Genomic DNA, 48,482 nt, shown 5'->3' on the forward strand with positions numbered 1-48,482 from the left:
CGGGTAGTTTTTTGTTTCGGAGACTTCGACTCCTCAACTGACTAAAGTCATTAAACAGTTTAGATTTTTCTCCTATTTAGTCAAAGACAAGGGCTATGCCTTTTAAAAAATCCTTGACAAAACAGTTCGAAAAATCTAAAATAACTGTAAAGAATGAAAGTCACTAAAAGTAATAAAATTTACTGATTTTAAAGTTTAAAATACTAAACAAAAATAACTTAATATTTTGTACAACTTTTTGGGTGCAGTACCTAGTTGGTTGCTAAATTTTAAATGTACGGAGAGCTCCTCAATTGGAAACTGCTGAAAAAATAATCTCTACAGTTTAAATAAAATAAAAAAAGAGGTCTCTATCTGAACTGTTCTCTGTCAAATGAGCAATAACTTGCTCGATAACTATTTGAAACAAGATTATCTGATTAAAAATTGAATCTTTAGCGCTCCAACTAGCAATTAGTTTTTTATTTTTACATATTAAAATCAGCTAAAATAATCCACAACAAAGAATATATATTAAAGTTTAAAAATTTTAACAAAATATCAAACAAGTCCAATAGTAATTTTGTTGACAATTCATAAATTAAATAATTATTCATTAAGTTTAAAAAGATGTGAGGAAAAAATAATGAAAGTTCATTTTATACTACATGAGAGTTTTGAAGTACCAGGTGCTTATATGACTTGGGCTCAGTCAAGAGGCCATGATATTGGAATAACAAAAGTTTACAAGGGTGAAAACATACCAAAAACAGTTTCTGGAATTGATTTTCTCATCATCATGGGAGGTCCTCAATCTCCCGATGAAGATAAAAAACATTTCCCTTATTATCATCCAAAAGAAGAAATTCGGTTCATTCAACAGGCAATAAAAGAAGATAAGTATATTGTAGGTGTATGTTTAGGGGCTCAATTACTGTCTGTCGCTTACGGGGGTCAATATGAGCATAGTCCTGAGAAAGAAATTGGTGTGTTTCCTATTAGAATGACTGATCAAGGACTAGCAGATAAACACCTCAAATATTTTGGTTCTGAAATTTTGGCTGGTCACTGGCATAGCGATATGCCAGGTCTTACAGAAGAAGCCGTAATCCTTGCGAAAAGCCAAGGATGTCCACGACAGATTATTCGCTTCAGCCCTAAACACTATGCTTTTCAAGTGCATTTAGAGTTTGATACAGAAGCAATAGATTTATTAATTGCTGCTGATGGTGAAGAAAAATTAAGAGAACAAAATAAAACATTACCTTTTGTTCAATCACCTGAAGAATTGCGTAATAACGATTATTCTGAAATGAATGAACAATTGTATAATTTTTTAGATTCACTTACAGATTAGAATTACAGAAAAACGAGATATTTTAATCTTTGATTTTATGAATTATCAAGATTAAGAAAGGATGAGTTAAATGTATTCATTGAACTGAATACATTAGGAGAACTGTGTAAAAAAGATAAATACTCTTAGCTACAGGACATCTGTGTCAAATTTCCTAATCCGTAATAACTGGCCTTTGTTCCCCTTGGAGTTATACTAAAAAATAAACACAGAAAAGAAGTGTTTGAAATGAAAAAATATCTATGACGAGGATTAAAAAAACAATTATTATTCTATATCAAAATAGTAATACTCAAAGACAACTAAGTAAAGACTATTGTATTTCTTTAAGTACCATTAATAAATGGGTGAAACAGTATTCTGAGATTAAAGCTGAAGATGGCGATGTGTTTACCGCTAAACAAATAAAGGAACTTCAAAACGAAATACTCTATTAGAAGAAAATCAAATTTTTTAGAAAGGTAGTCGCCATCTTCACTCCGCACACAAACAAAGATTAAATGCTGTTTTAACCCTTAGAATTCAACACAATATTAATCTTTTATATAAACAACGTTAATAGAATCATATACTATAAATATATCTCAAATGATGTACCTCCTAAAATCGAAGAAAATCAAATGATTTCTAGAGTTATTTTGAAAATTCATGGAGATTACGATAAGCAACTTAGTGCATATAAGATTACTAACAAGAAAAAATTAGAGTTTTATTGACATTAAAAATTTGTTTTATACTGAACCTCTCTTGATATAATATCCGATAGAAAAATGGCATTATCACATTTTTCTATCGGGATACCACACCCAGCTCACAGTATAAAACAAATTTTACTTGAATTTTTTAATTGATTTTTATATTTTCGTATCTATTTACTTGACTATAATCAAAAATTGCATATTCTTATTTTATCATTTTCATATGAATTACTTATTCTTTCCAAATAATCTTTGGAAAAATCCAATTTTCTCCTCTGTATCTTCAGATTTATCTTCTTCATCAATATTTTCTTGCTTATCATCTGATTTTAATGGAACATTTATCCATTCATGGAAAGAATCTTGGAAAACTTCAACAAATAAATCTGCATTTGTTTTACTTGAACTCAAAATCTTATTCTCTAATGCTTCCGAATAAACTTTTGATGGTTTAGTGTTATTCACTCCATACCTAGAACTTTGGAAATTATGATCAAGTTCGCTCATCTTAATCATATAAATATTTCTCTCCTCTTGCTTCCCTTTAACTTCTTTAAATAATTCTGGAGAATCTATATACAATTTTCACCACATCAACATATTATTTTTGGTAGCATCATCTACACGTGAAAGTGGGAAAAAGTCAGGTAATTCAATTCCTGCGATTTTAAAATATTCTTTAAATATTTCACGAGTATAGTATAAAAAATCTAATTTATTTCCACTATAATGTTTCCAATTTAAATCATCTTGCATAAGTTTTTTAGAAAATCTCTAAACAATCCTGAATTAATCTTTTTATAAACTTCTATATATCTATCTGTCGTTTCTGCTCATCTTTGTGAATCAAATTTACGATCATTTAGTAAATAATATACTCTTCTACTAAGAGCCTCTGATTTAGAGCTTATTGCTTCTGCATTAGTCGTACAAATAAATGCAGGAGTTAGATGTATTTGATTTTCCGCTTAGTTAGAAATATCTTTAATCAAATCTTCACCTTTTCCATTAAAGAAATCACTTGGAAGCTCATCAACAAGTAGAGGCGCAACATTATCCTCATTAAGCATCCAATAACGAATTTGTTGACGTGTTGCAGAATCTTTTCTCGTATCATTATCCACCAACTTATTGTACGTTGGTATTTTATTATCCGTCGTCATTCCTAACATCTCATTTAATATCGTTAATAACGTCATCATTCCTTTACCATATTCCTTTTTTAATATTCTATCACTCTATATTTTCTTTTCTACACAGTCTTCACTTCGGCAACATAATATTTAGACTTATTATGTCCTCCTGTATAATTTTTATTATTCAGTTTTAATGTTATTGTTGAAATTTTAGTTTTCGTCATAACATCTAGTACATCAATTTTTATACTATCCCCTTCTGTTTTCCAGTTCTCTTTTTTATCTAGTTCTTGTGGATAATTGTGTCCTCTTTCTACAGACACGAATACAAGCGTATCATCTTCTTTAAAATAATGAATCTCGCTATCTTTAGGAAATGCGCTAGCTGCTGAAGATTTACCATTTACTTCACTAAAAGCTGGGCTTTGAAGTAAGTCTAGTGCATCTTGTTTAGAATAAGTTTTCTCTGAAAATTCATTAACTACATCAACAAAATCCTGAACCGAAACCTTCACCAACGGTACTCCTTCTGGTGACTTGAATTTTGTAGATTTATCTTGAGTAATCCAAGCTAGTAAATTAGTTTGTTCATTTAATCTTTTTAGATCGTTTCCTGAAATAGCAACTAAATGAGCCAATTTTTCTGCCGCTGCTAAATCATGTTTTATCTCTGCATTTTCTTTTGATTTAGATTCATTATTATCATCTTTTTTTCTATCATTTTGTTCTGATTTATTATTTTTTTCTGAAGATTTTGTACTTTCATTTCCAGCACAACCTGTTAAAACTAACGCTCCCGTTGCAAGTAAAACTAATAACTTCTTATTCATATATCCATCTCCTTTTATTTACTTATCTATATTATACCATATTTTTTTAACAAAAAAAGTAGCCTTTGAAACTTAGATGTTTCAAAGACTACACTATAAATCTTTTATATTATCTTAAACCTTTATCGTATGGAATACCAAGTGCTTCTGGAGTAGCAGTTTTCTTAGAAAATACGATAAGTGCAATAATTGTAGCTACGAATGGGAACATATTCCAGAAAGATACAGGAATTGGTAAATCTGGTGCTAAGATAGAAACTTTCTCAGCGAATACCTTAGTTCCTCCAAAGAATAACGAAGCTAATGTAATTGTAATTGGATTATATTTACCAAAGATTAATGCCGCTAATGCTAAATATCCGAATCCGTAGACTGTAATAGCTGCGTTGAACCCTTGTGAGAATGTAGTAGCAATAATAGCTCCAGCTAGACCTGCTAAACATCCTGAAATAAACACCCCAATATAACGATATTTAAATACGTTTAATCCAAGTGAATCACTCGCCTGAGGATTCTCCCCTACAGAACGTAAACGTAAACCGAATGGACGTTTATAGATTACATAATATGTTACAGCCACTAATACTATAGCAATTAATACTGTTGGGTAAACAGTGAATTTACCAAATATAGTATATCTAGGGAAACCACTTGCTAATAATAGTTCATATGTACCATTGAAGTGGTTAACTAAGAATAATGCGATAGCCGGTGTGATTAAGTTAATCGCTGTACCTGAGATAACCTGATCAGCTTTTAAATTAATACTAATGAATGCATGAATCAACGACATTAAACCACCGCACAATGTAGCAACGATTAAACAAATTATTAATTCAAGCACTGTTGGTGCCCCACCAAATACTGATAAAGCTAATAATGATGCGATAAATGATCCGAAGATTACGAAACCATCAAGGGCAATGTTAACAACCCCACTTTTCTCTGAATAGAAACCACCAATGGCAGCTATAAGAATTGGTGCAGTATATTGTAACATTGAGTCTAATAGTGATAATACTGTATCCATCTATTTATCTCCTTTCTGTTTCTTACTACTGAATAATTTGTCAAGCAGCTTATTATCGAAGATAGCTTTAGCTGCAACGAATAACACGATTAATCCGATTAAAATATTTGCAATATCTTTAGGGATACCGATGAACGATAATTGTGGAGTTAGTACACCTAGGAATCCAAATAGTAAAGCTCCTAATAATGATCCAACAGCGGTATTAGCTCCGATTAATGCAACTGCGATACCCATGTATCCATAACCTTGGAATGTTGAACCTGCTACTACTTGTCCTACAGGCCCCATGTTATAAAGAGCACCGCCTAGACCAGCAAAAGCCCCTGAAATAGCCATAGATAGCACTGTGTTTCTGTTAACTTTCATACCTACGAATTTCGATGCACTAGGATTAAATCCTACAGAACGTAATTCATAACCGAAGACTGTTTTTTCCATGACAATATAGAAAATAATAACACTAAAAATTGCTAAGAATAAATCCGTTCCTAAACGATAGTTATTGAAAATACCTTCAATTAAGCTATTTTGTAAATATCCTGTTCCATCTGCTGAAACAATAGGTTTAGAAATAATATCGTTAGTTCCTTTAATATACTTAGGTACAGCAAACTGTACAAAATATAAGGCTGTGTAGTTTAACATAATTGTTACGACTACTTCACTAATATTAAACCTAGCTTTTAAATATCCTGCAATAGCGGCCCAAAGACCACCTACTACAACCCCTACTAAAATACTAGTAATCAACACTAAATAGAAGTTCATTCCTTCCATTTTAATCGCAACAAGTCCTGCAAAAAGTCCCCCCATAATGAATTGACCTTCTGCCCCAATGTTGAATAAGCCTGTTCTAAATGCAAATGCAACAGACAATCCAGTACAAATAAGCGGAATTGTTGATACAAAAATTTCAGCTATACTGTTTGAATCTGAGAAAATATCCCCAATTACTCCAAACACATCTCCCGGTGCTGCCCCTATTGCTGAAATAAGAATTGCTCCAATAATAAATGAAGCTAATATCGGTAGCACCGCATTAGTTAAAACTTTCTTTAACATACGTTCTCCTCTCTACTTCTTAACCCCTGCCATAAGCAGACCAAGTTGTTCTTTTGTAACATTTTCATCATTATCCACAACATCAATAATATTACCGTTATGAATAACTGCAATTCTATCAGATAATGTTAAAATTTCATCTAAGTCAAATGAAATTAAAAGTACTCCATTCCCCTTATCACGATAATCGATTAACATTTTGTGAATACCATTAATAGCACCAACGTCAAGACCACGAGTAGGTTGAGTTGTTACTAATAATTTCGGATCTAATTCTAAAGCACGTCCGATAATAAGTTTTTGTTGGTTCCCACCACTCATACTACGTGCAGAAATCGTCTCATCTCCAGCTTTACGAACATCATATTTTTCACAAATTTCTTTTGCAAATTTTGAGATAATATTTTTCTTCAAGAATCCATGTTTAGAGAATTTTTCTGTATAGTAATTTTCTAAAACTGAATTTTCTTCAATACTAAAATCTAACACTAGACCATCTTTATGTCTGTCTTCTGCAATAATCTCAAGTCCAAGCTCTTTACGTTTTGCAGTAGATAGTGAATTAATTTCTTTTCCGTCGAAAATAATTTTTCCTTTTGTTTCTTTAAGTAAAGCATTTAGTACTTCTACAAATTGTTGTTGACCATTTCCATCAACACCAGCAATACCTAGTATTTCACGCTCACGTACATTTAAGTTGAAGTCATGTAGAATATCTTTTTTCTCTGCAGTATCAGCATATACTCCTGAAACTTCAAGAATATTTTTCTTACCATCTCTTGAACGCTCATATTTAATTATCTCTAAATCTTTACCAATCATAAGACTAGCTAATTGTTCTTTTGTAGTTTCTGCTATTTCAACAGTTCCAAAGTACTCACCGCGACGAATAATACTACAACGATTTGCAACTGCCATAATCTCGTTAAGTTTGTGAGTAATTAGTAAAATAGTTTTTCCTTCTGCTTGAAGATTTTTAAGAATCGATAAAAACTCTTTAATTTCAGCAGGAGTTAAAACTGCAGTAGGTTCATCAAAAATTAAAATATTAGCATCTCTATATAACATTTTCAAAATTTCAACCCTTTGTTGCATCCCTACACTAATATCACCAACTAATGCTCTTGGGTCTACTTCTAAACCATATTTTTTTGATAAATCACTGATTTTTTCAGCAGCACTATCTAAATCGATTTTCCCACCTTTTACTTCTTCCATTCCAAGAATGATATTTTCAGCAACAGTAAAATTCTTAATAAGTTTAAAGTGCTGATGCACCATACCTATCCCTAACTTATTAGCGTGCTTAGGATCTTTAATATCAACTTCCTTACCATCTAACTTGATAACACCGGCTTCTTGATGGTACATACCAAAAAGAACCGACATCAGCGTAGATTTTCCAGCACCATTTTCACCAAGTAAAGCATGAACTTCATTTTTCTTTACTTGAATAGTGATATCCTTATTTGCGTAGAAGTCGCCAAACTTTTTAGTTATGTTTAGCATTTCTATAGCGTACATATCTTTACCTCTCTTTTATAAATTCTTACATATATATATTATAATATATTTCATCAAAGTAGTATAGCTTTTTCAGGTATTTTTTTATATATATTTAACATTATTTTTTAACACAATAAATTTATTAATATCCGCGGTGTATTCGTTTTATATTTATATAATACCATATTATTTTTTGTTAAAATAACACAGTAATTACTATACAAATTTTTTAATACTAATAACAAAATACAAAAAAATTTATAAAAAATAAAGACCTAGTTTGTACTAGGCCTTTATACATAAACTTATAAAATTAAAGTTCTCCGTCGATATTAGCTTTATCAGCTACACCAGCTGCATCAGCCGCAACTGTTGCTTTTCCAGCTTTTAGATCTTCAACAACTGTTTTAATTTTAGCTTTGATATCATTGCTTAAGTTAGGATTTTCTGCTGGAAGTCCAACACCGTCTTCTTTAATAGTGAAGACTTTAGCTGTTCCACCTTCAAATTTGTTAGCTTTGATAGCATCTAAGATATTAGCAACTGCTACGTCGATACGTTTAACAGCTGAAGTTAAGATAACTGATTTTTCAACATCTTTTCCGTCTTTATCTTTAGCTTTGAATACACCTTCAGAATATTGGTCTTTATCTACACCAACGATCCAGTGTTTAACTTCTCCGCTTTCTTTAAGATCTTTAGCTGCTCTTTCTTGAGCTTCTTTAATAGATCCACTTCCAGTACCACCAGCTGCTACGAAAATAACGTCAGCACCAGCATCGTACATAGTTGCTGCTAAAGTTTTACCTTTGTTAGTGTCGTTGAATGAACCACTGTAGTTATATACAACTTTGATATCTTTTTTAGCTGCTTTTGCACCTTGAACGAATCCAACACCAAATTTAACTACCGCTGGGATTTTAGCTCCACCAATGTATCCAACTTTACCAGTTTTTGATTGTAAAGCTGCTGCATATCCAGCTAGGTATCCAGCTTCGTGTTCTGAGAATGTTACAGAAGCAACGTTTTTGTTTTGTACTACACCATCGATGAAAATGAATTTTTTATCTGCAAATGAATCTGCAACTTTTGGTAATTCTTTTTCAAAGTAGAAACCAGCTAATGAAATAACGTCAGAAGCTTTTGCTGCATTTTGTAAGTTTGCAGCGATATCACTTTGGTTTTTAGTTTCGATTGGGTTTAGTGCTTTTCCACCATTTTTTTCAGCCCAAGCTTTTACTGTTTCAACGTTACTTTGGTTGAAACTTTTATCTTTTGCTCCACCTTCGTCAGTTACAACACCGATTTTTAATCCAGAGTTGTTAGAAGATGAGTTTCCATTAGATGACTTAGAAGAACATCCAACGATAATTAATGCTGCTGATAGAACAACTGCGATTAATGAAAATATCTTTTTCATAAGAATAAAGTCTCCTTTGTTTGTATTTGTATAATGTTTATATCTAAATAATACCACATTTTCTTGAAAACATCAATAATTTATTTATTAAATGTTAAGATTTTTTTATAATGTTCGTTTTTAGATTATAAAAAGTTATTAAATTAATCGTTTCAAAAAGTAATTTTCTTATTCTACCCTCTTTTTTAATAAATGCCCTTAAATAACAAGCTATTTTAAAAACTATTACACCGTTTTCAACATTTTACGTACTTTTATAATTTATTTGTGTTACACATTAATTATCACTCTTTATTATTATTGTTAAATTAACATTTTAGACGCATATTCAATACCCGAACATTTTATTATTATCTACCTAAAAATCAAATTTAAAGCAACAAAATATTCAGCACTATCATCGTAATATTTTTCACAATAAATATTTTTAAATTTTATTACAATCTGGATATTAGTTATAGTATTTAAAAAACTCTAGAAAAAGTGATTTATTAAAACCACTCTTTCTAGAGTCATTCTTCTTTAAGTAATTAAACAATAATTTTATCGTCATATATTGTATTCTAAAAGCTTAACATGACTATTATTGCTCTTTTTAGAAATTATAACCTATAGTTCTCCTTCTATATTAGTAGCTGAACCTTTTGCTTTTAACTCATCTCCAGTGGCTACTACTTCAACTTTTCCTGATTTTAGTTCTTCAATAGCACTAGCGATTTTCTTATTAATTTCATCACTTAAGTTAGGATTTTCTTTTGGAATACCTACTCCATTTTCTTTAATACCAAAGACATGTTCACCTTTTGTAAATTTACCTTCTTTGATTTCATTTAGTATTTTAGTAACTGCTACTTCAATATTTTTAACAGCTGATGTTAAGACTGCAGATTTTTGGTATTCTTTTCCGTCTTTATCTTTCCCTTTAAAAATACCTTCTTCATATTGATCTTTATCTACACCTACAACCCAGTGTTTAATCTCTCCACTTTTAGACATATCGATTACACCGCGTTCTTTAGCTTCTGCGATTACACCATTACCAGTATTACCTGCAGCAACAAAGATTACATCAGCACCTGAGTCATACATAGTAGCTGCTAATGTTTTCCCTTTATTTGTATCAGAGAATGTACCACTATAGTTATACATCACTTTAATATCACTTTTTGCTGCTTTAGCACCTTGTACAAATCCAATACCAAATCTTTCTACTGGTGGAATTTTAGTTCCTCCGATATAGCCAACTTTTCCTGTTTTAGATTGTAAAGCTGCAATATATCCAGCTAAATAACCAGCTTCTTGTTCTTTAAAGATTAATGAAGCAATATTCGGTGCATCAACAAAAGTATCAACATACATGAATTTTTTATCTTTATATTGCTCAGCTACTTTAGGAATTTCTTTTTCAAATTCATAACCAGCTAAAGAAATAATATCAGACACTTTTGCAGCATTTTGTAAATTAGAAGTTAAATCTGATTGAGTTTTAGTTTCTAATACAACTGGATCTTTTGCTCCGTTAGCCTTTGTCCAAGCTTGAATTGCTTCAACGTTTGCTTGGTTAAAACTTTTATCTTTTGCTCCACCTTCACCAGTTACGACACCAATTTTATAACCGCTCTTACCGTCGGATTTAGTGTCATTCTTAGCATTTTTTGAAGAACAACCAACAACAATTAATGATAATGCAACTAAAATTGCAAAAATAGTACGTAATCTCTTCATAATATCCTCCTAAAATTATATGTACTAAGTACATAATAGCACACTTCAAAGCACTTTTCAAAGAAAAATTTATATATTTCTTACAATTTAAAATTAATATTTAATATACTTTAATATAATTTCTTATAAGAAAATATAAATTTATACTAATAAATATTTATAAATTAACTTAATCATTGTTATTTTATATACAGTTTCTTATATTTTTTTCTATAAGCTCATACTATTATTTTATTTAAATATAATTTTCTAATATTTATTATAAACATTCATAATAAATAATTTAAAAACTATATATTTTCTAATTTATTTATGCTATAATGATTTTGATAAAGCATTTTCAGGAGGATTTATATTATGACTTATTACGAAAATATTGTAGAAACTGCAAAATATATAAAGAAATATTTTAACGAACCAATCGACTATGCAGTAGTCTTAGGAAGTGGTATTACTTTAGAACTTGAAGACCAACAAGAACTTGGTTATGAAGCTATTCCACTTTTCCCAGGAAATAAACATGCAAATCGCGTGAAAGGACACGCTAACAAGTTAACATTTGGTAAAATATCTGGAAAGAATGTTCTTGTACTAAATGGACGTCTTCACTTCTACGAAGGATATAGCATGAAAGATGTTGCTTTTATGACATATGTTGTTAAGCACCTAGGAGTAAAAGGATTATTTATCACTAATGCATGTGGAGCTATAAATACTGATTTTTCTGAAGGTGATATCGTATGTCTTGATGATTTCATTTCACTTGTAAGCAAAAACCCTCTAATGGGAGAAAATGATCCCCGCCTTGGTGAAAGATTCGTGGATATGACAACTCCATTCGATCCGTATTTAGTTGAGAACTTACATAATTCAGCTAAAAAATTAGATATTACCTTACACACAGGTGTTTACGGATTCTTCCAAGGTCCATATTTCGAAACACGTGCCGAGATTCGCGCATTCAAAACAATGGGATGTGATCTTGTCGGTATGTCTACAGTGCCAGAAGTAATCGCCGCAAACCACGCTTCACTACCAGTTGCTGTATTAGCATGTGCTACAAACATGGCAACAGGAGTTCAAGAGAAAAAACATGATCATGAACACGTACTTAAAACTGCACAAAAAATAAGTGTAAATCTAAAAAAACTTTTAATTGAAACATTAGAAAACTTAAAATAAAAGAGGAATTTAAATATGGAAAAAACTATTTTTGAAAAAATCATTGACGGAGAAATCCCAAGTTACAAAGTATACGAAGATGAACATGTCTATAGCTTTTTAGATGTGTTTCCTATAACAAAAGGACATACTCTTGTTATTCCAAAAAAACACAGCAGAAACATTTTCGACTGCGATCCTGAAACAGCAGCAAACATTGGTCGTGTTCTACCAAAAATTGCTAACGCAGTAAAAGAAGCCTACGGTTGCGATGGAGTTAATATTTTCCAAAATAACGAAGAATATGCAGGGCAAAGTGTTTTCCACTTACACTTTCACATCGTACCAAGATATAAAAATAAAGACGTAAACTTCGATAACTTAGAAGTTAAATGGCCTCCACAAAAAGTAGAACCTTCTGAATTTGAAGAAATCAGAAAAGCAATCTCTGATAAATTAAAATAAAACAAAAGTAGCTAAGTAATACTTACATTACCTAGCTACTTTTCATTTTTTATTTTGAAGCGAATAAAGATACGATAGAATCTAAAGTTGTTTTTGGTTTCTCTTCTACAACTTCTTCTGTTTCTTCTTTTACTTCTTCTGCTTTTTCAATTATTGGAGCTACTGTTTCGTGAATTTCTTCGAAAGTTGGCTCAACTTTTTCTTCATAGTGAACAGCTGAAACTTCTTGTGCTTTTTCTGTAACTTCATCAACTTTTTCAACAACAGGTTCCACTACTGGAGCAGCAACCTCTTCTGCTGTTTCTTTGGCTTCTTCCACTACTTCTTCAACTGTTTCTTTAACTTCATCAGCTTTTTCAACAACTTCAGCTACAACTTCTTCTTTTACTTCTTCAGCTTTAGCTCCTAATTCAACGAAGTTTTCTTCTACTTCTGTTGCTTCCTCTGCAGCTGTCAATTCTTCTAATTTTTCTTTAGCCACATCTTGTTGTTCTTGTGCTTTAGCTTCTAGTTCTTGAGTTTTCTCATTAACATATGCAGTTAATTTTTCAATTCCTATTTTAGTATTTTCTTTTAATAATTCTTTGTGTTTTTCTAACTCTTTTGGATTTTTATAGTAGTATGCTCCTACCGCACTTACTGCTCCTAAAAAGACTCCTTTAAAAATTTTACCCATGTATGAATTCCTCCTAATTTATTATCAGTATTGATTTTATCAAAAAAATCAAATAATGTAAAGGACTTAAAGGTTATTTATTGTTGTAGTGGTTAACCCAAAAGTCCTAAGTTTTAAAATAGTTTATATAGAAACTCATAGACGCAGCACTTTATTGATATCTAAATTCGCTTTATAAAAGCTTTTTAGATATCTAATAAAACTTTAGGGGTAACTCGACATAGTTGATTTCTCCGAAATCATGATTTTTGTGTCACTCTCATAAATTATAGAAGCGACAACCTAAATTTATTATTGGATATCACTTCTATCTAAAAAATATTATTTTAAATGTTTAACCCTTGCTACGATTTCTTTATGACGTCCTTTAATCATTGGTCTCGCTTGAGGATTACCTAAATACCCACATGTTCTTTTAACAACATCACAACTTTTTGGATCTCTGTTCCCACATTCAGGACACTTAAATCCTTTTTTAGTTGGTTCAAATTCTCCCTCATAGCCACACTTATAACAACGATCAATCGGCGTATTTGTCCCTAAATATCCTACCTTATCATATGCGTAATCCCAAACCGCTTCTAATGCTTTTGGATTTTGTTTCAACACTGGATATTCACAATAATGAATAAATCCTCCGCTAGCATAATAAGGATAATCTTTTTCAAAATCTAATTTTTCAAATGGTGTTGGATTTTTTCTTACATCATAATGATATGAGTTAGTATAGTATTCTTTATCTGTGATATTCTCTACAATACCAAACTTCTCAGTATCCATTCGACAAAATCTATCAGTTAAAGACTCGCTAGGTGTTGAATAAATACTATACCAATAATCCCCTTCTGCTGTCCATTTATCTACGCATTCTTTCATATAACGCATGATATCTAATGTAAATTCTTTTGCCTCAGGATTTTTCTCCCATTCCCCTCCATAAAAGACACTAGCAACTTCATATAACCCTATATATCCAAGCGACAATGTAGAACGTTTGTTATCAAAAAGCTGTTTTACTCTATCTTCAGGTTTAAGACGTTTTCCAAAAGCTCCGTGCATATAAAGAATAGGAGCATTTTGAGGTTTAGCCTCCCCACAACGTTTCGCTCTATAGTCTAATGCATCTTTACAAATTTCTAATCTTTCCTTAAAAATTTCCCAGAACTCTTCTTTATTTCCTTTTGATTCAAGTGCAACTCTAGGCAGATTTAACGTTACTACTCCTAAATTCATACGTCCACTTTCTACAAACTCCCCTTGTTCATTTTTCCATGCAGGTAAGAACGATCTACATCCCATAGGTGTCTTGCAACTACCTGTAATCTTTGTAATAGTATCATACATAAGTACATCCGGATACATTCTTTGAGTTGCACATGATAATGCAAGTTCTTTTACATCGTAGTTCGGATCTGTTGATTTTAGATTTAACCCATCTTTAATAACAAATATCAACTTAGGAAAAATGGCCGTTCTCTTTTCTTTTCCTAATCCTTCAATTCTTACTTTAAGTATAGCTTTTTGAATTTCTTTTTCAAAATATCCTTCTCCTAATCCAAAACCTAATGATGTAAATGGCGTTTGCCCTTGTGATGAATATAAAGTATTAATTTCATATTCTAAAGACTGCATTGCATCAAAGATATCTTTTTTAGTCTTTTCATTCGCAAATTTCTTTTGCTTTTCTTCATCATCAATCCACTCTTGTGCCATTTTTAAGTTTTTCTTATAATTTAACTCTGCAAAAGGAGCTAACACTTCGTCTATTCTATCAGCACTACACCCTCCATATTGACTTGAGGCAACATTAGCAATAATCTGAGCCATTTGAGCCGTAGCTGTTTGAATACTTTTTGGACTATCTACATCAGCATTACCAATTTTGAATCCTTTTGTCAACATTTCTTTGAAATCAATTAAGCAACAATTAGTTAAAGGCTGATAAGGAGAATAATCAAGATCATGATAATGAATCTCTCCTTTTTGATGAGCATTAGCCACATGCTTTGGTAACATTTTAAGCCCAATTGCCTTAGCAACAATTCCACTAGTTAAATCACGATGTGTATTAAAAACTAAACTATCCTTGTTCGCATTTTCATTCACGACATTCTCGTCACGATTAACTAATTTTTCAATTGCCACATTTATGTCTAAACTACGCTCACGTTCAATATCTCGCATACTTCTATATCCAACGTACTCTTCATAAATAGCTTCTTCGCCTAAAGTAAGTAGAGTATGTTCTACAATATTTTGCAACTCATAAATTTTTATATTATCTTTAAATCTATTTGCTATTTCTATAATAACATTGTCTACAATACCATCGATATTAACACTATGCTTTGTTCCAAATACAGAGTGAACCGCTTTTTCTATTGCTTTATATATTTTTTCAGCATCAAATCTAACTACTCGTCCATCCCTCTTTATTACAAGTAAATTATTAGTTAAATTATCCACCTTTGCTTTAGTATATGAAAATAAATTGTTTTTATACATGCTATCCCCCATTTCGTTATTATTTTCCATTTGTAAATACATTACAATACTATATTATCTTAAAATATCTTCACTGTCTATAATTTATATTTCCGGGAAATCCAGGAACCTTATACCCTAGCCTTTTACCTTAATTGTGAATTTTTCTAGCATTGCTGTTTTCTACTTCACTCAACAAAAATACTTGCATATCAACGTTTCCAGAGGTTTACATATGATACTGTATTATTTTTTTATAGGTGAAATTTATAATACAGTTTTATGCACTGCGATATGTAGCTAATTAAAAATGATAATTAAAATGTTCACTCATAATTAAAAAAATTATATTTTTTATTACTTAAACTATGTTTTAATACTGGGATTTATGATAAAATTATATTAAATAAAAAAGAGAGAAATATATATGAAAAAAACGCAAATCGAGAAACTTACTGAACAGTTATTTTCAATAGAAAATGACAATTCACTTTTAATAAACGAATTAGAACCATATGTAGAATTATTTATGCACTATGAATGTGCAATGCTTGAGATTGAAACAAAACTTAATGTTTTTGACAAAGAATTTTCTTTACACGGTGAAAGCAATCCTATAGAATCTGTCACAACAAGATTAAAAACACCAATAAGTTTAATGAATAAACTTAAGCGATTAGACTTACCGTTCGATATAGATACAATTAAAGAAAATATCTATGATGTAGCTGGTGTTCGCGTTATATGCTCATTCAAAAATGATGTATATAAACTTGTAGATGCTTTAAAACAACAGCACGACCTAACAGTTATAGCTGAAAAAGATTATATTAAAAATCACAAAGAAAATGGTTATAGAAGTTATCACCTTATTGTTAAAGTACCTATCTTCTTATCAGATAAGGTAGAACACGTAGCTGTTGAAGTCCAATTTAGAACAATCGCCATGGATTTTTGGGCAAGTCTAGAACATAAACTTAGATATAAAAAGAACCTTAGCGAGGAAAAAGAAAAAGAAATCGAACGTCGCCTACTACTCTGTGCGGAGATAAGTGCTAAACTGGATAATCAAATGCAAAAAGTTAAAGAAATAATAGAAGACGATTCGCAATTCTTATAATTTTTCGCAATAGATTCAATAGAAACTAATTCTAATTTTAAACTAACAAAATAATCCTCTCATATTAGCCTAAAACTAATATAAGAGGATTGTTTTATTACTATTTTTCTATACTATGTTTCATCGAGTAACCGAAATAAATTACTAAACCTACTAGAATCCAACATCCAAAAATTATCCACGTAGATAATTGAATACCATATAGTAACACAAGGAATAATAAAATTGATAATATTGGTAAAAACGGCATTCCCGGCATTGTAAACCCTCGACTTGCGTTAGGATATTCTTTTCTTATCACAATAGTCGAATAACTAACTAATGCGAAAGCAATAATCCATGAAACATTAGCCAAATCAGCTAACTGTCCTAACGGTAAAAATCCTGTCAGTAATGCCATAAGTATACCTACTCCTATTGTTGTTGAACCAGGTACTCCATTTTTATTTAACCTAGTTAAGCTCTTTGGTAGCAGTCCGTCTCTACTCATCGTAAATAAAATCCTTATTGAGGCAAACATAGTTGCTAGTGGCCCAGCTAAAAGTCCTATTACAGCTCCTAGTGACACAATTCCCGCTACCCTATCTTGACCTACAACTTCTAATACATATGCTAATGCATCACCTTTTCCTAGTTGATAATAAGGCACCATACCTGTTAATACTAAGCAAACTGTAATATAAAAAGCTGTACAAATAAATAATGTAATTATTATAGCTCTTGGCAACGATCTTTGAGGATTTATCGTCTCTTCCGCCGAAGTTGAAATTGTATCAAAACCTAAATACGCGAAAAATACAGTTGTAGCGCCTACCATAACTCCTGATAAACCTTGAGGGGCAAAGCTATCTGTCCAATTTGTTGGTTTTACATAAAATATTCCTACTAGAACAAATAAAATAATTACGCAAATCTTAATTATAACCATAAAATTATTAACAAATTTACTACTACTTGTCCCTTTAAATAGCACTATCATTATTAATAATACAACAGTGATAGCTAGTATATTCCCATAACCACCTTCACTTGGTAGCGAAGTAAACTCCTTAGGTGTAGCAACACCAAAACCTTGTAATAAATTTTTAAAATAACTCGACCAACCATTTGCTATGGCTGCTCCTGCAATAATATAACTCCCCCCAAGAAGCCATCCCATCGAGTGAGCAACAATCTCACCTAATGTCATATAACTATACGTATAGACACTTCCACTTGACGGGATTGCCGATGATAATTCAGCATAACATAATGCTGTTAATCCACAAGCCAAACCAGCAATTAAAAATGAAAAAATTACAGATGGACCGGCTTTAGAAGATGCTTCTCCCGTTAGAACAAGAATACCTGAACCTATAACTGAACCTACACCTAAAAGAATTAAGTCTATCGTTCTCATAGTTGGTTTTAATGTTTTTTTACCACTTTCACCAAGTATCCTTTCTAATGATTTTTTTCTAAATATCTGCATCAATAAAAAAATCTCCTTTCATATAAGTTATTCATTCCTTTATAACTTTCAATATTATTTTTAATCCTTTTTTACTATACATTAGATTAACTACCTCGGTATTTTTCTCAAACTTTCATCGTTTATACCGGTATAAAACTTACCAATAACAATTAAATTTAAATCTATAATTATCAAATACACTATTATCTATCTTCTAACTTTTCTTATCAATACAACCTATATTATAACTTCTGTAAGTAAATTATTCAAATTTTTCTATCAATCGATATCAATATAACTATCATCTATTCATAAAAAATAGGAATAACATTCTTTGCATGATTATATAAAAATCATAATTAACTATTATTCGTACCTCAATATATCTATAACTATCTAATCGAAGACACTGTCATCTCAAAAATTTTCCTAGTTCTCAAGTCATTATACAGGACCTTTTCTATCTACGGTATGAAAATTCATGTTAAATTCAAAATAATTACTCCATTTAGCTTTACGAGGCTGACCCAAAAATCCTAAATTTTAAAAGAGTTTAAATGAGAAATTATAATCTCAGATGTTTATTAACATCTAAATTCACTTTATAAAAATTTTTTTAGAGTTATAATAAACTGTGAGGGAGTAATTCGACAAAATCTTATTTCTTAAGAAATTAGGATTTTTGAGTCACTCCCTCTTTTATTTATTATCTTCTCATACAACTACTTAAAGCGACATTTTCTATTATTTTACTAAGAAATATATCCCGCTTCTTTAAGAATTTCTTTTGCTTGAGGTTTCTTAGAAGAATTTACTAGAACTATTGGTCCTGTGCATCCCATTCCACTTTCTGCATAGATACCATGTTTCCATAATACTTTAGTGGCATCTTCAAGATCTAAGATATCTACTCCTGAGATTTGAGAAGTAACTGCTTCTTTATCCGGCACTTTTACTTCTTCAGTATTTGGTCCTTCTTTTTTTACTTTCAATTTAGAAAGTAGTTCTCCCAATTTAGCAGTATTAGCTTTTTCGTACTCTAGTTTAGTTATTTCATTTACTTTTCCTTTTGCTATTTCATACCCATATTTCAGTGCATTCGCCACAACTGGAGCACCTGAAGCTCTTGATAAAATTAATATTCTTCGGTCATAGTCTTCACCAATACCAGGACCATATCCATAACCACTAGCCTCATAATCTCCTCCAGTATTAAATGCTGAAAATACCTTCATAAACAAATTCCCAGTCAATGAATCAACAACCATAACATCTGGTGTAGCCATCAATAAATCATTTCCTCTCATTACTGAACCGCCATCTGCTCTTTGCGATGTTGCAAACTCAAAGTTATAACCATTTCCTTGAAGTTCCAATAATATTTTTTCAACTTGTCTAGCACCTTCTACGTTTGCTATTCCTACTGTAGGATTTTCTATTCCTAGTGATTTTGCCGTTGCAATACCATATAGAGTATTTCTAACCATAGCTTCTACTCTGTTAGTAGCAGATGTGCCTGTCGTTGTCGCAAGAAGCATTTCACGCCCTCTAGCCGGGGTAATAACTCTACCTACTGTAGATACTCCAATCGGAAAGTTGTAATGCATCGTAACGCAAGATGCTATTTCTCCTTTGTCTAATAAGTCCTCCATAATTTTATGAGCTTCTTCTTCATCTTTCGCTTCATATGATTCGAAATCCTTATGACCTGCACCTATTAAAACTATATCGAATATAGGATTTTTCGCTAATAGTGCTCCTTGAATTAAATTCTCAAAGCCATGTTCACTTCCTAAAGTTGTTAAACCAACTTTTAATTTTTTACCAAAGTTGCCTGTTTCTATGGCATTAGCTACTTCTAGCAATACTTCTGATATAATTTTTTTACTCATAGTATCACCCCTATTCTTCTAACATTTCTTGGGAAATTTTTCTCATTGATTCTGCTATAATTTTTCTTATTTCATCTTTAGAAATTCCTGACACTTCTCCTTCTACAGTACCATTATTTCTCTCAATTACTATAGATACTCCATCAAATAGATTAGTCATTCTTCCTAAGAATAAACTTCCTTTACCTACTATCATAGCACGGTTTTTATCACCTTTTGTAAGATCATCAATTAAAAATCCTACATATGGTACACCTGAAGGAATATGTCCTTGTGTTGGAGCCCATCCAGGTAATCCTTTTGCTTCAATAAATGATTTTAATTCTTTTTTCTCAATATCTCCACGCATTGCTGCTAAAGCTGCTATCATTTTATAGTTAGCTTCAGGAACATTTCCTGCCCCCGCAGATTTTGTAATATCAGGGTTTTGCATTTCCACTGAAAATACATCAACATCTGTAATTCTTAAGTTAGCTTTCTCTAATGGATTTGCTACTAAAGCACCCATTACTGCTTGTGGTGAAGATCCTGTTCCTACATTATGTTTACCTACCATATCAGTTCTAATAATAGGATTTACTCCATCATTTTCACTAATTAATACCGCAAATCCACCTATAACATCTTCTAATACAGGTAAACCTTTTTTAACGTGATCTTTACCATTCATTCCTAGTTTAGCACTAGCACCTCCAGCTACTACTAAAACATTTTTATAGACGCCAGATTTTACTAAAGCTGAAGCATTTATTAACGCATGCGTTGGGGCTGCACAAAAACCTCTTAAATCTGAACCGGTAGCATTAACTAGTCCAGCTACCTCTGCTATAGATTTCGCAAAGTTACCGCCACCACGTTGGTTGATATCCCCACAAGCTTCTTCTGAACATTCTACAACATAATCAATTTCTTCTGGATTAATATTATAATTACGAAGTAATTCTAAAGCAGAAATAACACCTGAAGCTTTAACAACTAGATTTTCAAATATAACGTGAGCATTTAAATTCACATCTACATCGTGAGCTTTTTTTACATATCCCACTACTTTTCCTTCATGAACCAACGCTTCAAAATCATCTTCTTTATCGTTTATATCAGATCCTTCTAATTTTTCGAATAAAGGAGCTAGCTCTTTGAAGTTTTCCTCTATTTTAGGACGAACACTGGCTACAAACTCTTCCGACAGTTTTACTAAATCAAAAGTATCACATAGTTTCATTAGGGCTAAAAATTCATCTTGAGGTACAATTTGCCCAAATTTACCATGACGTTTACCTTGTTCATCTTTAATCTCATACCAAGGCATCGAATACTCTTTTAGCTCATCAGGAGTCTTATTACCAATATAAACTTGATTAGGTAAATAGTTAACTACTTCATCATACGAACGAATATGATTTTCTACTTCTTTTAAAAACTCAGAATCTGGATTAGTTACTCTCTCTATTGAACAAGTAGATCCATTTCTTACTATCATATCTGGTGTGTGAACAAGAATATATCCTGCCCCCTTAAATACTGGATAATTCATAGCTATTGTGTGCTGAGGGTAAAATATATACCCTCAGCTCCCCTTTCTTTATTTTTTATTCGAATACTGTTTGACTATCAACTTCAACAGTTAAAGCATGTAATGCTTTTTCTACAAGTCCACGTCTTAATTTTTTCTCTTCATCCGCATCTAGTTTTGGATTTCCTAATGGATGAGGAATTGCTATAGTAGGCACAATTCTATTTGCTCCTACTGTTAGAGAAATCGGTACTACTGTACACATGTGAACCACAGGTATACCCGCTCTCTCTATTTCTTTTACCATCGTTGCACCGCAACGAGTACAAGTACCTCAAGTAGAAGTTAAGATTACAGCATCTACTCCATCAGCTACTAATTTTTGAGCATATTCTTTAGCAAATCCTACAGCACTAGCTACAGCTGTCCCATTACCTACAGTTGTGTAGAATTTCTCATGTAAACTTCCAACTTTACCTTCTTTAACAAAATCTCTCATTACATCAACCGGTAAAACTCTATCAGCATCTTCATTAGCATATACTGGATCGTATCCACCGTGAGCTGTTTCATGTGTAGCATCAGTTAAATCATTAAATCCTTCTAGTGAATATTCTCCATATTTAGAAGCAGAAGAAGACTCAATATGGTCTGGATTTCCTTTTGGCACAATTCCTCCAGACGTCACTAAAGCAATTTTAGCTTTACTTAAATCTTTAACCGCTGGATTTGGCTCTACTCTATCAAAATTAGGCATTGGATATTCTGTTTCAAACTCTTCACCCTTGATTTTCTTAACAAGCATTTCAACAGCACGTTCAGAACCACGTTTTTCACTAAAGAAATTTACACGAACTCCTCTTTCATGGTATCCTTCTTCTTTCGGAGATAAGATTTCTTCTCCTTTAGCTAATTTTGCTGCGAATTTCGCTAATTTTGGTAAAGCTTTTCTCATACCTGCTGCACTATCAGATGTTTCGAGAATATAAACTTCTTTTCTAAACATATCAGTTCCAGGATTTTCTACATACATAGCTGTTACTGCTGGAATTTCTAACTCCTCTTGCACAGCTTTAGTAATAGTTCCTGCTGCAACACCATAACGTCCTGCATTAAAAGCTGGTCCCGCTATAAATAATTGAGGACTACATCCTTTAATCATATCAATAAGCTCAGCTTGAACTTTTTCTAAATTTTCATTGAAGTAACTATCACCACAAACTACTGCTGCTACTACTTCAAATTCCTCTCCCAACTTGCCTTGTAACTGAACACTTATTGGTGGTAATTCAGTTCTTAGTTCTGGGGCAATGTGGGCTTTTTCTTCTCCACCTACTCCAGCGAAGAATTGGTTTATATAATGTACTACTCTTATTTTAGACATTTTTATTTCCCCCTATACTCATTTTAGAATATTAATTACTCTCCACGAATATCTTTCATTTCGTTTGTGATTTCATCAACATCTAATACCATTTCCATCATTCCTACTTGATCTTCATAGATTGCTTCATCTATTTGTGATTTAATCTCTTCTTCAACAATATGATATACAGCTAGATTAAGTTCTACTCCAGCAAGTGGTCCTGCGAATGTTGGATCTCCCACTGTTACAGTTTCAGCTGCTAGACCAGCAGCTTCGGCTTCTGCAGCACCTAGTAAAACAACAACGTTTTCGTTACCGAATTTTTCGGCAGCCTCTTTAATACGTTTTTGGTTTTCTAAGTCCATAGCCCCTGCAGCCGTTCAGACAAAACACTCAGTAGATGAAAATACTACTTCTAATCCCTCAATTGGTTTCACACATTCTTCAATAGCTAAGCCTGGAATACCATCACGGTCCCCAATGATAACTACTTTTTTATTAATAAGACTTACCATTATCTTATTCCTCCTTGTTTAAATCTATAACATTTTTATATTTTATTTCTTAGAAAGTTTTTGCACTTAAGTATCCAAAACCTGTCTCGTTAGTAGCACCTGTAATAGCTTGAATTTCTACTTCGATAGTCCCATCTTCTCTTAATGAATCTTGGTTACCACCAGCAATTACATTTACTACATCGATATGTCCTATAATTTTATCTAGTTTTGGTAATACTACTACTTGGTTAGCATTTCCTCCTGTAACTACAGCATTAGCAGCTACGTCAGCGTCAGCTAAACTTTGGCTGGCTCCATCTCGACCTGCATATTCATCTGTTACGATAACTGTTTTAACTTGTTCCGCTTCGATTTTTTTACAGTTCATGATTAAGTCCGTATCTGGATTACCAAATCCTTCTTGAGATACAATTACCGCATCCAAATTCAAGTAACGACAAAGTTTTGCAGTCCAGTTAGATGAACGTTCTTTATCCATTAAGTACACATTTTCGTTAGTGATGATTACACCTAAGAAATTAATTTCTTTACCATGTTTTTTGTATAAATCTTCAATAACACCATTGTTTAAGTGTACATATGTTGGGTTTTTATCACAAGCTGATACACAGTTACCACTTACGATAGCACCGTCCATAATTTCAGTTGGATATAAAATTGTTGGTACTATTTGTTTTGCATCAACACCGTATACATAAGTATCATGTAATAGACCTTGTGTTTGAAGCATGTATACATATCCTACTTTTGGAAGATCAGGATACTCTGCAATTTGTTCTAATAAAGGTTTTGTTTCATACACTTCTACTTCTTCTGGCTCTAATGAACGAGCTAATTCTGCGATGTAGCGCGCAGCTTTAAATCCAATATAACGAACTGCTTTTTCATGTTCGTGTTGTTTAATTCCTGCTTTTGGCTCAGCAATAACGATTAAATTATTTGTTTTTGAAAATGGAGTATATTCTGCTCCAACACCTGTCATATCGATAATACCTTCTTGGAATCCTACTATTTTACCAGTAGTTACAACAGCCATACCTTTAAGAGCGATTGTTCGTCCTTCCCCTACAGTATCCACCTTTGATAAGATACCAGGGAATATACCACCACGTCCCTCAACTTTTACACGAGGTTCAATTACATCCTTAACCGGCGTTATACGAACACTTTCACCAGGACGAGCTATATCTAAATCAACAGATTTGATTGCATCATCCTCAAAAACAGCTTTTATAAGCTCTTCTTTATTTACATACAATACATTTGCTTCAATTTTTGATTCTGTAGCAAACTGTATATCTTTAATATGAATCTTTCCTAATTCAAGACGCATACCTACTACCTCCCTTTGAGTTAATTTTAATAATATTTTTTAATCATAGCTTCAATATTAGGGATAGTTGCATCATCTTTAGTTACTTCGTCGACTTTGCTCCCATCTTTATATATGGCTAATGTTGGTAAACCTAAAACTTTTTGTTTAATCGCAAGTCTTCTTGCTTTTGTTGTATCTAGAGATGTAAATTTAACTTTATCTCCATATACTTCTGCCAACTTATGAACATCTGGCATAAGAGCTTTACATGGTTCACATCCTTGGCTCCAGAAGTCTACAAACACATATCCTTCTGCTTCCAATACCTCTTGGTCAAAGTTTTCTTTGTTTAGTTCTAACATTTTCTTTTTCTCCTTATGTTATTTTTATTTTTTAAATTTTATTCAAATTTCTCAGCAATATATTTTTCCGCACGAATCGCTGCGACAGCTCCATCCGATACTGCAGTAACCACTTGACGAATATCTTTTTCGCGGCAATCACCCGCTACAAACACACCCTCTACATTTGTTCTAGTATCTTCACCAGCTTTAATGTAGCCATCTTCTGTCATTTCAACTTTTCCTTCGAATAGCTTAGTTTGAGGAATATATCCGATAAAAAAGAATAATCCCATTGTTCCATCTTCTTCGTCAGCTTCAATTACATATTCTTCACCAGTTATTACATTTTTCAATCTAATTGCTTCTAAAATTCCATCCCCAATTGCTTCAGTAACTACAGTATTTCCTAAGATTTCAATTTTCGGATTATTTTTAGCTTTTTCTGCAGTAACTTTTTCACATCGAACATTTTCTTTACGATATACTATAGTCACTTTACGCGCAAATTTAGTTAAGAATAAAGCTTCTTCTACCGCACTATTAGCTCCTCCAACTACATAAACATCAAGCCCTTCAAAAAAGTCACCATCACAAGTAGCACAGTAAGAAATACCTTTACTTTCTAACTCCCTAATTCCTGGAGCATCTAATTTTCTTGGTGAAGCACCTGTCGCAATAATTACTGTCTTAGCAGTATAATCACCACTTACACAAGTAACTACTTTTTCTTCTCCTTCAAGCTCAACATTTAGAACCTCATCTTGTTTGATTTCAGCACCAAAACTCTTAGCCTGTTCAACCATCCTTGCCGTAACACGTGGTCCTGTCGGATCTTCTACCGCTCCAGGATAATTCTCAATCAGGTGAGTAATCGCAGCTTGCCCCCCATTTTTTGATTTTTCAAGAACTAAAGTACTTAACTTAGCTCGTGAAGCATACAATGCCGCTGATAAACCAGCAGGACCTGAACCTATAATAATTACATCATAATGTCTACTCATAATTATTCTCCTTTATTAATTTTTTATAATATTCTATTTATCGCATTTAATATTAAATCATAATCAATGATACTAAAATCATCTTTTACAGCATCTGTCCACTCAGGAACTTTCTTATTATTTCTAAACTTTTCAAATATTGCTACAGCTTCAGAAATTAAATTAATTGAGGCGATATCTAATCCTTCACTTTTTTTAACAATAATACTTCTATATATCGTCTCATTAGGTTTAACACTACCATACAGAGGATGTGTCAAAATCTCATAATTTTCATGTACGTAATCCCTAGCTTTCTTCAAAATATCTATATAACTTATATCAAAATACTCTATCTCTATTCCTCTAAAATTATTATTAATAAATCTCGGATTATTAGTTATTAGTTTCATAACACCTCTCCTTAAAAAATAAAAACAGGAAGAAAGCTAGCTTTCTCTCTGTTGATTTACTTCAGAGTTCTGTCCTAATGTGGTCTTTTTACCTGAGAATTTCATCAATATTTGCCAAATATCGACTTGTACCTTCGGTGCCTTACGTCCTCTCCCACACTACTCTTACAGTATATTTCCTTATATTTTTATTTTATACTATTTCTCAAATAAATAAAAACGTTTTCTTAGGTGACGTTAAAGGTTTCTTAAAATATATTGCTATTTATTCTATTGCAAAAATATAAATTACTTTTGAAAAATATTTAAATTATAAACTTTTAGTTTCAATATATTAAAAAATATATTTGTTTTTTTGATGAATTAATTTTATAAATCTAATTGGCTTTATACTTGAAAATACAGTATAAGTAAGTTATGTGAATATAAATATTAGTAGTAAAATTTGAAAATAATTTAAATATTTTTGTAAAACACGGAAAGTTTTCATTGAAAAATTTACTTATTTTCGTTATACTTAATTTACTACAAATTGAAATTTAATATTTTATAAGGAGACATACCATGAACAATACTAAAAAAAGTTTAATAGCAATATTAATATGCTACTTTTCATGGGGTTTATTCCCTATATACTTCAAATTATTAAAAAATATCGATGCATATGAAGTTTTGACAATGCGTGTTTTATGTTCCTTCATCTTTATGTTTTTGGTAGTAGCAGCTGCAAAAAATAAAAACGCGATTTACACTGAGCTCTCTAATCTTTGGAAAGATAAAAAAGGTTTCTTACTGCTAGTTCTTGCATCATTTTTAATAACAGGAAATTGGCTTACTTATATCATTGCAGTAAATACTAATCACGTACTGGAAGCAAGCTTCGGTTATTACTTAAATCCAATCGTTACGATTATTCTAGCCGTTGTATTTTTAAAAGAAAAACTAACCCGTACACAAACAATTGCATGTTTGTGTGTCGGAGGATCGCTACTCTATTTATTTATATCATTAGGTTCTTTGCCATGGATTTCTATCATGTTAGCATTAACATTTGGACTATACAGCCTATGCAAGAAAAAAATCTTACTTAGTCCGAAAGCAAGCCTGTTTATCGAAACCGCAATAGTTTCTCCTATTGCCCTTATGTATATAAGCTATCTCGCTTCTAATAACGCGATAACGTTCTATAAGTTTGGTCCTACTACCTTAATATATGCATTACTGTCTGGAGTAGTTACTGCTGTTCCTCTTATGTTATTCGCTAAAGGAGCTACAGATATTCCCTTGTACATCCTTGGAATACTTCAATATCTTCCCCCAACAATGCAATTTTTCATCGGAATTTTTGTATACGGAGAAGCACTAAGTATTCAAAAACTAATATCATTCTCTATCATTTGGGTTGCCGTAGCAGTATTTTGCTATTCAGCCATCATCTCTATGAAAAAACAGAGTTTGGTAAGTGAAAGTCTTAAAAAATAAAAATATCTAAAACACAAAAAGCGAAGTTTGATTTCTCAAACCTCGCTTTTTACTTTTATATTAAGCTGCTTTTTTAAGCCCTTTTCGTAACATATCGAATCCTGTAATTACTACTACTACGATAATTAGCCATAACAAGCTATTTAATGATAGAGAAGTAATGAATTGGTATCCAACAATTACCCCAATAATCCCCCCTACAGTCAATCCTATAGTACCTTTTCTTGGGTATAATCCTTCTTTAATAAACTTAGGTGAACCAATCGCCATTAGCGCCGCACAAGATCCCATCATAATTGGGAATGCTGCTTGTGGATTCATTCCTAATAATGAAACCATAGCTAAACATGGTGCATAAAGACCAACTCCTGCCATCATCAATGCTCCAAAAATAAAGTTACCTACAACACCTACTACAAGAGCAATTCCTGTTAAGTGTAATGCAGTATTATTAGCACCAAGAAGTGCTAACCATCCCATTTTACTAGCAAACATAAGTCCTGCAGTTATAAGTAATGCAAATCCCATTACAACTTGAATTTTTTTCTCTGGTAATTTCGTTACTATACGACCACCAATTAAAGCTCCAACAACAGCTGAAACAATCATTGATAATAAAGTAACAGCATCAACTTTTACAGATTGAATGAATAAGAATGCTTCGATTAATACTGGAATAGTGTGACCGATATTTAACGTCCCTGGTAATAATCTATCATTTTTAATAAATCCTGTTACTTTTGCTAATAATGTTGTTGGTGCAAAACTACCAATACCTAATGTATCCATGAAGTCTGTAACGAAACCAATTACAAATCCAACGATTGGATTAGAATCTTCGCCCACTTCACCTTTATTTTTAATAATATCTAACGCCCACATCACTACGAAATATAGTGCTGACAGCCCTAGTAATGTTAATAATATCGTTACTAAGTTCATATAATTTTCTCTCCTATCCTAATAAGAATCCGTATGTTAATGAATCGTCTGGATCGTAAACATAGTTACTAAATCCTAAAATGTAACCAGATCCTGTGATCTCTGGAATAATAGCATCAAATCCTGCTAACTTACGTTCTTCAACGATTCTTCCTTTGAATAAAGTACCTAAAATACTTTCATAAACAAATGGTTCACCTGGTTTCAACTCACCTTTTGCATAAAGTGTAGCCAATTTAGCAGAAGTACCTGTTCCACATGGTGAACGGTCAATATTACCATCTCCAAATACTACAACATTTTTATAAGTTGCTTCTGGGTGAGATGGTTTATCATAAATCTCAACTAAGTCTACAGTTTTAATATGCTCTAAAGTTGGATGTTGAATTTCAATATTCGCATTAATCGCATCACGAATTTTCAATCCAGCTTCTTTTAATTTAGACGCATTTTCAGGTTTAACTTCTAATCCAAGTTGATCTGCTGAAATAATACAGAAGAAACTTCCACCAAATGAGATATCAAATTTAATGTGTCCTACTCCTTCTACATCAAGTTCAACATCGCGTTTATATAAGAATGACTCAACATTTCTAAATGAAACTTCTTTAACTTTTCCAGCATTATCTTTTAATTTTGCAGTTGCATAAATTAAACCAGCTGGAGTTTCTACTACTACTTCTTTTTCAGTTGCGCCTTCTTCAACATCTACCATACCAGTTTCAACTGCTGCCGTAACTGCTGCGATAGTATTGTGTCCACACATATTTAAGTAACCACCAGTATCCATAAATACTAATCCAAAATCAGCTTCTTCTTTTGTTGGTGGCAATAAGAATGCTCCAAACATATCTTGGTGCCCACGGGGCTCAAACATTACTGATTTTCTAACATCATCTAAGTGATCGATAAAATATTGTTTTTTCTCAACCATATCTTTACCAGGAATTTTCGGAATTCCTGCAGTAACTAAACGAGCAGCTTCCCCTGCTGTATGTGTATCAATAACTGAAATCATTTTATTTAGTTTCATAATAACTCACTCCTCAATTTTATTTATTGTTATTTGCATCTTGTCTCATTTTTAACTTTAATAATGCTAATGCTTTTCTAGCATCAGTATAATCAATATTGTTTTGACAAACTATTTCTGTTTCTATACCTTCTTCAGACTTGTTAAAGTCTAAAACAAACTTCGTGTATTGATTTTCTACTACGAATTTATGTTTCCCCATAAATTTTAAACCTACTATAGAAATTCCACGTTCTCCTATTTCAAACATAGTATTCGCATAATCGACATCACTATTCCCCCAACCGTCTGCTGAGATTATAGCTCCATCAGTTCTCATCGCTTCTAACCATGTTGCCGTTCGCCATCCTACTAGATGTTTCAAGCGATTATCCTGTGGTGTTCCCACTACAATTACCCCTTGGAAATCAATATCAGGATCTTCTGCTAATGTATCTAGTAAAGGATCTCTAAAGTGGTGTAAACTTGTTTCTTTTGTAGATGGTCCAATCCCCATAATAACACCTCTTCCTATACCATAGCTCTTATCGCACCATCGCGATATTCATTAGCTGTAAGTAGCACTGGCATATTATTCATATCTATAATTGAAATACCCTTATCTATTCCACTTGGTTCTACTGGAAATAGTTGATTGTCATACATCATCCCTTGCCCAGCAACTTCTTTCACTAGAGCCACTTTAGGTTTACCAGGATTTTTCGGATTATAAAACTCATGAACTTCATCTGCATCGCGTCCACTAAGAACCTTCATTACTTCACGTATATTTTGTAAATACACATCCGATAGCTCAAAAATAGAAAATGCTAAAGCTCTATCAAAATCCACATCTGGTTTAATAATAACATCTATATGTATTAAATAATCACTATCTGCCGGAGACCCCGCTTTATTTAATACAAGCTGCTCTTGTAAAATACCTTCAGACGAGCCAAATTCATGCATTTGTTCTCCTTTAGTATTTGCTCCTGTTAAAAGCATATATACTCCTGTTAAAGTATGCGTTATACCCTCACCAATTCTTCCTAATACTTTCGTAGATATTGGTACTATATCCATTATAGTATTTACATAAAAATTATGTTCACGAGGTTTTATTATCTTAACCTCCACACTTTCAAAAATATTCTTATCATATTCAATTTCAGTCGGAATAATAAGCTCATTATTTTCAATCTTCACTTTTCTTCCTAAAGCAACATTTTTCATATGGAATGCTTTAATTTGCAATTTCTCTTTTGACATAACCATCAATCCCTTACTAATTATTATCTGCAATAATACAGTTGTAAGTTGTTTACTAGTACAGATTTTTGTTAAAAAGAAGAGGGACACCCGTCCCTCTTCTGATATTTCTCCTACACGTGAGCAATATACTCAAATGGAAGAGGAACTATTTTACCTGAACTTGGTATTTTAATTAGTTGCTCTAATGTTGCTTTTAGAATTTGTGTTTGTTGCTCAACATTGTTTGGTTCCCCAGCATTAGCACCCATTGGTACAAGTGGTGCAACGGCTCTAGGAGTACCGTTTTGACGCACTACTGGAGGTAGTGCTGCTATTAAGATTGTTGGAATACCTGCTTCCTCAATTGCTCTCTGCACGATCACGGCAGTTCTGTGACAAGTACCTCAACCAGCAGTTAAAATAACTGCATCAACATTTTCTTCTTTTAATTTTTTAGCAATCGCTGGTCCTGTAGAGTTTGTGAAAGCTTCTTGGTCTCCACCACCACCCATGAAACCATAGTGGAATTCTGCTACGCTACCGATGAATCCTTCTTTTGCAAGTTCGTGTAATCTATCGATTGGGAACATACAGTTGATGTCTCTGTTAGCATCAGCGTTATCGTATCCACCATGTGATACCATAAGATCTGTACTGTGAGCAGTATCTGGGATTTCACGGAATGTAGTATCCCCTGCTAAGTTAAATCTTTTATCTGTTTTTAAGTGAACTCCTGCAGCTGTAGCTAATGCTACTTTCATATCTTTTAACTCTTTAGTTACTGGAGCCCAAACTGGTTTTGGTGTAATAGGTACAAAAATTTCTGATTGTAGACCTTCAAATATCGTTAATGACATTCTAAATTCTCCTTCCTACTATTCTTCATTTAGTCTGTTTTTTACTTCTTCTTGTAATTTTTTTGTGTTTAATATTGCATTTACATAATGTTCGTCAGGTTCTTCGTTAATAACTTCTGGATAACTTAGTAAAAATGCTACCTCTTGGCCAATTTTTACCGGATAATCAGAAATTAACATTCTCATAGGAATTTTAAATTGCCCCAAGCGTCCTTTAATGTCTATCGTAACGCTAGCATCGTTATGATCAACTATAACCCCTTCGAACACTCTTTCTGTAGATGCATATTTTAATTTTTCAATCATAACTTACTTCCTATCCTCTTTAAAAATTAATCTTCTTTTTCGTAGATTTCTTGACGTTTTTTAGATTTTGGTAATACTTGTTCGTTATCAAGTAATTCTACTTTTTGTCCTGTAGTTTTTTCAATAACTTCTACGTTATTTAATTTAACGTTAGGATTCCATTTTCTTTCTGCTTTTTTAATTGTTCCGCCACCCATTTGTGTTTTAAGCATTGCTAAAGCACGGATAGCATCTTCTTTACATAATGTATTGTTTGAAAGAATTTCGTTTTCAATACCTTGTTTAGATTTATTGTTATCAACCATAGCTGTCATGTATTCGTTACCTACTACAAGGGCACCTTGCACTGCTGAGTAAGTCATACCAACTACTGATACTCCACGTTTACCGATTTCTTCAATGTGAGAAGCAAAATCGATGTGGTTGTTACCAAATCCTTCAGTTGTTACGATAGCACCATCGATGTCCATCGCTTCAATTGTCATACCTACACGTTTAGATACATAGAATTTTTCTGAGTTAGCTTGAGGTGATCCAACTAATAACACCCCTACTAAGTCGATTTCTTCATCAGCCATTGCTTCAAGTACTAATGGTTCACGGTAGTAGTGACGAGAAGTTTCTTTAGAAGCTGGTCCGATACATGTTAATGCGTGGATACCACCATCTAAGATTTCTGTTGGTGCAAGCATTACTGGTAAGTTACCAAGGTCAACGTTTGGTTTAGCACCAAGTGTTCCTACTGGTTCTACTGGTAAAATTAAGTTATCGTGCATTGCACCTTGTCCCATGATTTCTTTAACAATTAATACTTTTTTGTTTCCTGGGTGACGATATTGTTCAATATTAATGTTTCCAACTACTAGGCTTTCATCATCTAATTCTTTAAGAGCTTTACGAATTTCTTCTGTAATGTGGTCGAATGCTTTGTGAGCTGCTAATGGTCCTGGACGTTCCATGTTAGCCCCTGCTTTGATTGTAACTTGACCTTTAATGAAGATTTCACCTTTATCTGGAGCTCCTGGACGACCCCACATAATATTACGTTCTAATTCACCTTCAGAAGAACCGAATTCCCCGATTTGAACTCCGTTAGCATCAGTTCCTGTAAGAACCATTACTACACCTTTAAGTTCACGAGTAACACCGTGTCCGATTTCTCCTTCTTCTTTTACAGCGATTGGTTGAACGTCCATGATTGTTTCACTGTAAGTGTCATATTTATCAGGAGTGATAATTTCTAATTTAACACTTTCTACTAAAGCTTCAGATTCAGCAGCTTCTTTACATAAATCTTCAGCTGTTCTTAAAACTAAAGTTGTTCCTTTAATTTCTGTTTTTTCACCAAATTCTACTTTATCAATTTTGTAGTGTTTAGTGTGTAGAGAACGGATAAACTTAGGTTCTCCAACATGTTTTTCTTCCACTTTAGCTGATGCTACTGGTTCAACTTTAGCTACTTCAACAGCTTTAGCTTCCACTGCTTGAACTGGGGCTTGAGCTGCTGGTGCTACTGTTTGTCCAGCAATAGCTGATAATGGAATTTCAAGGTTAATATTTTCACCTTTTCCGATTTGTAGTCTGAATACTCCTGCAGGAGCTTGTGTTTGTACTACCGGCGTAACCGGAGCTACAGACGCAACTGGTGCGTTTACTTCAGCTACCACTTCTTCTACTACTTCTTGTTTTTCTTCTACTTTTTCTTCTCCACCTTGTACGGCATCAATGATACCTGGTGTGATAGGTATTAGAGCATCTGTTGTTTTTAATAATTTAGCTCCTAATACTTGTCCGATTGTTAATGCATCGTCTGGGAATGATAGTAAACCTGAATCTACTAAATCATCGAATAATCCTGGATCTTCTAAGTTTTCTGGACTAATTACGATCCCTTCCTCAGCTCTGCAACAAAATACCGCTTTATCATTTAAGTGCTCTTTTGCAGTTTCTACTGTAATTGACATTACTTCTAACCTCCAACTAATTATTTATTTTTATGTAATTCTAAGCTTTTATAGCTTCTGTATAAATGATGGTCAGTGGCACGAAGTACATGATCGGTACTATGATAAACTTTTACTCCTAACCTAGGAGCTACACCTGTCACGGTGTTAGTTCAATCTTGACAAGTACCAGTAATGACTGCTTTCGCACCATCTTTTTTCATTTTCAATACTTTTTCCGCTTGTCCTGGACAAATACCAGGTAATTCGCAACGTAATCTTCCATTTTTATCAGGTTTCATACGTTTACACATTTGAACAGATACTACTTCTGCACCCATTCCATCAGCTATTTGTCTCAAGCGTTCTTCTTGTGCTCCACATTCACAAATAAGTATTCCTACTTTTTCTTTTTCTTGCGGATATGGCATTGCTACAAGTAATCCACCCGTAGTTTTATTAATAGGCTCTGTTTCTAATGCAGGTCGTCCTGTAAACGGTCCGCCTCTCACGATTTCTCCATGTGGATGGATGTAACCACCAGCTTTTTCTATAAAGACACTTATTGGCAATCCAATTGGGACATCTAAGAAGACATCCGGATTTTGTACACGTCCGCCAACAGTAATATCTTTATCAATCAGTGGTTTATCTTCCTCAATTGCTTCAACTATGCGTTTAATAGTTTCCACATTCGATATAATCGCATTTGCTTCTAGTGGCAATTGACCTGGTTTTAAAACTACACCAAGAGTTTCTCTTACGATAACTCTTTCGTCACCAGCAGGGTACATATTAGGTAAAATTTTAATGCTAATATTAGGTTCATCCTTACACGCTTTACCTAATGCTAGCATTGCTTTTCGATATTTCGTTTTAATAGCAATGTATCCCTCTTTCGCACCAGTTAATTCAACTATGTATTTTAAACCTCTAACTAAAACTTCTGGATGTTCTTCCATGAATTTTACGTTGTGACCTAAGATTGGTTCACATTCTGCTGCATTAGCAATAACGTATCCTCCAGGAATTTGTGCGGATAGTTTGATTCCTGTAGGGAATCCAGCACCACCCACTCCAACGATACCAGCATCTTTAATCTTTTGGAGTTTATCATCAGTTTTCTCTAATCTTACATAATCATCAGTTTGTTCTTTATCCAATTTAACGACTATTTCCATATCGTTAACTTCTTCTACTACACCTGATAAACTAGTGTGAATATTTGCTCCTAACCCATTGGGGGTTGCAACAAGTTGACCACGTTTAACATGATCACCTACATTTACAATAGGTTGACAAGGCCCACCGACGTGCTGCTTAAGTGGAATATTGATTTTTTCAACATTAAACTCTAACATACCTTTTTCCTCCTTTCTTTAGAATTTGTTTACAAGCAGTAGTTCTAAACTTCTACTACAATTATTGTATAACAGTATGTTGAATTTTGTAAAGAGGAATATTATTAAGTATTTCACAATTTAATAAATTTTTTTATATAAATTTACCACTTTTTTTAGTAATTGTTTATATTAACATATTCTATATCTAACTTTTTTAAAATTTTTATTTAATCAAATTATCTCCAATTGAAATGCGTTATCGATTAGATTGATGTGATATTTAATAGTGATGTATACATTTACATGAAGTTTCTCAAGATATTTATTTAGAGTATTTTTTCCTATTCGTTTATTTCTAAATTCCATTATATAAAATATCATCGATTTAATTATAGGAAACAACTAAATTTACATATGTAATCAAATACGAATATATATGTTGATTTTATATTAAATATAGATTCCGAACTTCTTATATTACGAGTTTAATTATTGATTGTATTATAAAAGATGAATATACAAATTCCAAAAATTATTATTACAGAGAAAATAAAAAACTTATCCATATTTCTACGGATAAGCTATTTTTATAATATTTTCCATGATTTATACTCTGTTTTTTCTAGTAAACAACTATCATTCATTACTTCTTGTTTTAATTTCAGAAGAAGGGGAGAAGCATTATTAATATTCAATTCACCAATCGAAACCCAACAAGCTCCTTTAGAATCATTTCGTTCAGAATCAACAAAACTCGAAACATTTTTTTGATATTGTTGCTCTATTCTAACATCATAAAATGCCATGATATGATGTACCGTGCAGTTAATCTCCTCAACAAATACATCATAAACTCTACAATTTCCATAAGTTTTAACATTATAACCAGTTTCTTCTAAATACTCCCTTATTAAAGTTTCTGTGAGACCCTCATATTCTTTTTGACTACCTCCTGGTAAATCATATCTATTCTTATAAGGCCCTCTAGCCTTTTTAATACATAAGACCATATCATCCCTTAAACATACTCCGTACACTCCAAAATAATTAACAATCATAATGCCTCCTAAATAAAAAAACGGTAGTGACTCAAAAATCATGATTTCAGAAAAATCAATTTTGTCGAGTCAACCCCGTTTAATCTTTATTATTCTAATTCTGCTAATTTTTGTTTTAAATAAGGTACTAACTCATCTTTAAGATCACTCTTAAGAGCAAAATCAATCGTTGTCTTAACGAACCCAATTGTCTCACCTACGTCATAGCGTTTCCCTTGAAAATCATATGCATAAACATTTTCTTCTTCATTTAGCATTTGAATAGCGTCTGTTAATTGGACTTCTCCACCAACTCCCACTTGTTTCTTAGCTAGGTGCTTGAAAATTCCTGGATTAAGAACGTATCTTCCCATAATTGCTTGGTTAGACGGTGCAGTCCCCGGCGCTGGTTTCTCCACAAATTTCTCTACTTCATATAAATATCCATCTTGTCCTTTAGGCGCAATAACACCATATCTGTGAGTTTGATCTTCTGGAACAGTTTGTACTCCGATTACTGAACATCCTGTTTCCTCAGCTTTATCAATAAGCTGTTTAATCGCTGGATACTCATCATTAATTACAACATCATCCCCTAATAATACAGCAAATGGCTCGTCACCTATAAAGCTACGCGCAGTTAAAATTGCATCTCCTAACCCCGCCATCTCTTTTTGACGCACATAGTGAATATTAGCAAGCTGAGTAGGATATTTCACCTTTTTTAATAATTCTAACTTGCCTTTATTTTCTAATTCAACCTCTAATTCTACATTTCTATCGAAGTGATCCTCAATAGCTCTTTTTTGTTTACCAGTTACAATAATAATATCTTCAATTCCAGCCTTAACCGCTTCTTCTACAATATATTGAATAGTAGGAGTATCGATAATTGGAAGCATTTCTTTTGGTAATGCTTTTGTCGCAGGTAAGAATCTTGTTCCATATCCTGCAGCTGGAATAATAGCTTTTCTTACTTTTTTCATATATTCACCTATTATTTCTTTTCTTAAATTTGACAACCTTATAATAACATATTTTTCTTTATTTGGCAAATCTTCATTATTATTTCAAACTATATATAAAACATAATCTATACTTCTGAAATACATTTTTAATAATAAAAAGCCTAATATTACGTTTTTTATTAATTTACTCTTGCTATATATCGTTGATTTTCGCACATTTATCAAACAATATAAAGGAGTAACTCAAAAATTGATTTCTTAGTAATCACGATTTTTAAATCACTCCTAATTCTTGTAGTTTTTATCTAGTATTTATCGCCTGAACAACTACATTTGCTGTTTGTTCCTTACCATTTCTATAATATGTTACCTTTACAGTATCTCCAATCCTAGATTTTTCAAATAGATACTTTCTAACTGCGGCAACATCCTTAACATCCTCACCATTCAATTTAGTAATGATATCATATTTTTCTAAACCTGCTTGGGCAGCTGGCGTACCGTTCTCAACAGTTTTCACCACAACACCTTGTTTTCCGTTAAAATTCAATTGTGATTTCAAAGCATCATTATCTACAGTATTTACAGAAACTAATTGTACCCCTAAGGCAGGACGAAGTACTTTACCAGATTGTTCAAGTTGTTCAGTAATTAACTTAACCTCATTTGAAGGAATACCAAACCCAATTCCCTCAGCACTTACATTAGCTGTTGCTTGAGCAATTTTTGACTCATTAATACCAATAAGTTTACCTTCATTATTAATCAACGCTCCACCACTATTCCCCGGATTTATAGCCGCATCCGTTTGAATAACAGTTTGATTCCAGTCATTTCTTCCATCTTTATCAATATCCATAGGAATTTGTCTATTTACAGCAGAAACAATACCTTTTGTAACAGTATTAGATAAGTTAACATCTAAAGGCGAACCGATAGCAAACGCAGTTTCACCCACAGCAATCTTATCACTATCAGCAAAATCCATTGTTGTAGTTACATTTTCAGCACTTATCTTCAATACCGCAAGATCAGTCCAAACATCAGTACCAACAAGTTCTGCATTAACACTAGTTCCATCACTTAAAATAACAGCCAACTTCTTAGCTCCATTAATAACATGATTATTAGTTACAATATACGCCGTATTTCCTGATTTTTTATATATAACACCACTTCCACTAGAAGCAGCTTTTAAATCACCAGAATTACTTGATTCAGATTTTCTAGAATTCCCACCTAAAATTGATTCTAAGTTGTTATTCGAATTGCTTTGATAGTTTACAATTGAAACAACGGCATCCTTAGCTTTTGATATGGCATTTACAGTAGTCTGTTGATTATCTTTATCTTCTTTTGTTACAGTCACTGTCGAATTTAACGCCTTCCCAGTACCCATTACAGACTGCACACCAAAAACACTAGTAGCACCAAGAGCAAACGCTGCAAATACTGTTAAAAACAATTTTCCATAATTAGGATCCGAAGTAACCACCCTACCAGTAGTCTCTCCCTGATAATTCTCAGAGTTATTAAATTGTGTATTATCTATATTATCATAACTTTGATAGTTATTATATTCATTATAGTTGTGTTGACTATCAAAATTTTGTAGTTCTCTATTTTCCTGATTGTTTTTTCTATTTTCCATAAGTAAGAATCCTCCTTTTAATTCTTTACTAAATATTTAAAAGTCTATCGACTCTGTCTAGTCATATTCTTATAATATCAATACCAACTTAAACGAAGTTTAAAGAAATATATAAATACAATTAACATTATTTACAATTCACTAATTTAATTTACTATTAATTACCAAAAAGCGTAAAAATCTTAACTAATCAAATTACTCATAAAAATCTTTGAGTAATTATAAATTAAAACCATATCCATCCATCTTTCTAAAAGAAACACAACTAAGATACTGTAGTTATTAATAATATCTAATAGAGATATAAATTTCTAAACTTTATATCATTAATTATTTATCACCTTGTTTATAATTAATCTTAATGTTATAATCCTATATATAGATTATATGAAAAAAATAAGAAGGATGCAACATTTGTTGCTCGGTAAGAGAGATATATGAAAACTAAAAGATACATTACATTAGCTAGCATACTTGCTCTAATTTTCACTTTTCTATACACATTTAATATAAACTTTGATCTCAATAAACAGTTAAACCTTGCTAACTTAGCAATTATATTAGTTGTTTTAATTTTATGGGTGTTATCTGGTTATATGTTATTAATTAAAGATATTTTTAAAATCACAGAAAATGAACGAAATGGAATCACCTTAGTCTTGGTATTATTAGCAATTATATTTTTCTACTATAATCCATTTCCAAATCCAGAAAGTTTTTACATTACTTTACCAAGAATAATATATTTTATTCTAACAATAATAATATTTTTCCTGCTTATTATTGCTTTTTGGAAAGAAAATCTTACCCCTCTAATATCAGCAATCTTTATTCCATTCAGTGTTCAAAGCTACTTAGTAAATATTAAAGAAATTACACAATACACAAGCTACACTCTGTATGTAATAATTTTCTTTATAGCTATAGCTTACATATTAAATTACTTTAGAGGAAAATAAAATTAGAGTTGCAGATTTAGTGCACAAAATAAATTCATTAAATACAAAACAAAAATCTTCAAACATACAGTTCAAAATATGTTTGAAGATTATTTTTTATACTAACACTATATACTTTTTACAGATATCTGCAAAGAAACTTTGAACATCCCCTGCTTTTAACATAGCTTCTTGTTCTTCATCTACAATATAGTTATCGCTAGCTTCCATAACCGCAAGAAGCCTCTTAAAAGTATCAGCAAATAATGCTTCATCTTCATTTAGCAGATAATTAAAATTCTGTTCAGCAAAAAACGGAACAAATACCTCTCTAAAGGCGCCTTGACGAATTCTTCCGATAAGTTTCTCACCACTCGCAGTAACGAATAAATCACCTTGCTTTTCTACAAATTCCTTCGCTTTAATAAAACTAGAAAATATTTGGAATCCTTCCGCTTCTTGATACTCTCGAAAAACTGGTATTTTAAGTCCTTGCTCCTCAAAAAGATTTTTATCAATTATTACAAAAACCTCTTCTAAATTCCAAAATTCCTTCGCTATATAATAAAATGCTACACGCCATCTACTATCACTCTTAGGCAACCTCTTAAATGTAGCTACTTGTTCAACTAATTTAATATCTTTTTCCAATATTTGTTCCTCTATTCTCTATCAATTTAATCTAATTGAATTATCGTTCCTATACGCTTTGGAGTAGCATTATCCAACCTATATGAAAAGAATTTATCATTATCTCTTACCGTACAGAAATCAATAATTTTAATATTATCTTCTAGTATACCACATTTTTTCAATAATTCTTTATTCAATTGCCATAAATCTAAATAATATTTACCATCATTTTCTTTATAATAATCTTTCACTTCTAAAACTGCAAATTTTTCAATTAGATCATGAGAAACTTCATAGTTATCAACACTAATCGATGGACCTATAATAACCTTAATATTCTCTACCTTACAACTATACTTATCTATCATTATATTTACCATTTCCCCGGAAATATTCGCATACGTTCCACGCCATCCTGCATGAGCTAAGGCAACAACTCCTTGCTTCTTATCATAAAAAATAACAGGCACACAATCAGCAGTAAAAATTAACAGAGGTGTCGCTTGTAAACTAGTAATTAAACCATCAGCTTCCTTCCCATTGTCAGTAATATCAGCTTTTGATAAAACAATACGAACATCGGCTCCGTGCACTTGAATATTATAAACTATATTATTATGGTTAAATCCATATTTATCAGCGAAGTTTTTCATATCTTCACTACTCTTAGCATCAACACTCCTATTAGTAAATGCTATTTTTATATTATCATCATTAAATAAATATCCGTCAACTATCTCTCGCATGACGACCTCCTAAATTAATTTTTTTAATGTATAATTCCATACTATTTTATCTACAACATTCCAAATTTATTAATTTTAGAAAACACTAAAATAATTACAGTATATAAAAATCGTAAATATCCACATAAGATACTTACGATATTAACATTTTTAATTCTAGTAATAGCGAACGAACGAGGCTAACACATAACCCTTACCTTATATATAATGGTATTTACGTTCGACTTACTGTTACTACAATCATAATATCATATTTAGGTACTAAACTCAATTATTATATTCTTTCTATCCATTTTTTAGGAGACATAACAAAACTATTAAGACCTACTTCACTTCTAAACTGGTCGAGTTCGACCAGTTTAAAATCTAGATTATTCATCTTCTCCCAAGCCCCTAAAAACTCTATAGTATTCCTATTTCTTAGCCAATTTTTTTATAATATCAGCAGGATTCTCCGAGTCTTTATATCTTGCAATATCAGTTAAACTAATATAATCTGTATTCGAAGTTAATAATGCAATTTCATTACCATTAGCTTTAATTTTTACCATTTTATAATCCTTCCTTTATATTTAATTATAACTTTTTAATATTTAATGTTTTTTTATCATATAAAACTTACAATATAACTACACTCTTCTATCGACCAATCTCATAACTTGATTCTTCTCTCAACTAATTATACTATATCTATTTTAAAATTTAAATAAATAGAAGTCCATACTCCACTATCTAAACTTCCATTCTACCAAACAAAATAGGAATCTGAAAAACGTATATCTTTCAGACTCCTATTTAATATTTATCTTATTCTTCTACTAGATCTAAGTAAACTTTTTTACTAAATGTTGTTGAATTTAATACAGTACGAATTGCGTTAATTACTGTACCCTTCTTCCCTATAATGCGTCCACAATCTTCTGGGTGCACTGTTAAAATGTAGTGTTCACGTGCATTTTTAACGAATTTTTCGATTTTAATCTCATCTTTATGCTCAACAATTTCACTAACAATACTATAAATTAATTCTTCCATGTCTCTCTCCTTATTTAGCTACGATATTAACTAATCTTCCAGGAACAACAATTACTTTCATAACTTGTTTTCCTTCAATTAATTCTTTTACTTCTTCATTAGCTAGAACGATTTGTTCTAATTCAGCAGGCGTTAAATCTTTCTTAACGTCTAATTTAGTTTTAACTTTACCCATAAGTTGAACTACAATTTCTACAGTATCACTTACAAGTTTGCTTTCATCAAATGTTGGCCATGGCACATAAGAGATTGACTCTGTGTTACCATAGATTTCCCACATTTCTTCTGCTAAGTGCGGTGCAAACGGTGCAAGAAGTTGGATAAATCCTAGTGCATATTTACGAGGAATGTATTCAGCTTTATAACAATCATTTATGAACACCATAAGTTGTGAAATAGCTGTGTTAAATCCTAGAATTTCAATATCTTCTGACACTTTCTTAATAGTATAGTTATAGCTTACTTCTAATTCTGAATTATCTTTGTCTTGAACCTTATCATTTACTTTTCCAGTTTCTTCATCAACGAATAGACGGTATACCCTATCTAAGAAACGACGAGATCCATCAAGCCCATTTTCACTCCATGCGATTGAAGCATCTAGTGGTCCCATAAACATTTCGTAAACACGTAATGTATCAGCACCATGTGATACAATAATATCATCAGGATTTACTACATTCCCTTTAGATTTAGACATTTTCTCAGGACGACCATCTTTACCTTCAGCAAGAATCATACCTTGGTTGAATAGTTTTTGGAATGGTTCACGACTCGGTACTAAACCTAAATCATAAAGTACTTTGTGCCAAAAACGAGCATATAATAAATGAAGAACTGCGTGTTCAGCACCACCGATATATACATCTACAGGTAGCCAGTATTTTAATTTTTCTGGATCTGCGAACATTTCATCATTGTGTGGATCGATGTAACGTAGGTAGTACCAACAAGAACCAGCCCATTGAGGCATTGTGTTAGTTTCACGTTTACCTTTTTTACCAGTCTCAGGATCTACTACATTTAACCACTCTTCGATATTAGCAAGTGGAGATTCTCCAGTTCCTGATGGTTTAATATTATCTGTTTCTGGAAGTAATAATGGTAATTCACTATCAGGTACAGTAGTCATAGTACCATCTTCCCAGTGGATAATTGGAATTGGTTCTCCCCAGTAACGTTGTCTTGAGAATAACCAGTCACGTAGTTTATATGTAACCTTACTACGTCCAACTTTATTTTCCTCTAAGAATCCAATAACTTTTGCGATAGCTTCTTCGTTATTTAATCCATTGATGAAATCAGAGCTGATGTGTTTACCATCACCGTAGAACGGTACAACAACTTCACCATTATCTTCGATAACAGCTTTAATCGGTAAATTAAACTTAGTCGCAAATTCATAGTCACGCTCATCGTGAGCAGGAACAGCCATAACAGCCCCAGTTCCATAACTTGCTAGAACGTAATCTGCAATCCAAAGTTCTACTTTTTCACCATTTACAGGGTTAATCGCGTAAGCTCCTGTGAATACACCTGTTTTATCTTTATTAAGGTCTGTTCTTTCAAGGTCAGACTTACGTTTAACGATATCAAGATACTCCTCAACAGCAGCTCTTTGCCCTTCAGTAACGATTTCTTCTACAAGTTTGTGTTCAGGCGCAAGTACACAGTAAGATACACCAAACACAGTGTCAGCACGTGTAGTGAATACTGTGAATTCTTTATCAGTTCCTTCGATTTTGAAATCAATCTCAGCACCGACAGATTTTCCAATCCAGTTACGTTGCATAGCTTTAAGACTTTCTGGCCAATCAAGAATATCTAAATCAGCAAGAAGTTTTTCAGCATACTCTGTAATTTTAAGAACCCATTGACGCATTGGACGACGCTCTACAGGGTGTCCTCCACGCTCAGATTTACCATCAATAACCTCTTCATTAGAAAGTACTGTTCCTAATGCTGGACACCAGTTTACAGGTACTTCATCAACATAAGCAAGTCCTTTTTCATAAAGTTTTTTGAAAATCCATTGTGTCCATTTATAGTAGTTAGGATCTGTTGTATTTACTTCACGATCCCAATCATAAGAAAATCCTAATTCTTTAATTTGGCGACGGAAAGTGTCGATATTAGTTTTTGTAAAATCTCTTGGGTCATTACCAGTATCTAATGCATACTGCTCAGCAGGTAAACCGAATGCATCCCATCCCATAGGGTGAAGTACATTGTATCCATTCGCTCTTTTGTATCTACTTAAGATATCAGTAGCTGTATACCCTTCTGGGTGACCAACGTGCAGTCCAGCTCCTGATGGATAAGGGAACATATCTAATGCATAAAATTTTTCTTTTGTATGATCATCTAATGTTTTAAATGTCTTATTTTCATCCCAATATTTTTGCCATTTTTTCTCTATAACTCTGTGGTTATATACCATAATTTAAGCACACTCCTTCGCTTTCAAGTTCTCTAAGTTATAGTATACCAATTTTAACGATTTTTATCAACAACTGTTATAACTTAATACAAAAATAATTCAATATTTCTCTCTTATTTCATATATCACATTAATTTTTTATAAAAATAAACTTATAAAATATCAACTTTCTAATCGTTATATTTTTTCAATACGCTTCTCATTTTCATCTATTTTTTCATATCAGCACTTATAAAAATACAAAAAACGCCTCAAGAATCTCGATTTTCATAAATCATGATTCCTGAAGCATCTTCTTTAATATCTAATTATCCAATAGCTACAAATGATCCACCGATATTAGTATCATACGGATCAAGACTTCTTTGGTTCCAGATAGTATTAATATCATACCATCTTCCAGTAGTATTGACATTATCCGGGTCCATCGCCTTAGTCTTACCACCACTATATCCACTTAAAATGATAGCGTGCGTTATTCTACCTTTAGCGAAAATACCATTACCTACAGTTGCAAATACAGGTTTTCCACTTTGTAAAGCAGCGATAAGTTGCTCTTTAGTTGTAATAACAGTGTGTTTATATCCATATGCATTAATTGCATAAACTGCACCTTTACCAGATGTTCCTAGTCCACCTACGTTCATCTCATTTGTGTTGTTGTAAATAGTATCAGCAACAGCTGTAGGAAGAACTTTTTGTCCTAAACCATTGAATACCATAGCTAGTGATGTAGGTACACATCCACTTTGTGCCATAGTTCCAATACCATATTTTCTACTACCCCAACGGTAATCACCTTGGTATATTGTGGCATATTTAAAGCTGGTGTATTCTTATCTTCCTTAGCGTAGTTTGGTACCCATTTACCACTTGAATCTACGTAGTAACGTCCGTTATCTACCCATGCACTTTTAGCCATTCTTCCATCGGCACCTAACCAGTAGTTTCCTACCCATTTGTTACGAGCTAATGAACCATCTTTTTCGTAATAATACCATTCTCCACCATTACGTTTTTGCCATCCTAATTCATCGTTAAGAATAACTTTTTTCTTAATTGATGGGTCTTTTTTACCATTTTTGTCAACATAGAAACGATCGTTGTCTACCCAGTTTTCAGTTACCATCTTACCGTCTTTATCTACCCAGTAAGTGTCCCCAATCCATTTATTGCGAGCTAATGTACCGTTTTGTTCATAATAATACCATGTATTATCTGCTTTCACCCAACCATGTTTTTTCTCTACTGGTTTTGGTGCTTCTTGTTTCTTAGCATCTTTATCCCATAGTCCAGTACTTCCTACATAGTAACGTCCGTTATCTACCCATGCATTAGTTGCCATTTTCCCGTCTGCACCTAACCAGTAGTTTCCTGCCCATTTGTTTTTAACTAGTGTTCCATTCTCATAGTAGAACCAAGCATTGTTTTCTTTTACCCAACCTTGTTTCTTAACCGCTGGTTTTGGTGCTTCTTGTTTCTTAGCATTTTTATCCCATAGTCCAGTACTTCCTACATAATAACGTCCGTTATCTACCCATGCGTTAGTTGCCATTTTTCCATCTGCATCTAACCAGTAGTTTCCTATCCATTTGTTTTTAACTAATGTTCCATTCTCATAGTAGAACCAAGTGTTATTTTCTTTTACCCAACCTTGTTTCTTAACCGATGGTTTTGGTGCTTCTTGTTTCTTAGCTCCTTGTACCCATGCTCCGTTACCACCTACATAGTAACGTCCATTATCTACCCATGCGTTAGTCGCCATTTTTCCATCTGCACCTAACCAGTAGTTTCCTATCCAAGCATTTTTCACAGTACGTCCTTGTGCATCTAAATAATACCACGTAGCTCCAGTTTGTACCCAACCTTGTTTAGTTACAGTTGCTAGTTTGGCTGGTGTTGTAGCAGCTTTTTGAGCATTTTTCACCCATGCTCCATCTTTTCCTACATAGTAGCGTCCGTTATCTACCCACGCATTCGTTACCATTTTTCCGTCTGCACCTAGCCAATAATTACCTTCCCAGGTATTTCTTGCTAATGTTCCATTTTTATTATAAAAGTACCATGTATTTCCACTCTTAACCCAACCTTGAGCTGCTAGAGCGTCGTTACTAGCTACCGCATTTACTGCGATTGGAGTTGCTAATACTGTAAGTACTCCTAATCCTAATTTCACGCTGTTTTTTGTCATAATATTTCACCTCAAAAAAGTTCCTTATTTTTTATAAATATCACACTTTATTATACACTAATTTACTCTTATTTTCAAGGAAATTCAACCCACATTTTACACATAAAACGACTCAAAAATACGATTTAATACAATCCTATTTATAGAGTCGCTTTATATGTTTTATTAACCAACCAATGTATTTCATCAAAAGGCATATATAAACATTTATCTATATAATTTCTCAATCTACCTATAAGTCGGCTATTACGTATATCCTATTTATAGTATGCTATAATTCCGTCAACAATACCATTAGCTAAACGATCTTGATATTCACTTGTTCTAATTTTGCTTAATTCTTCTGGATTATCTAAGAATCCTAATTCAACCAATATTGAAGGGATAGAAGTTTCACGAAGAACCGCAAACGATGCACATTTAACTCCTCTATCACTAGCCCCTGTTTGGTATAATAGATTTTGTTGTACTTTTAATGCTAATTTCTTACTCTTTTCTAATCTTTCAGGATTATTATGATTAGCTTGGTTTATCTTAGATGGTATATCAGCTTGAGCTTGGTAATAATACGTTTCAATACCACGAGCAACACCTCTACCACCTGAATTGAAGTGAATACTTAATAACATATCCGCACCAGCATTATTTGCTTCTTCTGCACGATCTACTAAGTCCACATCTTTATCGGTATTTCTACTTGTTAATACTGTGAATCCTAAAGAAGCAAGTTTACTACTTACTTTATTATAAACACTTAGAGTTAAGTCTTTTTCTCTCACACCTTGACTAATAGCCCCAGTATCACTTCCTCCGTGACCTGGATCAAGGAAAATAGAACGCTTAGTATTCTTATCTCTCGATGCATCTTTCACCCAAGCACCATTACTTCCTACATAGTAACGTCCGTTGTCTACCCATGAGTTAGTTACCATTTTTCCGTCTGTTCCTAGCCAGTAGTTTCCTGCCCATTTATTTCGTGCTAACGTTCCATTTTCATCATAGTAATACCAGTCACTTCCTGATTTTACCCAACCTTGTTTCTTCTCTGCTGGTTTTGGCGCTTCTTGTTTCTTAGCATTTTTATCCCATAGTCCATTACTTCCTACGTAGTAACGTCCGTTGTCTACCCATGAGCTTGTTGCCATCTTTCCGTCTGTTCCCAGCCAGTAGTTTCCTGCCCATTTGTTTCGGACTAATGTTCCATTCTCATAGTAATACCAGTCACTTCCTGATTTCACCCAACCTTGTTTCTTCTCTGCTG

General features: G+C 32.6%; 45 protein-coding genes and 1 riboswitch. Of the genes, 7 read left to right on the plus strand and 38 right to left on the minus strand.

All coding sequences use genetic code 11. From position 1 onward, the window contains the following. The first annotated feature begins 625 nt into the window (after positions 1-625). Both RWQ73_RS03185 and RWQ73_RS03190 read left to right on the plus strand, forming a co-directional pair. Positions 626-1,336, plus strand: coding sequence for a type 1 glutamine amidotransferase (locus RWQ73_RS03185; protein WP_314406663.1), 711 nt, complete (start codon positions 626-628; stop codon positions 1,334-1,336). Between the two features lie 242 nt (positions 1,337-1,578). Beyond that, on the plus strand, positions 1,579-1,773 hold the full coding sequence (locus tag RWQ73_RS03190) for a helix-turn-helix domain-containing protein (protein ID WP_314406664.1): 195 nt from the start codon (positions 1,579-1,581) through the stop codon (positions 1,771-1,773). 489 nt (positions 1,774-2,262) lie between these two features. On the opposite strand, the gene RWQ73_RS03195 is transcribed toward RWQ73_RS03190, so the two are convergent. From RWQ73_RS03195 to RWQ73_RS03230, 8 genes are all read right to left on the minus strand, one after another. Then, positions 2,263-2,550, minus strand: coding sequence for a hypothetical protein (locus tag RWQ73_RS03195; RefSeq protein ID WP_314406665.1), 288 nt, complete (start codon positions 2,548-2,550; stop codon positions 2,263-2,265). A gap of 452 nt (positions 2,551-3,002) precedes the next feature. Further along, the gene (locus tag RWQ73_RS03200; RefSeq protein ID WP_314406666.1) at positions 3,003-3,236 is read right to left on the minus strand and encodes a hypothetical protein; all 234 of its coding nucleotides are present in this window, start codon (positions 3,234-3,236) and stop codon (positions 3,003-3,005) included. 50 nt (positions 3,237-3,286) lie between these two features. Further along, positions 3,287-4,000 (minus strand): hypothetical protein, encoded by a 714-nt coding sequence (locus RWQ73_RS03205; protein WP_314406667.1) that lies wholly within the window; start codon positions 3,998-4,000, stop codon positions 3,287-3,289. A 109-nt stretch (positions 4,001-4,109) separates the two neighbouring features. Beyond that, on the minus strand, positions 4,110-5,030 hold the full coding sequence (locus tag RWQ73_RS03210) for an ABC transporter permease (protein ID WP_314406668.1): 921 nt from the start codon (positions 5,028-5,030) through the stop codon (positions 4,110-4,112). Next, positions 5,031-6,095 carry an ABC transporter permease gene (locus tag RWQ73_RS03215; RefSeq protein WP_314406669.1) on the minus strand — a complete coding sequence of 355 codons (1,065 nt, stop codon included), beginning with the start codon at positions 6,093-6,095 and terminating at the stop codon, positions 5,031-5,033. It lies immediately after the preceding gene. Between the two features lie 12 nt (positions 6,096-6,107). Continuing rightward, entirely contained in the window at positions 6,108-7,619 is a 1,512-nt protein-coding gene (locus tag RWQ73_RS03220) for an ABC transporter ATP-binding protein (protein WP_314406670.1), read from the minus strand. A gap of 295 nt (positions 7,620-7,914) precedes the next feature. Beyond that, positions 7,915-9,021, minus strand: a complete 1,107-nt coding sequence (locus tag RWQ73_RS03225) for a BMP family ABC transporter substrate-binding protein (protein ID WP_314406671.1) — start codon at positions 9,019-9,021, stop codon at positions 7,915-7,917. A gap of 609 nt (positions 9,022-9,630) precedes the next feature. Next, positions 9,631-10,746 carry a BMP family ABC transporter substrate-binding protein gene (locus RWQ73_RS03230; protein ID WP_314406672.1) on the minus strand — a complete coding sequence of 372 codons (1,116 nt, stop codon included), beginning with the start codon at positions 10,744-10,746 and terminating at the stop codon, positions 9,631-9,633. A 357-nt stretch (positions 10,747-11,103) separates the two neighbouring features. Here RWQ73_RS03230 and RWQ73_RS03235 point away from each other — a divergent pair, with 357 nt between their 5' ends. Together RWQ73_RS03235 and RWQ73_RS03240 are read left to right on the plus strand one after the other, a co-directional pair. Beyond that, the gene (locus RWQ73_RS03235; RefSeq protein WP_314406673.1) at positions 11,104-11,928 is read left to right on the plus strand and encodes a purine-nucleoside phosphorylase; all 825 of its coding nucleotides are present in this window, start codon (positions 11,104-11,106) and stop codon (positions 11,926-11,928) included. Between the two features lie 15 nt (positions 11,929-11,943). Then, positions 11,944-12,372: an HIT family protein gene (locus RWQ73_RS03240; RefSeq protein WP_314406674.1), complete on the plus strand. Its 429-nt coding sequence runs from the start codon at positions 11,944-11,946 to the stop codon at positions 12,370-12,372. A gap of 49 nt (positions 12,373-12,421) precedes the next feature. On the opposite strand, the gene RWQ73_RS03245 is transcribed toward RWQ73_RS03240, so the two are convergent. Together RWQ73_RS03245 and nrdD are read right to left on the minus strand one after the other, a co-directional pair. Next, positions 12,422-13,048 (minus strand): hypothetical protein, encoded by a 627-nt coding sequence (locus RWQ73_RS03245; protein ID WP_314406675.1) that lies wholly within the window; start codon positions 13,046-13,048, stop codon positions 12,422-12,424. A 321-nt stretch (positions 13,049-13,369) separates the two neighbouring features. Next, the gene (gene nrdD / locus RWQ73_RS03250; protein WP_314406676.1) at positions 13,370-15,553 is read right to left on the minus strand and encodes an anaerobic ribonucleoside-triphosphate reductase; all 2,184 of its coding nucleotides are present in this window, start codon (positions 15,551-15,553) and stop codon (positions 13,370-13,372) included. Positions 15,554-15,959: 406 nt separating this feature from the next. Here nrdD and RWQ73_RS03255 point away from each other — a divergent pair, with 406 nt between their 5' ends. Then, positions 15,960-16,652 carry a GTP pyrophosphokinase family protein gene (locus tag RWQ73_RS03255; protein WP_314406677.1) on the plus strand — a complete coding sequence of 231 codons (693 nt, stop codon included), beginning with the start codon at positions 15,960-15,962 and terminating at the stop codon, positions 16,650-16,652. Between the two features lie 100 nt (positions 16,653-16,752). On the opposite strand, the gene RWQ73_RS03260 is transcribed toward RWQ73_RS03255, so the two are convergent. The 9 genes from RWQ73_RS03260 to RWQ73_RS03300 form a co-directional block, all read right to left on the minus strand. Then, on the minus strand, positions 16,753-18,123 hold the full coding sequence (locus tag RWQ73_RS03260) for an amino acid permease (RefSeq protein WP_314406678.1): 1,371 nt from the start codon (positions 18,121-18,123) through the stop codon (positions 16,753-16,755). A gap of 734 nt (positions 18,124-18,857) precedes the next feature. Further along, positions 18,858-19,997: a glycine/sarcosine/betaine reductase complex component C subunit alpha gene (grdD, locus tag RWQ73_RS03265; RefSeq protein WP_314406679.1), complete on the minus strand. Its 1,140-nt coding sequence runs from the start codon at positions 19,995-19,997 to the stop codon at positions 18,858-18,860. 10 nt (positions 19,998-20,007) lie between these two features. Continuing rightward, entirely contained in the window at positions 20,008-21,531 is a 1,524-nt protein-coding gene (gene grdC, locus RWQ73_RS03270) for a glycine/sarcosine/betaine reductase complex component C subunit beta (protein WP_314406680.1), read from the minus strand. A gap of 55 nt (positions 21,532-21,586) precedes the next feature. Further along, positions 21,587-22,894, minus strand: a complete 1,308-nt coding sequence (grdB, locus tag RWQ73_RS03275) for a glycine reductase complex selenoprotein B (protein WP_314406681.1) — start codon at positions 22,892-22,894, stop codon at positions 21,587-21,589. A 35-nt stretch (positions 22,895-22,929) separates the two neighbouring features. Then, positions 22,930-23,391 (minus strand): glycine/sarcosine/betaine reductase complex selenoprotein A, encoded by a 462-nt coding sequence (gene grdA, locus RWQ73_RS03280; protein ID WP_314085678.1) that lies wholly within the window; start codon positions 23,389-23,391, stop codon positions 22,930-22,932. Positions 23,392-23,440: 49 nt separating this feature from the next. Further along, positions 23,441-24,727 (minus strand): glycine/sarcosine/betaine reductase component B subunit, encoded by a 1,287-nt coding sequence (locus tag RWQ73_RS03285; RefSeq protein WP_314406682.1) that lies wholly within the window; start codon positions 24,725-24,727, stop codon positions 23,441-23,443. Positions 24,728-24,753: 26 nt separating this feature from the next. Beyond that, positions 24,754-25,071 carry a thioredoxin TrxA gene (locus RWQ73_RS03290; RefSeq protein ID WP_314085682.1) on the minus strand — a complete coding sequence of 106 codons (318 nt, stop codon included), beginning with the start codon at positions 25,069-25,071 and terminating at the stop codon, positions 24,754-24,756. A gap of 38 nt (positions 25,072-25,109) precedes the next feature. Further along, a complete protein-coding gene (gene trxB, locus RWQ73_RS03295) occupies positions 25,110-26,054 on the minus strand; it encodes a thioredoxin-disulfide reductase (protein WP_314406683.1) in 945 nt (314 codons plus the stop codon). Between the two features lie 23 nt (positions 26,055-26,077). After that, positions 26,078-26,446 carry a GrdX family protein gene (locus RWQ73_RS03300; protein ID WP_314406684.1) on the minus strand — a complete coding sequence of 123 codons (369 nt, stop codon included), beginning with the start codon at positions 26,444-26,446 and terminating at the stop codon, positions 26,078-26,080. A 70-nt stretch (positions 26,447-26,516) separates the two neighbouring features. Further along, positions 26,517-26,613, minus strand: a riboswitch (glycine riboswitch). 397 nt (positions 26,614-27,010) lie between these two features. Here RWQ73_RS03300 and rarD point away from each other — a divergent pair. Next, the gene (rarD, locus tag RWQ73_RS03305) at positions 27,011-27,928 is read left to right on the plus strand and encodes an EamA family transporter RarD (RefSeq protein ID WP_314406685.1); all 918 of its coding nucleotides are present in this window, start codon (positions 27,011-27,013) and stop codon (positions 27,926-27,928) included. Positions 27,929-27,988: 60 nt separating this feature from the next. Here the strand turns inward: rarD and RWQ73_RS03310 are convergent, their stop codons facing one another. The 11 genes from RWQ73_RS03310 to RWQ73_RS03360 all read right to left on the minus strand — a co-directional run bounded on the left by RWQ73_RS03310 (position 27,989) and on the right by RWQ73_RS03360 (position 39,238). After that, positions 27,989-28,870 (minus strand): TSUP family transporter, encoded by an 882-nt coding sequence (locus tag RWQ73_RS03310; protein ID WP_314406686.1) that lies wholly within the window; start codon positions 28,868-28,870, stop codon positions 27,989-27,991. Positions 28,871-28,883: 13 nt separating this feature from the next. Beyond that, positions 28,884-29,903: a proline racemase family protein gene (locus tag RWQ73_RS03315; protein ID WP_314085693.1), complete on the minus strand. Its 1,020-nt coding sequence runs from the start codon at positions 29,901-29,903 to the stop codon at positions 28,884-28,886. A 19-nt stretch (positions 29,904-29,922) separates the two neighbouring features. Further along, entirely contained in the window at positions 29,923-30,399 is a 477-nt protein-coding gene (locus tag RWQ73_RS03320) for a glycine/sarcosine/betaine reductase component B subunit (protein WP_314406687.1), read from the minus strand. Between the two features lie 14 nt (positions 30,400-30,413). Then, positions 30,414-31,151 carry a proline reductase cluster protein PrdD gene (gene prdD, locus RWQ73_RS03325; RefSeq protein ID WP_314406688.1) on the minus strand — a complete coding sequence of 246 codons (738 nt, stop codon included), beginning with the start codon at positions 31,149-31,151 and terminating at the stop codon, positions 30,414-30,416. A gap of 113 nt (positions 31,152-31,264) precedes the next feature. Continuing rightward, positions 31,265-31,990 (minus strand): D-proline reductase (dithiol) protein PrdB, encoded by a 726-nt coding sequence (gene prdB / locus RWQ73_RS03330; RefSeq protein ID WP_314406689.1) that lies wholly within the window; start codon positions 31,988-31,990, stop codon positions 31,265-31,267. 18 nt (positions 31,991-32,008) lie between these two features. Further along, on the minus strand, positions 32,009-32,296 hold the full coding sequence (locus RWQ73_RS03335; protein ID WP_048802018.1) for a CBO2463/CBO2479 domain-containing protein: 288 nt from the start codon (positions 32,294-32,296) through the stop codon (positions 32,009-32,011). Positions 32,297-32,322: 26 nt separating this feature from the next. Next, the gene (gene prdA, locus RWQ73_RS03340; RefSeq protein WP_314406690.1) at positions 32,323-34,260 is read right to left on the minus strand and encodes a D-proline reductase (dithiol) proprotein PrdA; all 1,938 of its coding nucleotides are present in this window, start codon (positions 34,258-34,260) and stop codon (positions 32,323-32,325) included. A 20-nt stretch (positions 34,261-34,280) separates the two neighbouring features. Continuing rightward, positions 34,281-35,600 (minus strand): proline reductase-associated electron transfer protein PrdC, encoded by a 1,320-nt coding sequence (gene prdC / locus RWQ73_RS03345; RefSeq protein WP_314406691.1) that lies wholly within the window; start codon positions 35,598-35,600, stop codon positions 34,281-34,283. A 569-nt stretch (positions 35,601-36,169) separates the two neighbouring features. Further along, a complete protein-coding gene (locus RWQ73_RS03350; RefSeq protein WP_314406692.1) occupies positions 36,170-36,640 on the minus strand; it encodes an NUDIX hydrolase in 471 nt (156 codons plus the stop codon). Between the two features lie 89 nt (positions 36,641-36,729). Further along, positions 36,730-37,605, minus strand: coding sequence for a UTP--glucose-1-phosphate uridylyltransferase GalU (galU, locus tag RWQ73_RS03355; protein WP_314406693.1), 876 nt, complete (start codon positions 37,603-37,605; stop codon positions 36,730-36,732). Between the two features lie 283 nt (positions 37,606-37,888). Next, positions 37,889-39,238: a trypsin-like peptidase domain-containing protein gene (locus RWQ73_RS03360; protein WP_314406694.1), complete on the minus strand. Its 1,350-nt coding sequence runs from the start codon at positions 39,236-39,238 to the stop codon at positions 37,889-37,891. Positions 39,239-39,675: 437 nt separating this feature from the next. Between RWQ73_RS03360 and RWQ73_RS03365 the strand changes: the two genes are divergently transcribed. Continuing rightward, entirely contained in the window at positions 39,676-40,197 is a 522-nt protein-coding gene (locus RWQ73_RS03365; RefSeq protein WP_314406695.1) for a hypothetical protein, read from the plus strand. Positions 40,198-40,293: 96 nt separating this feature from the next. On the opposite strand, the gene RWQ73_RS03370 is transcribed toward RWQ73_RS03365, so the two are convergent. From RWQ73_RS03370 to RWQ73_RS03405, 8 genes are all read right to left on the minus strand, one after another. Beyond that, positions 40,294-40,827: a hypothetical protein gene (locus tag RWQ73_RS03370; protein ID WP_314406696.1), complete on the minus strand. Its 534-nt coding sequence runs from the start codon at positions 40,825-40,827 to the stop codon at positions 40,294-40,296. Positions 40,828-40,853: 26 nt separating this feature from the next. Further along, complete coding sequence (pgeF, locus tag RWQ73_RS03375) at positions 40,854-41,555, minus strand: peptidoglycan editing factor PgeF (RefSeq protein ID WP_314406697.1); 702 nt, start codon at positions 41,553-41,555, stop codon at positions 40,854-40,856. Positions 41,556-41,968: 413 nt separating this feature from the next. Further along, positions 41,969-42,106: a hypothetical protein gene (locus tag RWQ73_RS03380; RefSeq protein WP_314406698.1), complete on the minus strand. Its 138-nt coding sequence runs from the start codon at positions 42,104-42,106 to the stop codon at positions 41,969-41,971. A gap of 256 nt (positions 42,107-42,362) precedes the next feature. Further along, positions 42,363-42,590 carry a KH domain-containing protein gene (locus tag RWQ73_RS03385; RefSeq protein ID WP_003147770.1) on the minus strand — a complete coding sequence of 76 codons (228 nt, stop codon included), beginning with the start codon at positions 42,588-42,590 and terminating at the stop codon, positions 42,363-42,365. A 10-nt stretch (positions 42,591-42,600) separates the two neighbouring features. Then, complete coding sequence (gene leuS, locus RWQ73_RS03390; RefSeq protein ID WP_314406699.1) at positions 42,601-45,030, minus strand: leucine--tRNA ligase; 2,430 nt, start codon at positions 45,028-45,030, stop codon at positions 42,601-42,603. 308 nt (positions 45,031-45,338) lie between these two features. Next, the gene (locus RWQ73_RS03395) at positions 45,339-45,788 is read right to left on the minus strand and encodes a C39 family peptidase (RefSeq protein WP_314406700.1); all 450 of its coding nucleotides are present in this window, start codon (positions 45,786-45,788) and stop codon (positions 45,339-45,341) included. Next, the gene (locus tag RWQ73_RS03400) at positions 45,755-47,221 is read right to left on the minus strand and encodes a hypothetical protein (protein ID WP_314406701.1); all 1,467 of its coding nucleotides are present in this window, start codon (positions 47,219-47,221) and stop codon (positions 45,755-45,757) included. Before RWQ73_RS03400 ends, RWQ73_RS03395 begins: the two co-directional genes overlap by 34 nt. 257 nt (positions 47,222-47,478) lie before the next feature. Beyond that, positions 47,479-48,482 (minus strand): N-acetylmuramoyl-L-alanine amidase (locus tag RWQ73_RS03405; RefSeq protein WP_314406702.1); only part of this gene is annotated, 1,004 nt, incomplete at its 5' end.

The sequence above is a fragment of the uncultured Gemella sp. genome (assembly GCF_963525875.1).
GTDB lineage: Bacteria > Bacillota > Bacilli > Staphylococcales > Gemellaceae > Gemella.

What these genes read in the sequence shown, in the direction of transcription:
- RWQ73_RS03365 (WP_314406695.1), top strand. Translation starts at nt 39,676, where the DNA reads ATGAAAACTAAAAGATACATTACATTAGCTAGCATACTTGCTCTAATT.
- RWQ73_RS03260 (WP_314406678.1), bottom strand. Translation starts at nt 18,123, where the DNA reads ATGCAGATATTTAGAAAAAAATCATTAGAAAGGATACTTGGTGAAAGT.
- RWQ73_RS03315 (WP_314085693.1), bottom strand. Translation starts at nt 29,903, where the DNA reads ATGAAACTAAATAAAATGATTTCAGTTATTGATACACATACAGCAGGG.
- RWQ73_RS03255 (WP_314406677.1), top strand. Translation starts at nt 15,960, where the DNA reads ATGAAAAAAACGCAAATCGAGAAACTTACTGAACAGTTATTTTCAATA.
- RWQ73_RS03215 (WP_314406669.1), bottom strand. Translation starts at nt 6,095, where the DNA reads ATGTTAAAGAAAGTTTTAACTAATGCGGTGCTACCGATATTAGCTTCA.
- RWQ73_RS03195 (WP_314406665.1), bottom strand. Translation starts at nt 2,550, where the DNA reads ATGATTAAGATGAGCGAACTTGATCATAATTTCCAAAGTTCTAGGTAT.
- leuS (WP_314406699.1), bottom strand. Translation starts at nt 45,030, where the DNA reads ATGGTATATAACCACAGAGTTATAGAGAAAAAATGGCAAAAATATTGG.
- RWQ73_RS03380 (WP_314406698.1), bottom strand. Translation starts at nt 42,106, where the DNA reads ATGGTAAAAATTAAAGCTAATGGTAATGAAATTGCATTATTAACTTCG.
- RWQ73_RS03205 (WP_314406667.1), bottom strand. Translation starts at nt 4,000, where the DNA reads ATGAATAAGAAGTTATTAGTTTTACTTGCAACGGGAGCGTTAGTTTTA.
- grdC (WP_314406680.1), bottom strand. Translation starts at nt 21,531, where the DNA reads ATGAATTATCCAGTATTTAAGGGGGCAGGATATATTCTTGTTCACACA.
- RWQ73_RS03225 (WP_314406671.1), bottom strand. Translation starts at nt 9,021, where the DNA reads ATGAAAAAGATATTTTCATTAATCGCAGTTGTTCTATCAGCAGCATTA.
- RWQ73_RS03190 (WP_314406664.1), top strand. Translation starts at nt 1,579, where the DNA reads ATGACGAGGATTAAAAAAACAATTATTATTCTATATCAAAATAGTAAT.
- RWQ73_RS03220 (WP_314406670.1), bottom strand. Translation starts at nt 7,619, where the DNA reads ATGTACGCTATAGAAATGCTAAACATAACTAAAAAGTTTGGCGACTTC.
- RWQ73_RS03300 (WP_314406684.1), bottom strand. Translation starts at nt 26,446, where the DNA reads ATGAAACTAATAACTAATAATCCGAGATTTATTAATAATAATTTTAGA.
- grdD (WP_314406679.1), bottom strand. Translation starts at nt 19,997, where the DNA reads ATGAGTAAAAAAATTATATCAGAAGTATTGCTAGAAGTAGCTAATGCC.
- RWQ73_RS03400 (WP_314406701.1), bottom strand. Translation starts at nt 47,221, where the DNA reads ATGACAAAAAACAGCGTGAAATTAGGATTAGGAGTACTTACAGTATTA.
- galU (WP_314406693.1), bottom strand. Translation starts at nt 37,605, where the DNA reads ATGAAAAAAGTAAGAAAAGCTATTATTCCAGCTGCAGGATATGGAACA.
- RWQ73_RS03240 (WP_314406674.1), top strand. Translation starts at nt 11,944, where the DNA reads ATGGAAAAAACTATTTTTGAAAAAATCATTGACGGAGAAATCCCAAGT.
- nrdD (WP_314406676.1), bottom strand. Translation starts at nt 15,553, where the DNA reads ATGTATAAAAACAATTTATTTTCATATACTAAAGCAAAGGTGGATAAT.
- RWQ73_RS03230 (WP_314406672.1), bottom strand. Translation starts at nt 10,746, where the DNA reads ATGAAGAGATTACGTACTATTTTTGCAATTTTAGTTGCATTATCATTA.
- RWQ73_RS03185 (WP_314406663.1), top strand. Translation starts at nt 626, where the DNA reads ATGAAAGTTCATTTTATACTACATGAGAGTTTTGAAGTACCAGGTGCT.
- RWQ73_RS03360 (WP_314406694.1), bottom strand. Translation starts at nt 39,238, where the DNA reads ATGGAAAATAGAAAAAACAATCAGGAAAATAGAGAACTACAAAATTTT.
- RWQ73_RS03350 (WP_314406692.1), bottom strand. Translation starts at nt 36,640, where the DNA reads ATGATTGTTAATTATTTTGGAGTGTACGGAGTATGTTTAAGGGATGAT.
- prdD (WP_314406688.1), bottom strand. Translation starts at nt 31,151, where the DNA reads ATGTCAAAAGAGAAATTGCAAATTAAAGCATTCCATATGAAAAATGTT.
- RWQ73_RS03395 (WP_314406700.1), bottom strand. Translation starts at nt 45,788, where the DNA reads ATGGCACAAAGTGGATGTGTACCTACATCACTAGCTATGGTATTCAAT.
- pgeF (WP_314406697.1), bottom strand. Translation starts at nt 41,555, where the DNA reads ATGCGAGAGATAGTTGACGGATATTTATTTAATGATGATAATATAAAA.
- RWQ73_RS03245 (WP_314406675.1), bottom strand. Translation starts at nt 13,048, where the DNA reads ATGGGTAAAATTTTTAAAGGAGTCTTTTTAGGAGCAGTAAGTGCGGTA.
- RWQ73_RS03210 (WP_314406668.1), bottom strand. Translation starts at nt 5,030, where the DNA reads ATGGATACAGTATTATCACTATTAGACTCAATGTTACAATATACTGCA.
- RWQ73_RS03285 (WP_314406682.1), bottom strand. Translation starts at nt 24,727, where the DNA reads ATGCGTCTTGAATTAGGAAAGATTCATATTAAAGATATACAGTTTGCT.
- RWQ73_RS03310 (WP_314406686.1), bottom strand. Translation starts at nt 28,870, where the DNA reads ATGAACTTAGTAACGATATTATTAACATTACTAGGGCTGTCAGCACTA.
- RWQ73_RS03385 (WP_003147770.1), bottom strand. Translation starts at nt 42,590, where the DNA reads ATGGAAGAATTAATTTATAGTATTGTTAGTGAAATTGTTGAGCATAAA.
- RWQ73_RS03290 (WP_314085682.1), bottom strand. Translation starts at nt 25,071, where the DNA reads ATGTTAGAACTAAACAAAGAAAACTTTGACCAAGAGGTATTGGAAGCA.
- prdA (WP_314406690.1), bottom strand. Translation starts at nt 34,260, where the DNA reads ATGTCAATTACAGTAGAAACTGCAAAAGAGCACTTAAATGATAAAGCG.
- trxB (WP_314406683.1), bottom strand. Translation starts at nt 26,054, where the DNA reads ATGAGTAGACATTATGATGTAATTATTATAGGTTCAGGTCCTGCTGGT.
- rarD (WP_314406685.1), top strand. Translation starts at nt 27,011, where the DNA reads ATGAACAATACTAAAAAAAGTTTAATAGCAATATTAATATGCTACTTT.
- RWQ73_RS03320 (WP_314406687.1), bottom strand. Translation starts at nt 30,399, where the DNA reads ATGGGGATTGGACCATCTACAAAAGAAACAAGTTTACACCACTTTAGA.
- RWQ73_RS03335 (WP_048802018.1), bottom strand. Translation starts at nt 32,296, where the DNA reads ATGATTGAAAAATTAAAATATGCATCTACAGAAAGAGTGTTCGAAGGG.
- RWQ73_RS03200 (WP_314406666.1), bottom strand. Translation starts at nt 3,236, where the DNA reads ATGATGACGTTATTAACGATATTAAATGAGATGTTAGGAATGACGACG.
- RWQ73_RS03235 (WP_314406673.1), top strand. Translation starts at nt 11,104, where the DNA reads ATGACTTATTACGAAAATATTGTAGAAACTGCAAAATATATAAAGAAA.